Below are 57671 nucleotides of genomic sequence, written 5' to 3'. Positions count from 1 at the left end.
CGGCGCGCAAGAAGGTGCGCCGTCTCGCGGCCCGCATCTGACCGGTCGCCGTACCCTGCCCCGTAACCCCATCCGGAGGCCCGGGCTCCGGAAACCCGGCGTCCGGAACTCCGGCGCCAGGAAACCGTACAGAACAGCAAGGACGTGATCACATGCGGCAGCTCTCCGTCGAAGGCGCCTGGGTGCATGAACCGAAGGTCTTCCCGGACAGCCGTGGCAGCTTCCACGAGTGGTTCAAGGCCCCGGACTTCGCCGAGGCGGCCGGCCACCCGCTGAACCTCGCGCAGGCCAACTGCTCGGTCTCCAGCCGGGGCACGCTGCGGGGCGTCCACTTCGCCGATGTGCCGCCCGGCCAGGCCAAGTACGTGAAGTGCGTACGCGGCGCGGTCCTCGACGTGATCGTGGACATCCGGGTGGGCTCGCCGACGTTCCGCAGATGGGAGGCCGTACGCCTGGACGACGTGGACCACCACTCGGTCTATCTCGCCGAGGGCCTGGGGCACGCCTTCATGGCGCTGACCGACGACGCCACGGTGGTCTACCTGTGCTCGGAGGGGTACGCCCCGGGCCGTGAGCACGGGCTGAACCCGCTCGACCCCGGGCTGGGCATCGAGTGGCCGGAGTCGATCACGCCGCTGCTCTCCGAGAAGGACGCGGCGGCCCCGACCCTCGCGGAGGCCGAGGCCCAGGGCCTGCTGCCGTCGTACGAGGAGTGCCGGGCGTACTACGCGGAGCTGGGCGCGCGCGCCTGACGCGGACCCGTCCGCAGCCATGAGGAAGGGCCGGAGCATGTGCTCCGGCCCTTCCTCATGCCAGGTGACGTCAGCCGGTGACGGCCTCGATCTGCCGGCGCAGCGGCGTGAACGCCGAGCGCGGACGGCGCAGGTTACGGGCCCGGTTCAGCGCGGGCCAGAAACCGGCGCCGAGCAGCGCCTCGGGGCGCACCGCGTTCTTGCGGACCAGGATCTCGTCCGGCACGTCCTGCGGGTCCGGTACGACGTACTCCTCGATGATCTTGTCGTAGGCGTTCTTCAGCACCGTGGACTCGGGGTTGGCGCCGAAGATCGCCACCACCCCGGTCGGCTCGGTGTCGACGTCGACGACGAGCAGGTCGGGGCGGTAGCGCCGGAGCACCTGCGCCACCTTGTAGACATCGCCCGCCCAGAACTTCGTGTGACGGTCGCGCGCCGCCTCGTCGACGTCCCGGGGCAGCATGTCGTCGAGGACGATCACGCTGGACCAGCGGGAGTGCTTCTCGACGTTCATGAAGTCGCGCAGCGCGAACTCGAAGAGGTGCATGCCGTCGATGAACGACAGCTCCAGCTTCGGGTCCCCGCCGAGCAGGTTGACCGGGTCGCGGCGGGCCAGCGCGCGGAACGGGTTGCGCCCGTTGCGCAGGTGGATCAGCGGGTCCTTGCGCGCGAAGAAGTCGTCGCTGGTCGCGCGGACCAGGTGGACGTCGCAACTGATGTCCGTGACCACTCTGAAGGCCGGATCGACGGCGACGGACGGAACCCGGGAAAGCGCCAGGCTTCGCCCGTCATTGACCCCGATCTCCAGATAGGTGCGGGGTTTGTACACACGGTGCAGTTGGCGCAGGAAGCCGTGGCGATCCACGTAAGGGGCCCTTCACTGAGAATCAAGAATCCATAGGTTTGATTCTCAGTGAACTTAGTGGGCCCACAGGTTTCACGTAAACATCTACTGGTCGGTAACACCCGTCTGGCGCTCTGCCGCCAGTACGGCGGGGAACGCCTCGGCGAGCGCGGCCCGCCAGTCACGGATGGGGTCGATTCCGGCTGGTTTCCACCGGTCGTGACCGAGGATGCTGTATGCGGGCCGGGGGGCCGGCCGGACGAACGCCTCGCTGGTGGTCGGACGGACCCGCTCCGGGTCCGCGCCGAGCAGCCGGAAGATCTCCCGGGTGAAGCCGAACCAGGTCGTCCCGCCGCCGCTGGTGCCGTGGTAGACGCCCGCGGGCGCCGTGCCGTCGAGCGCCGCCGCGCCGAGCAGGACCAGCCGCTCGGCGAGATCGCCGGTCCAGGTGGGCTGCCCGCGCTGGTCGTCCACCACGTCCAGGGTGTCCTTGACGGCCTCCAGCTTGATCATCGTACGGACGAAGTTGGGGCCGCCCGCGCCGTACAGCCACGCCGTACGGACCACGTAGCCGTGGCCGGGAAGCGTGTCGAGGACCGCGCGCTCCCCCGCCAGCTTCGTCCGCCCGTAGGCGCTGCGCGGGGCCGTGGGCGCGTCCTCCGCGTACGGCGTCTCCCCGTCCCCGGCGAAGACGTAGTCCGTGGAGACCTGGAGCAGGATCGCGCCGGAGGCGCGGCAGGCCTCGGCGAGGACCCGGGGGCCCGTGCCGTTGACGGCGAGCGCGTCGTCCTCCTTGGACTCGGCGTCGTCCACGGCCGTCCAGGCCGCGCAGTTGACCACCACGGCCGGCGCGTGGGCCTCGAAGGCCGCGCGCACGGCCGCGGGGTCGGTGATGTCCAGCGCGGCGCGGTCCAGCCCGGCCGCGGGCCGCCCGGCGGCGGCGAGCCGGGCCAGGAGGTCCTGACCGAGCATGCCGCCGGCGCCGGTGACGAGCCAGGCGCCCGGGCCGCCGCCGTTCTCGGAGCCGGCGCTGTTCTCGGAGCCGGTGCTGTTCTCGGAGCCGGTGCTCACAGGGCCGCACGCTCCTTCAGCGGCTCCCACCAGGCACGGTTCTCGCGGTACCACGCGACGGTCTCCGCGAGGCCGGTCGCGAAGTCCTTGCGGGGCTCGTACCCCAGCTCCTCGCGGATCTTGGCGCAGTCGACCGAGTAGCGGCGGTCGTGGCCCTTGCGGTCGGTGACGTACTCGACGCTGGTCTCCCAGGCCGCCCCGCACGCCTCCAGGAGCAGGCCGGTCAGCTCCTTGTTGGAGAGTTCCGTGCCGCCGCCGATGTTGTAGACCTCGCCCGCGCGGCCCTTCGTACGGACCAGCTCGATGCCCTGGACGTGGTCGTCGATGTGCAGCCAGTCGCGGATGTTGCCGCCGTCGCCGTACAGGGGCACCTTCTTGCCGTCCAGCAGGTTCGTGATGAACAGCGGGATGACCTTCTCGGGGAAGTGGTGGTGCCCGTAGTTGTTGGAGCAGCGCGTCACCCGCACGTCGAGGCCGTGGGTGCGGTGGTACGAGAGCGCGATCAGGTCGCTGGACGCCTTCGCCGACGAGTAGGGCGAGTTGGGCTCCAGCGGGTGCGTCTCCGGCCAGGAGCCCTCGTCGATCGAGCCGTAGACCTCGTCCGTGGAGATGTGCACGAAGGTCTTCACGCCCGCCCGGTGGGCGGCGTCGATCAGCGTGTGGGTGCCCACCACGTTCGTACGGACGAACTCGGCGCCGCCGTCGATGGAGCGGTCCACATGCGACTCGGCGGCGAAGTGCACCACCTGGTCGTGCTCGGCCATCAGCTTGCCGACCAGTTCGGGGTCGCAGATGTCGCCCTGCACGAAGCGGAATCCGGGGTGCTCACGGACCGGGTCGAGATTGGCCGGATTTCCCGCGTAGGTGAGCTTGTCGAGAACCGTGATCTCGACGTCGCCGGGGCCCTGCGGGCCGAGCACCGTACGGACGTAGTGCGAGCCGATGAAACCGGCGCCGCCGGTCACGAGAATCCTGTGCGTCGTCATGAGGAGATCTGCACCTTGCTGTGGTCACCGAGGACGAGTCGGTGGGCGGACGGGTTACGGGGCGCGGGGGTGATCTCGACGTCGCGGCCGATCAGCGACGCCTCCACACGGCGGACGCCGGTGAGGGAGGAGCCGCGCAGCACGATGGAGTACTCGATCTCGCTGTCCTCGATCACGCATCCCTCGGAGACCGAGGTGAAGGGGCCGATGTACGCGTCGCTGATCACGGTGTCCGCGCCGATGATCACGGGGCCGAGGATACGGCTGCCGGTGACCTTGGCGCCCTTCTCGATCCTCACACGCCCTATGATCTCGCTGCCCTCGTCGACGGTGCCCTCGCAGTGCGGCTCCACCGTCTCCAGCACCGAGCGGTTGACCTCCAGCATGTCGGTGACGTTGCCGGTGTCCTTCCAGTACCCGGAGATGGTCGTGGAGCGGACGTCGCGCCGCTGGTCGATCAGCCACTGGATGGCGTGGGTGATCTCCAGCTCGCCGCGCCAGGACGGCTCGATGGAGCGTACGGCCTCGTGGACGGCCGGGGTGAAGAGGTAGACGCCGACGAGCGCGAGATCGCTCTTGGGCTTCTCCGGCTTCTCCTCCAGGGCCACGACCCGTCCCTCGCCGTCCAGTTCGGCGACGCCGAAGGAGGTCGGGTTGGGGACCTTCGTGAGCAGGATCTGCGCGGCGGGCCGGTCCTCGCGGAAGCCGTCCACCAGACCGCTGATGCCGCCGACGATGAAGTTGTCGCCGAGGTACATCACGAAGTCGTCGTCGCCGAGGAAGTCACGGGCGATGAGGACGGCGTGGGCCAGTCCGAGGGGCGCGTCCTGCTGGAGGTACGTCACCTTGATACCGAACTGCGAGCCGTCGCCCACGGCTGTGCGGATCTCCTCGGCGGTGTCGCCGACGATCACACCGACCTCGGTGATACCCGCCTCGGCGATGGCTTCGAGGCCGTAGAAGAGCACCGGCTTGTTCGCCACAGGGACGAGCTGCTTCGCCGATGTGTGCGTAATGGGCCGCAGTCGGGTACCTGCCCCACCGGACAGTACGAGAGCCTTCACTGTTCCTGTTTTCCCCTGCTGTGATTGCGATGCTGTCCGGGGGTCGCCCGACAGTCCGATTTTACCTACGCTTCCCCGCGCCGTCTGCTACCGGTCACCCCGGAAGGGTGAAGGGGCGCGGCATGGGGGCGTGAAAGGGCGCTTGGGGGAGCTTTTACGCGGATGGGCGCGGCCCGGTACCACCGGCCGCGCCCCCTTTTTCGCGCCAACTCCCGCAGTTTCTCGCGCCAACTCCTTCAAGCGGTACGGTTTCTCATCGGCGCGAGGTTCCGTACCTGGGTACGCAGCCGTCGCGCCACCCGGCGTGCCAGGGATCCGCGCCGGCGGGCGGCCCGCGGCGGCTCGATGGGGCGCAGGCCCGGCTTGCCGACCCAGTCCCTGATGGTCACCTCGTACGAGGCGTCCTTCAGCCCGGACCCGCGGTCCCCGAAGTGCGGGAGCGCGAGGTACGGCGTACGAGCGCGGCCCCGGTACACCACCTCGGGCACCGTCTCCGCCTTGATGAACGCCAGGACGTCGGCGAGCAGATCGAGCCGTCCGAGCGCCACGCACTCCAGCCGCAGCCGTTCCGCGACCTTGATGTGGCGCGCCACACCCGGATTCCAGTAGCGCTCCATCAGCGGGCCGACCAGCTCCAGTTTGTGGCGCCTGACCTCTTCGGAGTCCTTGACGATGCCGTGCGCGAACTGCTGGATCAGCCCGACCGTGAAGGGTCTGACCATCAGCCTGTCGCGCTTGGGACCGGCCGGTTCCAGTTCGGCGATGAGGGTCATCAGGGCGGTCACGGCGGCGAACCGGTGGGTGTGGTCACCGGACTTGGTCACGTGCTTGCCGTCGTCCCTGCCGACCAGGTAGTAGCAGGTGTAGTCGGAGATCACCGAGACGCCGTCGCCCCGGAGATATGCCTCCATGGTGAAGAGCGCGTCCTCGCCGGTTCTGAGCCGCTCGTCGAACCGCAGCCCCAGCCGCTCGACCAGCTCGCGGCGGAAGAGCTTCTGCGCGCTCAGCGTGTAGACGACCTGCGAGTTGTGGACGTCGACGCGGTCGGCCGTACGCCGCCACATCGAGCTGGGGGCGCCCCGGTTGACCCCCACCACCTTGCCGAGCACCACGTCCGTACGAGCGCGGTCGGCCACGGCGACCATGCGCTCCAGTGCCTCCTCCCCCAGATAGTCGTCGGCGTCCAGGAAGAACACGTAACGCCCCCGGGCCAGACCGAGGCCCACGTTGCGCGGGCCGCTGGGGCCGCCCGAGTTGGCCTGTCGTACCACCCTGGTCGGGATGGACGTGCGGGCCGCGAACTCTTCCAGGAATTCCCCCGTGCCGTCGGCCGAGCCGTCGTCGATGGCGACGAGCTCGATACGGTCGGCGCCCAGTGTCTGGGCTTCCACCGATTCCAGGCAGCGGATCAGGTAGGGCATCGCTTCGTATGCCCCGACGATCACACTCACATCAGGAACTGACATCTCGTTCATCGGAAAGCAAGACAAGTAGTACCGAATGTTGGTTGTCTTATCCGATCACCGGTCCCCTGTGATGCCCGTCACCTGTGGATCGGGCGGCACCCACGGAAAAGCCCGGCGGAGCGCTCTCCGAAAGCGCTCCGCCGGGCCTGTCGTTCCGTCGTCCCCGGTCAGCCCCGTACGGGCGAGTCCAGGTCGTTGTTCTCCGCGCTCGGCGCCGAGTCGTCCGGCGCCGCGGCCGCCTCCGGCTCCCCGAGACGCTGCTCGACGCCCACGTTCCGCGCCAGGGACTTCGCGGACAGCGCCTGGGTCGCCGCCTCGAACTGCTCCATCGACGTCGGCTCGTCGGGGCCCAGCAGATACCGCTTCAGCTCCCGGCGCTCGTCCGCCAGCCGGTCGGCCGCCGGGTCGGCGACCGCGGCGAGCAGGTCGTCCAGCTCCCGCGCGCTGTTGGAGAGGATCACAGCGGCCCGTACGGCGGTGTTCTGCCGCTTGAACTCCTCCGCGCCCAGCTCCGCCGAGTCCGTGACCGCGTACGGCTTACCGCTCGCGATGAAGTCGGAGACCACGCTGGAGATGTCGGAGACCATGGCGTCCGACTCGTTGAAGCAGTCGTAGAGCGCGGGCTCCGAACCGCTGATGGTCCGGTGCTCCCACCAGCCGAAGGAGCGCCAGTACGCGCCGTTCCACTCGCGCCGCAGCCGGGTCAGCTCCTCCTGCCTGGCCGGGTCGGCCTGGGAGTCACGCGACTGCTCCGCCTCGTCACGCCCCGTGTCCGCGGCGCCCATCAGCTCGCCGAGGCGCGCGGAGATCCGGGCCAGCTCCGCCTTGGCGGCGGTACGGTCCGCGCTCAGCTCGGCGCTCTCCTTCGCCCAGCGGGGGTCGGTGGCCCGCTCGGCGGCGGCCTTCTCCACCAGCGCGATGATCCGCTCGTGCACGGCCTTCGCCTTGGCGCTGCGGGTCCCGGTGAAGGGGTGCGGCTTGTAGAGCACCCGGACCGGGCTGTCGGCCTTCAGCAGCCGCTTGACGATGTTCTCGCCGGCCAGCAGCAGCGAAGTGTTGCCGGGGTTGTCGTCCCAGCCCTCCCACGTCGGCGCGTACAGCACGGTGGGGACGGGGTTGCGCTGCGCGCCGCTGTACGGCTCGATCGGGGCGAGCTGCGGGCGGCCCACCTCCACGATGTCCTCGTCGCGCACCCCGACATCGGCCAGCGCGTACCGGTCGCGCCCGGCCCGGCCCGCCGTCCACACCTCGTCGTACGCCTTGCTGTACGGGTTGACGCTGGCCAGCTTGTCGCTGTCGCCGTGGCCGATGAAGACGTGCTTCATGGTGGGCACGCGCAGCATGTGGATGTTCTTGCCGACGTTGGCCGCGTACAGCGCGACCCGGACGGTCGACAGGTCCAGGTTCATCAGGTGCACCCCGCCGGGGACACAGAGCACCGGCACGTCCGTCGTCCCGAGCTGCTGGGCGATGGCCCGCTCCCGCAGCACGATCAGCGGCCGGCCCTCCAGCCGGTCCATGGTGTCCAGCCACATGTTGACCTGGTACGCGGACTCCTTGGAGCCGGAGAAGTAGAGCATCACGGTCGGCTGGTACGCGGCGAGCCAGCCGTCCACCGCCGCGAGCACCTTCTCCGCGTTGGGTACGAGGCGGCTCGGCCGCAGGTACGGCAGCAGCGCGGCGATGTAGCCGACGGCGAGGAGCAGGCTGAGGCCGAGACCGGTGAAGCCGTAGATGTTGTCGCGGGTCTGGAGCGTGATGATCACACCCACCATGGCGAAGATGTCGAGGTGGAGCATCTTCTCCGCGGAGCGGTTGAGCAGCCCGCGCGGCGGCGCGTCCGGGATCCGGATGGCGGCGGCCAGATCGATGTTGCGGGTGACCACGGGCAGCCTGCGGCGCAGCCGGAGCAGGGTGACGATCGCGCCGTGCGGTGCCTGGAGCGCGTAGAAGAGCAGCACCATGACGACGGTCACGTAGAAGATCCGGTCCTCACCCAGGCCCGACCTGGCGACCAGCAGCACCAGCAGCATCTGCCGGATCAGGAACCTGATCGAGAGACCCGCGCGCACCTTGGCGAGCCGGTTGACCAGATAGCTGCCGCGCTGGTGCAGGTAGGTGTCCGCCAGGTAGGACACGGCTGCGGCCGCCGCGAAGAACCAGAGGTTGGGGATTATCGCGGCGAGCATGACGCACGGGAAACTGATACCCAGAAGAAGTGCGGCTGCCAGCTCTGATCCGCTGCCCACGCGGGCCAGGCGGATAGCTGTCGAAATCACGGAAAACCTGCTCCAGACCGTGCCGGCTGTTGACCTTGCAAGGGAAGCGTGAAGGCGGTGCTTCACGAACTGGGGCCTCCGTGGTTCGCGCGGAGGCGACCACGGAGGCCCTGTCAAAGATTGTCAAGAAGTATTACACATCTCCCTGACGGTCCAGTACGGCGGCGAGCGCCTGCTCGAAGTCGGACGACTCCGAGGCGCCACGCGTCGGGTCCTGCTGGCGTACGTCGATCACGTGGCCGGTCAGCTCGGAGAGCAGCACGTCCAGGGAGGTCTTCGCGACCGCCTCGGAGGAGAGCAGCGAGCCCTCCGGCTCCTGGCCGAACGCCTTGGTGCGCATGGGGGTGGCGGTGCGCTCCGGATTCACGCAGTTGACCCGGATCCCCTCGCCCGCCCACTCGTCGGAGAGCGCCTGGGTCAGATTGACCATGGCGGCCTTCGTGGACGAGTAGAGGCTGTACTCGGCGCGGCCCCGGGTGTAGCTGCTGGAGGTGTAGAGCATCAACTGGCCCTTGGTCTCCGCCAGGTACTTGTACGAGGCGCGCGCGATCTGCACCGGCGCCAGGTAGTTGACGTTCAGCGCCTCCTGGATCGTGGTGTTGTCCGTCTCGGCCAGCTTGCCGATGCGCAGCACACCCGCGGTGTTGATCACGTAGTCGATCCGGCCGGTCTCGCCGTAGGCGCGGGAGAGCGCGTCGTCCACGTGCTCCGGGTTCTCCACGTGCGTCCCGGTGGTGGAGCGGCCCAGGGCGTAGACCGTGGCGCCGTACCCCTCGGCGAGCTGGGCGATGTCGGCGCCGATGCCGTACGAGCCGCCGAAGACGACCAGCGTCTTGCCGGTGAGCAGCTCGCGGTAGGAGTCCTCGGAGGGCTGCTCGGGCGCGCTCGCCGAGGCGAGCTGGAAGAGCTTGTCCGCGATGAAGACATCGACCGGCTGGGTGACCTTCATGTTGTACTCGTCGCCCGCCACGACGTAGATCGGCACGTCCGGCAGGTACTTGAGCACGACGGAACAGTCGTCGGTGGCCTGGAAGTTGGGGTCGTCAGCCGCGACCTCGTACGCCTTGCGGACGGTGGAGAGCTTGAACGCCTGCGGGGTCTGGCCGCGGCGCAGCCGGGACCGGTCGGGGACGTCCGTGATGAACTCGCCGTCGCCGCCGTGCGTACGGGTCACGATGATCGTGTCGGCGGACGGGATGGCCACGTCCACCGCCTGGTAGCGCTCCAGCGCGTCCACGCAGTCCTTGATCACGCGCTGCGAGAGCAGCGGCCGCACCGCGTCGTGGAACAGCACGTTACGGTCCTCGCCCGGCGCCAGGCCCTCGCTCAGCGCGGCGATGGCGCGCTCGGTGGTCTCGTTGCGCGTCGTGCCGCCCTCGATGACCCGGGTGACCTTGGTCAGCCCGGCCTTCGTGACGATCTTCTCCACGTCGGGCACGTAGCCGGGGGCCATGAGCACGATCACGTCGTCGATCGAGTCGCTCTGCTCGAAGATCCACAGGGTGTGCTCGATGACCGCCTTACCGGCGATCTTCAGCAACTGCTTCGGGATCGACAGGCCCACACGCTGACCGGTACCGCCCGCCAGGACGACAGCGGTGGTGCGGGGCTTCGCGGGCGGCGCGGAAGTTGCAGACACAGACAGACCTACCTTGCGGGCTCAGAGGATGTAGCGATGGTCCCACCCGTGGCAATCCTCGTGCAAGGTGGACCACAGCCGGGCGCCACCGGCCCGCAACCCCTGATTCACCTGGGAAGACCGGTGCGTCCGTGGTGCGTGGCCGGGAGGTGTACGTGAAGGAGACCACAAAAGATTCACGTCGGAGCGCGAGGGGTCACAGATGAGAGGCGCAGGGGAGTCACAGAGGAGAGATGTACGGAGGAGCCACCGCGCGGCCCGGACGGAGCGCCGCGCGGCCCGGACGGACCGCGCGGCGGCAGGTCGGCTCAGAAGGGCTTGAAGTCCTCGTACTCCTGCTGCGCCTCGTCGCGCTCGGCCTCGCGGTCCCGGCGCCGCTGCGCCGCCGGACGCGGCTCCTCCAGCCGGTGGTCCTCGCCACGGCGGCCCAGCATCTCCGCGCCGGCCATCATCGTGGGCTCCCAGTCGAAGACGACCGCGTCGTCCTCCGCGCCGATGGCGACCCCGTCGCCGGCCCGCGCGCCGGCCTTCATGAGCCGCTCCTCGACCCCGAGCCTGCTCAGCCGGTCCGCGAGGTAGCCCACGGCCTCGTCGTTGCTGAAGTCGGTCTGGCGGACCCAGCGTTCGGGCTTGTCGCCGCGTACCCGGTAGATGCCGTCGTCCTCCAGGACCACGGTGAACCCGGCGTCGTCGACGGCCCTCGGGCGGATGACGATACGGGTCGCCTCCTCCTTCGGCTTCTCGGCGCGCGCCGTGGCGATGATCTCGGCGAGCGCGAAGGACAGCTCCTTGAGCCCCAGATGCGCCACCGCCGACGCCTCGAAGACGCGGTAGCCGCGCGCTTCGAGATCCGGCCTGATCATCTCGGCGAGGTCCTTGCCGTCCGGGATGTCGACCTTGTTGAGGACGACGACGCGCGGCCGGTCGCCGAGGCCGCCGTACTGCGCCAGTTCCTCCTCGATGACATCGAGGTCGGTGACGGGGTCGCGGTCCGACTCCAGCGTCGCCGTGTCCAGGACATGGACGAGTACGGAGCAGCGCTCGACATGGCGCAGGAACTCCAGGCCGAGGCCGCGGCCCTGGCTGGCGCCCGGAATCAGCCCGGGGACGTCCGCGATGGTGTAGACGGTGGAACCGGCCGTGACCACGCCCAGGTTGGGGACGAGCGTGGTGAACGGATAGTCCGCGATCTTCGGCTTGGCCGCGGAGAGCACCGAGATCAGCGAGGACTTGCCGGCGCTCGGGTAGCCGACGAGCGCGACGTCCGCGACCGTCTTCAGCTCCAGGACGATGTCACCGCTGCGGCCGGGCTCACCGAGCAGCGCGAAGCCGGGGGCCTTGCGGCGGGCCGAGGCCAGCGCGGCGTTGCCGAGGCCGCCGCGTCCGCCGTCTGCGGCGACGAAGGTGGTGCCCTCGCCGACCAGGTCGGCCAGGACGTTGCCCCGCTTGTCGAGGACGACGGTGCCGTCCGGCACCGGCAGGACCAGGTCCTGGCCGTCCTTGCCGGAGCGGTTGCCGCCCTCGCCGGGCTTGCCGTTGGTGGCCTTGCGGTGCGGCGCGTGGTGGTAGTCGAGCAGCGTCGTCACCGACTGGTCGACGACGAGGGTCACATCGCCGCCCCGGCCGCCGTTGCCGCCGTCGGGGCCGCCGAGGGGCTTGAACTTCTCACGGTGTACGGAGGCGCAGCCGTGGCCTCCGTTACCCGCGGCGACATTCAGCTCGACGCGGTCCACGAAGGTGGTCATGGGGATTGCCTCCAGTACATACGGAATTGTCTTACCTGTAACGCGCGAAAGGCGGACCCGCTTCCCGTCTCCGGGAAGTGAGGTCCGCCCTCGCGAAGAACCGTTCTACAGGCGCCCTGCCTGCCCCACCGGTACCGGAAGAGGTACCGGGAGGGGCACTAGGCGGCGGGAACGATGTTGACGACCTTGCGGCCACGGTGGGTGCCGAACTCCACCGCGCCGGGGTTCAGCGCGAACAGCGTGTCGTCGCCGCCACGGCCGACGCCGGTGCCCGGGTGGAAGTGCGTGCCGCGCTGGCGGACCAGGATCTCACCGGCGTTGACGAGCTGACCGCCGAAGCGCTTCACGCCGAGCCGCTGAGCATTGGAGTCGCGCCCGTTCCGAGTGGACGATGCGCCCTTCTTGTGTGCCATGTCTCCTCAGTCCCTTACTTCGCAGCCGCGGGGATACCGGTGACCTTGATCGCCGTGTACTGCTGGCGGTGACCCTGGCGGCGGCGGTAACCCGTCTTGTTCTTGTAGCGAAGGATGTCGATCTTCGCGCCCTTGTGGTGGTCCACGATCTCGGCCTGAACCTTGATGCCGTCCAGCACCCACGGGTCGCTGGTGACCGCGTCACCGTCGACCACGAGCAGCGTCTTGAGTTCGACGGTGTCGCCGACCTTGCCGGTGGAAATCTTGTCAACCTCAACGATGTCGCCGACAGCAACCTTGTGCTGGCGGCCACCGCTGCGCACGATGGCGTACACGCGGAACTCACTCTCGCTCGGAACGGAACCTCTGAAGCCAGCCGCCCGCACGGGCCGGGGCCCGTGGCGGTCCTGACAGGACGAGCGGCCTCCCCCGGAGATCCGGGAGGTGGGTGCTCAGAGGTGGGCGCGCATAGGAACACACCGAAGGTTTAGAGTACGGGGCCGCTGTACAGGGGGTCAAACCGGCCCCGCCGCCCCATCGCCGTGGAGGGCGGTGGGGCGGCGGTACGACACCGTGGGGATCAGTCCTCGGTGGTGGCCGTGACGCCGGAGGGCGCCGTCTGCTCGGCCGCGGCGGTCTTCTTCGACGCCTTGGCCGTGGACTTGGCCGCCTTGGTCGTCTTGGCCGTCTTCGCCGGTGCCTTCTTGGCCGCGGTCGTCTTCTTCGCCGCGGTCTTCTTGGCCGTCGTCTTCTTGGCGGCCGTCTTCTTCGCGGGGGCCTTCTTGGCGGCCGTCTTACGGACCGCCTTCTTGGCCGGTGCGGGCGCCTCGGAGTCGTCGGACGCGCCGGACTCCTCGGTGGCCGCGCCGGTGGTGGTGCCGGCCGGCTCGTCGGCCTTCGCCGGCGCCTCCACGACGACGATCGCCGCCTCCTCCGCGCCCGACGGCGAACCGGCCGGTGCGGTGGCCTTACGGGTCGCCCTGCGGCGCGCACGCGGCGGGGCCGCCACGGGCGCCTCCTCGGCGGCCACCGGCTCGGGACGCGCGGCCACGGGCTCGGTGACGGGCTCCGGGGTCACGGCCACGACCACCTCGGCCGCCGCCTCCGCGTCCGCCGCCCGGGGCGAACCGGCCGGGGCCGTCGCCTTACGGGTGGCGCGGCGCCGCGTACGGCCCTGGGGCGCCGCCTCGGCGGCGGGCGTCTCCACGGGCGCCTCGGCCACCGGGGCCGCCTCGGGCTCGGGGGTCTCGACGACCACCACGGCCTCGGTGGCCACGGGTGCCTCCGTCCTGGCCTCCGGCTCCGCCGCCCTCGGCGAACCGGCCGGGGCCGACGCCTTGCGCGACGCACGGCGGCGCGAGCGGCCCCGTACGGCCGCCTCGGCCTCCGCGACGCTGCTGTACAGCTCCTCGTCCGGCACGAACTCGGGCTCGGAGAGCGCGACCGGGGCCGCCACCTCCGCCGCCAGCTCGGCCTCCGACTCGGTCTCGTGGTCGGCGTCGGACTCCGCCGCCGTACCCGCCACCTCGTGGTCGTGGTCCGCGCCGGCGCCGCCGCGGCCGCGCTTCTTGGAACGCTTGCCGTTGCCACCGCCACCGGACGCCACCGGCTGCTCCATGTGGACGATGACACCGCGGCCGTTGCAGTGGACACAGGTCTCGGAGAAGGACTCCAGCAGACCCTGGCCGACCCGCTTACGGGTCATCTGCACCAGGCCCAGCGAGGTGACCTCGGCGACCTGGTGCTTCGTACGGTCCCGGCCCAGGCACTCCAGCAGGCGCCGCAGCACCAGGTCCCGGTTGGACTCCAGCACCATGTCGATGAAGTCGATGACGACGATGCCGCCCAGGTCGCGCAGCCGGAGCTGGCGCACGATCTCCTCGGCCGCCTCCAGGTTGTTCCTGGTGACGGTCTCCTCCAGGTTGCCGCCCTGGCCGGTGAACTTCCCGGTGTTGACGTCGACCACGATCATGGCCTCGGTCTTGTCGATGACCAGCGAACCGCCGCTGGGCAGCCAGACCTTGCGGTCCAGCGCCTTCATGAGCTGCTCGTCGATGCGGTACGTCGCGAAGACGTCCACCTCGCTGGTCCAGCGCGACAGCCGGTCGGAGAGGTCCGGCGCCACGTGCGCGACGTACCCGCTGATGGTCTGCCACGCGTCGGCGCCGCTGACGATGACCTTCGAGAAGTCCTCGTTGAAGATGTCGCGGACGACCCGGACGGTCATGTCGGGCTCGCCGTAGAGCAGGGTCGGTGCGTTGCCGCTCTTCGACTTCTTCTTGATGTCCTCCCACTGCGCCTGGAGCCGCTCGACGTCGCGGCGCAGCTCGTCCTCGCTGGCGCCTTCGGCCGCCGTACGGACGATGACGCCCGCGTCCTCGGGGACGATCTTCTTGAGGATGGTCTTCAGACGGGCGCGCTCGGTGTCCGGGAGCTTGCGGCTGATGCCGGTCATCGAGCCCTCGGGCACGTACACCAGGTAGCGGCCGGGCAGTGAGACCTGGCTGGTCAGACGGGCGCCCTTGTGGCCGATCGGGTCCTTCGTCACCTGGACGAGCACCGACTGGCCCGACTTGAGCGCGGTCTCGATACGGCGCGGCCCGTTGGCCATGCCCAGCGCCTCGAAGTTGACCTCACCGGCGTACAGGACGGCGTTGCGGCCCTTGCCGATGTCGACGAAGGCGGCCTCCATGGACGGCAGTACGTTCTGCACCTTGCCCAGGTAGACGTTGCCGACGTAGCTGGTCGCCTGCTCCTTGTTGACATAGTGCTCGACCAGGACGTTGTCCTCCAGGACACCGATCTGGGTGCGCTCGCCGTGCTGGCGCACGACCATCACGCGCTCGACGGCCTCACGGCGGGCGAGGAACTCCGCCTCCGTGATGATCGGCACCCTGCGGCGGCCCTGCTCGCGCCCCTCACGGCGGCGTTGCTTCTTGGCCTCCAGACGGGTCGAGCCCTTGATGGACTGGACCTCGTCGGCGCCGGTGCCGGGCTCGCGCTCGGTTTCCTTGGCGCGGCGCTCGCGCGGCTCGCGGACCTTGACGACCGTACGCTCCGGGTCGTCACCGCCCCCGGTGCCCTGCTCGGCGTCGGAGGGGCCGTCGGCGCTGCGACGGCGCCTGCGGCGACGGCGCCGGCTGCTGGAGGAGCCGCCCGAGGACGCCTCCTGGTCGTCATGGTCGTCGTCGAAGGCGGCGGAGGTGTCGGGGGCGTCCCGGTCCTCGTCGGCCTCGTCGGTGTGCCCGGCGGAGGAGGCCTCGTCCTGCCGCTCGTCCGTGGTGTCGTCGGTGTCGGCGGACTCACCGCGGCGACGGCGACGGCCGCCCCGGCGGCGGCGCCGGGAGGGGCGGTCGCCGTACTCGTCGGAGTCCTCGGCGGCGTCGTCGGCCGAGGACTCCGGCTCGTCGTCGCTCTCGGCCACGGGCTCCTCGACCGGCGCGTGCGTCGGCTGGGCCACGGCGGGCGCGGCCTCGGCGGCCGGTTCCGCGGCCTCGCCCCGGCGACGGCGCCGGCTGCGGCGGCCCGAGGGCTCGGGCGCGGCGGCGGGCTCGGGCGCCACGGCGGCGGTGGCCGTCGTGGTCTCCTCGTCCTCGTCCAGCTCGTCGGGGGCCTTGACGCGTCCCGCGGCGGCCGCGGCGGCGGTCTCCGGGGTCTGGAACATCGGCTCGGTGAAGACGGGCGCCTGGAAGACGGCCACGGCGGGCCGCGCGGCGGCGCGGCGGCGCGGGGCGCGCTCGGGCTCGCGCTGCACGGGCTTCTGCGTGGCGGCCTTCTGCTGTGCCGCGGGCTTGTCGGCGGCGGGCTTGTCGGTGACGGCCTTCTCGGCGACGGGCTCGGCGGTACGGCCCACGGGCGCGTCGGCGGACTCGGGCGCGGCGGCCGGGGCGCTGGCGGGCGCGGTGGCCCTGCGGCGCGTACGGCCCCGGGTGGCGGCCTTCTCGGCGGCCTGGACCTCCGGCTCGTCGGCGGCGATCCGGGCGACGGTGTCCTGCGGCAGGCTCTCGCCCTCCGCGCCGGCGTCGGCGACCGTGGCCGGGGCGGCGTCGGCCTCCGGCGGGCCGGCGGGCGCGGTGGCCCTGCGGGTGGCGCGGCGGCGGGGGCGCGCGGCGGGCGCGGGCTCCTCGGCCGGGGGCTCGGCGACGGCGGCCTCGGCGGGCGCGGGGGTCTCCTCGACGGTGGCCCCGACCGGCTCCGTGGCGGTCTCGGGCGCCGTGACCTTACGGGTGGCGCGACGGCGCGCACGCGGCGGCGCGGCGGGCTCCTCGGCGGGCGCCTCGTCCACGGCGGCCGGCTCCGTGACGGCCACCTCGGCGGCCGGCTCGGGCGCGGCGGTCTTCCGCGTGGCGCGACGGCGCGCACGCGGCGCGGCGGGCTCCTCGGCGAGTGTCTCGTCCGGCGTGGCCGCCTCGGCGACCGGCTCCGCGACGGGCTCGGGCGCGGCGGTCTTCCGGGTGGCCCGGCGGCGCGCACGCGGCGGGGCGGCGGGCTCCTCGGCGGGGGCTTCGTCGGCCACGGCGGCCGGTGTGGCCGACGCGACGGTCTCCGTGACGCTCGACGCGTCCTCGACCTCGGCGGCCTCGGCCGCCGCGCCGGGCGGTCCGGCCGGGCGGGACGCTGCCCGGCGCCTGCGGCGCGGCGGCAGCGTGTCGCTGGGTGAGCTGTTCTCTTCGCTGGGGGTGTCCCCGGGGGTGCCGGGTTCTGTGGACTCGAGCATGCGGGCGGTTCTCCCGTCACGCTCCCGGGCGCCACGCCTGATTCCGGTCCGGCCGCGGCCCGCGCTGTGCGCGATTGCCGCCGTCCGGGGCGCGGGCGCCGCACGGGAGCTGTTATGTCTGGGTCGCCGGTTCCGTACGCGATGTCACGTACGGCCTGGCGAAAGTCTTCTGGTCAGTACGCCGCCCGACCCAGGTGGCTCCCGAGTCCCAGGGCTGCGCTACAACGACCGCCTTACGCGGAACCTGCACCTTCCGGCGCCGTCGCGGCGGCGGGTCCGGCGGCCTTGGGTGGGGCGGGCCGGGCTGCCTCGCGGTCGGGCGCGAGCGGGTCGGTCACCGTGCCGGACTCCTCGTCGAAGAGCCCCTGCGCCAGCCTGGTCACCGCTGCGGGGACCGGCGGCGCCAGGTCGGCCACAGCTCGGAGACCGGACAGGACGTCGTCGGGCCGTACGGCAGGTGTCACGTGCCGAACAACCAGCCGCAGTATCGCACAGGGGCCGTCCCCCGGCCTATCAGGCTGTGGACGAGCCACCTCCAGGCCGGCCACGGCGGCCCGTGCGTCGAAGGTCCGCAGACCGTTCTTCGCACGGCGTTCCACCTCGACGGTCTCGGCGGCGAGGAACGCGGAGACGGCGTGTCCCGCCTCCTCCTCGGTGACGCCGTCCAGCCGCAGCTCCCATACGGAGGCGGTCAGCCGGTCGGCGAGTCCCGAGGTGCGGGCCTCGACGGCGTCGATGATGTCCAGGCCCGTCGGCAGCGACTCGTCGAGCAGCTCTCGCAGCTTGTCGGGGTCGCGCGCCTCCACCAGGGCGATCTCCAGGAACTCGGCCTCGCTGCCCGTGCCGGTGGGTGCGGCATTGGCGTACGACACCTTCGGGTGCGGGGTGAACCCCGCCGAGTACGCCATGGGCACCTCGGCGCGGCGCAGGGCCCGCTCGAAGGCGCGCTGGAAGTCTCGGTGGCTGGTGAACCGGAGGCGGCCGCGCTTGGTGTAGCGCAGTCGGATGCGCTGCACCGCCGGTGCGGGCGGCGGGCCTTCGGGCTGTCGCTTGCCCAGTGGTTCTTCTCCTCGGTGCGGGCGGTACGCGGTGACGCGCCGCCCTTGGACGTATCTTCGGCGTATTACCCCGGGTCCCGGACCGGTCCCGCGGTGTGCGGGGAAGTCTCGGGTGCGGGCGCCGCGCCGGGGACGATCGTTGTACTACCCAGAGTACGCGCCCGGTGCTCGGGCGGTTCCACAGGCCAGGGCCCACCGCGTACCCCGGTCAGGGCGCCCCACACATCCCGGCGGGCCCGGCGGACGGTTTCCGCCGTCCACCGGAGCGCGTCGCGCGCGCCGCGCGCCGTCCACCGGAGCGCGTCGCGCGCGCCGCGGCCCGCCGCGACAGCCGCCGTCCTGGCCGGCGCCCACACACGGTCGCGCACCCAGTGACCGAGCGGTGTGCACAGCCGCCGATACGTCCAGCGCACCGGCCGCCCCACGAGCTGCCACGCCAGCAGCCCGAGCGCCCGCCAGACGGCGCGCGACAGATACCCGGCGACCCGCCAGGCCACGGCGAGCGCGGCCCCTGCCTCCCGCCCGACCGGGACCAGCACCCTGCGGTACACCCAGCTCACGGGGGTCACAACCAGGAGAAGCAGCAGCCACACCAGAGCGGCGATCAGCGCCCGCCCGGTGGCGGCGGCGCCACGCCCGAGCGCGGTCAGCAGCCAGGCGCTCCCATGCCCCAGCGGGGTGAGCAGATGCCGGTAAGCCCATACGGCGGGCCGCGCCAGCCCGTACGTCACCACGGGCACCACCACATACCGCCACAGCGCCGCCCACGGCCACACCAGCAGCGCTCTGCCCAGCGGGGTGAGCAAGGTCTCGTACAGCAGGCGGATCCCGTGGCCCAACGGGGTGAGCAGATACGTGTGGATCCACACCGCCGACACCACCACCCCGTACCGCACCACCGGAACCACGACCCACTGCCACACCGCCGTCGCCAGCCGTCCCACCGCCACCGCCAGCCCCCGAGCCACCGGCGTGAGCACCGACGCGTACAGCCATGCGCAGGCCCGGCCCAGCGGGCGCAGGGCGATCCGGTCGAGGGCGCGCGCGGTGGCGGGGACGGCGTCCCACACCAGCCGTACGGGGAGTACGACCAGCAGGACGACGACGCGCACCGGAATCCTGACGGCGACGGTGAGACATCCCGCGCCGGGTCCGTCGGTCCGCCGGTGTGCGTATGCCGGCTGTTTCTCCAGGTCCATGCCGGAGAGGACGCCTCAGCCGTCCGTCCGGATCCAGAACCGGAGCTTTCCCCCGCGCTGGTCCTCCAGTTTCCCGCCCGCCGCCTCGATCACCTTGCGCGAGGCGGTGTTGTCGGTGTCGCACGTGACGAGGACGGAGTCGATGGCGAGCGCACGCGCCACCGGCAGCGCGGCGGTGAGCATGGCCGTCGCGTGGCCCCGGCGGCGGGCGGTGGGTCGGACGGCGTAGCCGATGTGGCCGCCCAGCTCCCGCAGGAACGGGTTGAGCCGGTGGCGGATGGCGAGACGGCCGAGGAACGTGTCGCCGTCGACGTACCAGAGGGTGGTGCAGGGCACCCAGCCCGCGATGCGCGGGGTCTCCTCCAGCGGTTCGGCGTTGAGCCGCGCGCAGTACGCGGCGAAGACCTCGGGGCGGTGCCAGGTCGCCGCGTACTCCTCCATCTCATGGATGAGCAGGGAGCGTTCGTCGGCGCCTTCCTCGACGAACTCCCCCATCGCGTCGAGGAAGGAGGCATGGACGCGGACGTCGGGAGCGATGAACTGCGGCATCGCCCCATTGTGCCGCCGGCACGCAGGAACCCGGCCAGGATGGTGGTCCGTGGCCGGGTCCGTGTCGTTCGGTGCGACGGCTGTGGTGGGCCGTGCCGGGGTCAGTTCACTTGACCTCGGTGAGCGGCAAAGCAGCTTCTTGCCGGCCGCGCCGATCTGGATCTGTGTCCATCTGCGGCCACAAGGATCCGAAGAGGGCAGCCCGCTCTTCGTTCACCTCGCCGACGTCCGGCACGGGTGGAAGACGGCAGACCTGACCATCATCGAAAGGCAGTCCATCGTTCTCCGGTACGGACTGGACTGGGGCTACGACGAGATCGGGGCCAGTCACGGCGTGCGCAAGCAGTCCGCGCAGCAGGCAACGGAGAGGGCAGTCGGCAAGCTGGCGGCCCACCTGAACGGCGAACCGTACATGGACGGTTACGATAATGAAGATCCCCTGGAGGAATCGGCATGATCATCTCCACATAACGTAGAGGGGGACCATGGGCTTCATCCGTAAGACCATGTCGGTCGGAACGCTCGGGGCTGTGGACTTCCGCTCCGACAAGGAGCGGTCCGCCACATCCGCGAAGGCAACCAAGAAGCGCCAAGCTACAGACCAAACTTCTGAAGCAGCAGACGAAGCTTCTGAAAAATGAACGGATAGCGCGCCCAAGAGCCCTCGGCCCATCGGCGGAGGGCTCCTGCGGTTCTCGAAACGGCGGCTTCAGTCGGTCAATCCGACCCGCTTGGCCATCTCCATCAAGTCGGGCCGAGTCCTCTGGTGCATGACGAAGAGAACCCTGAGTACCTCACGACTCATGGGGTGCAGCTCGGTCATCTCGGGCGCCACCTTGAAGGCCATCTTCAGGGATTCTTCTGCCCCCGCCACCTCACCCACGGCCAATCGGGCTCGCGCGACGTCGATGTGGAGTCGTGCAATCCTGCTCGGCTTCAACCCCGCGGGGGGCTTCTTCAGGAGGGGCGCCGCCATGGTGACCGCACGATCGGGTTGTTCCAATTCGATGTGTGCTGCCAGTTCGTACAGCGCGGTGTTTCCCGTTCCGAAGGTCAAGTTGTGCAGGAGCGCATCCCCTGTCTGAGGCAGTTTCGTCGCCAGTTCACGCGCCCGAGCAAGGTGAGCTTCGGTGGCAGCTGCATCCTTGTGCCGAGATGCGAGCACCACTCCGCGCAGGTGAAGCGAGCCGAGGATGACCGCACTGGACGCGGCATCGGTGCCCATGCGCTCGTACGTGACGATGGCCCTGTCCACGATGGCGAGCCCGTCGTCATAGTGGCCGGCGGACTGATAGGTACCCGCCTCATTCCATGATGCGGCGGCTTCCGCGTCAGGATTCCAAGTCTGGTGAGCCGCCCACTGCTGACGCGAGACGATCATGTCCGCAAGGTCGGGCTCCCCGAGCCGGTGAGCAACTGCGTAAGCGCAACCGTAAAGGTCGGCCACCTGCCCCCACGCGACAGCGTCACCGCGTGCCACGAAAGCGGTCGCAGTCGCTTGGCCAAGGAGCTTCGGCAGGATGTCGAGCAAGTCAAGGTACTGGGCCTCTGACCGCAGGTGGGCGGCCCTCTTCAGATCGACCGCCAGCGTCTTGGGATCCGGTGCGTCCTCTCTGGGAAGGGTGTGCCGACGCACAGCCGTCCGCAGCGAGTCGAGCCTTTCAGCCTCAGTGCGTGGCCGGTCGCGGAAGGGCTGGCCGTAGATGCGGGCGTTGGTGATTCTCATGGCTTTCGCGCAAGCCGATGCCACAGGCGGCGTGACGGGCCGAAGCCCCGTCTCGATCTTGCTGAGGTAGGAAACGCTCAGCCCCGCGGCCCGACCTAGCTGAGCCTGCGACATCTTCCGCGCCTTGCGCAGTACGGCAATGTTCTCACCAGCGCTCTTGCTCTCCATGTACCCCACCTTCCCACTGCCAGCAGGAGCGATCCCTCAACGGGAGCCGCGTGAACTCCCGTTGTGCAAGTTCTGTGCGAACTGATCTTGGTCGAGCGCAGTTCACTGTTACAGAAGGCGATCGAGCGAGTAACTGGAGTGACGAGGCGATCGTCCTGAACTGCTAAGTCCAGGCAAGGGGTTCAGAGTGAGTATCGAGTCACAGGCGCGAGCGGACACCGAGACTTCCAGATCCAGCAGGGCCGAGAACGCGGGCACCAGCACGCCGCCGGGCATACAGTCGTACGCAGTCGACTTCACGACGATCTCGCACACGGTGAAGCAGGCTCTCGCAATTCGTCTTGCGCTCCCCGCGCGATCGTGGGTGGACTCGACGACGCAGAAGCTTACCGAGCACCTGGCCCTCTTGATCGAAGGCGACGTCTGGAAGGTCGAGACCCCCCAGTCACGCCTGATCCTCAAGAGCGCTCAGGAGTTGCTGAGGGGTGCTCGGCCCGGCGAGGGCACGCCCCCCCGGGTTCGCCTACGACCACATGCGCAAACTGGCCCTGGCCACCCGCACGACCGCCGCTTTCTACCAGCTCCGCGAGCGGGACCGCGAAAGGGAGGCGCCGGCCCTGGGGGGGCGAGAGATGAGCCCCCGCGCGGAACAGATCATCTACGTGGCGACGCTGAGCCTGCTCGGCGGCACTCTTTTGCTGGCGGTGTTGCGCGGATGGTGACCCGTTTCCCAGGGGCCCGCCTGCCCCGCACGCCCGCCAATACCTACGCCATCGAAGTGCACCCCCGGGATGTGCGGGTCGGGGACAACGTCCGCCTGGGCGGCGTCTACCACCGGATCAGGGACATGAGGGCTGTCGGCCACGGCGGCGAGAAAGTTCTGCTTTTCGACTCCCGCGCTCCGTGGCGCATGGCTCGATCTCACCTCGTCTTCCGTCCGGTGGAGCCGCCCCTGGAAGGTGGGCGGCCATGACCGGCGCTCGGGTCTACTTTGCCACCGTGGTGGGTGAGGGGCCGGCCAACGGAACGGTGCACCGCGTCTTGCTCGGCGCGCGAGAAACGGCCTCACCGGAACGTGCGCTTCGTTGGCTGCGTGCGCAGGCTCGGCGGATTGCCGATGGTCTCGATCCTGATCCGGGCATGGCTTGGATGCCCCGAGCCTCGATCGTTCCCGTGGTGGGCCCCGGCCCGGACGCGCCTGCCGTGCTCCGTGTTTGGTGCAGCGACCTCACCATGCAAGAGAAGGCGCGAATCCACCTCGCCTCGGGGAAGCCGTTCACGCTCACCGTGCACGACAGCTCCGGCCGTTACACGCTGAGCGCGATCCCCCGCCTCGAGCACGTAACAGCCCCCACTCGCCCTCACCTTGGCCGCCAAAGGCATCGGAAGCCCCGGAAATGGTTCGACATCTTCCGGCGCCCCTCTCGGCTCCCGAACACTGCTACGGCTCTCAGCAGCCCCCGAACTCCGTACTGGTCGCACCTACTAACCATCGGCGGGGACGGTCGCCGGCACGGATGCCGCCCAGGTCGTCACATTCACGGTTCCCCCCGGTGACGACCCGGGCGGGCACACTCCACAGCAACGAAAGGCCACCATGAAATCGCCCCTCCTGACCGCCGCCGCTCTGACGGCCGCTGCGGCCGGAGTCGTACGGCTCTACCAGGAACGCGCGCAGCACCGAGACCGGATGCGTCTTTGTACGGTCAAGATGCATCATCGGATGATGAGGGATGAGTTCGCCCCCGACATCGCGGAGCTGTTCCCCTTCCTTAACAGCCTCGAAGAGGGCGCCCGGCGGCGCTTTCTCCACTGCAACTCGCGCGTCACCTTCTGGGCGCTGCAACTGCGCCTCGGGCTGGTGAGCGAGAGCGGACTCTCGCGGGTCGCGTGGGACTTCATGACCAGCCCGCACGCACCCTTCTACTGGGAGCGCTCGGCGTTCGCCCACCGATGGGAAGCAAGCGGCAAGGTGCTCGACCTCGTGAACATCCTTGACGACGCCTACAACGAAGCGATCCGCGATGCGCGGGACCTGTCCGAGTCCGGCGACTTGGTCGGCGCGGGCGCGTAGGGCACCCCAAAGCCCCTCGCCAGCGCGCGCGGACGCTCGCGAGGACGACAGAACCGCCCCGCCTTGGTCGGACCGGGGCGCGCCCCGTGGAGTACGGCCGGAGTTTCCCCCCGATCCGGTCACCGGACGGGGTGGGCTTGGCCCCGCCGAGCCCACCCCCGCCCAACAAATCTCCGCCGACAGCCTCGAAGGAATGAACGAATTGGTCAGCTTCAAACGCACGGTTGGCACCGCCGGCGCTTCGGATGGGATGTCCGTCCGCACAGACACATCGTCCAAGGCTGCGACACCCGACCCTAATGGGAACCGTGCCCAGCGGCGCGCGGCAGCCAAAGGGGTCAAGAAGGACAAGTAGGCGGCCCAGCACCCAGACTCCTGTTCCGGGAAGCCCGACACGGGCTTCGGGAACGGGCGAGCAAGGCCCCGGCCGCCATCGAAGCGCCCAAGGACAGCTTGGCCTTCGGTCCGGATTCCGGGCAGATCAGCAGGACTCACTAGAAGAGGAGTGCTACATGAATGCCAGTCAGGTCATCGACCGCCCGTTCGGGCTGGCCAGGGCCATCCCGGTACGCCCCGTATCGGACCCGTACCCGGCCCTTGCCCTCTGCCCGGAACGGCAGATCAGCGTGACCGTAGCGGACGGCCAGCCGTTCATCTACGCCCCCTCGATGGCTTCGCAGCTCACGACGACGGCCCAGACCACGGAGGACAGCCAGCTCGACGAGGAGACCGAGAACGACACCGACTGACCGGCGGATGACGGAGCAAAGGAATTGATCGATGACTGTCCTGGTTCTGACTCAAGCGCGCGATTCGACCGCTGACCTGGTGATCGCAGAACTCAATGATCGAGGTATCCCGGTTCACCGCCTCGACCCCGGGGAGTTTCCTGGCAACCTGGTCATGGCGGCACGCATCGGCCCCCAGCAAAACGTCTGGGGCGGCGGCTTGCGCGGCGAACACCGGTACTTGGACCTCAGTCGAGTCCGCTCCGTCTACTACCGACGTCCGTCAGAAGTACGCAGCCACCCCGACGTGTCGGGGCAGGATGCGCCGTGGGCGACCGCCGAGGCCCGTGCTGGCCTCGGCGGTGTGCTCGCAGCACTGGAATGCACCTGGCTGAACCATCCTCGGCGGAACGCAGCCGCAGGCGTCAAGCCCGTCGCCCTTGCGACAGCAGCCCGGTGTGGCCTGAGTATCCCCGCGACGCTCATCACCAACGATCCGGCCGAAGCCCGCGCCTTCATTGAGAGCCTGCCCGGCCGGGTTGCCGCGTACAAAGCCCTGGGAAATCAGGGCCCCAGCGGCATCGACGGCAAGCCTTATGCGCTGTGGACCACCGAGGTCCGTGCTTCGGAGATCACGGACAGCGTCAGCCTCACCGCCCACCAGTTCCAGGAGTGGATCCCGAAGACGTACGACATCCGTCTGACGGTGGTGGCTGATCAGATTTTCGCGGCGAAGATCCACAGCGCCTCGGAGGTCGCACGCATCGACATCCGTACGGACTACGACAGCCACACCTACGAGCCCTGCGACGTGCCGGGCCCAGTCGCCATGGGCGTTCGCGAGTTACTGGGCGTCTTCGGCCTCCATTACGCCGCCCTGGACTTCCTCGTTAGTGAGAGTGGGGAGTGGCACCTGATCGACGTGAACCCGAACGGGCAATGGGCGTTCGTCCCGGAGCTGCGCACCCCCATCACCCAAGCCCTAGCTGACCTACTGGAAGGCACCCATGACCATCACCGCACCGTCCGCTGAGGACCTGCGACGCATGATGACAGACCAGCTCATCGCCACAGGGGCCTTGCGTTCCGCATGCTGGATTGAAGCCTTCTCCGGCGTTCCCCGTCACGCGTTCGTACCCGAGTTCACCGTGCGAAGCCAGGGAGGCAAGCACAGGTACGACCAGGAAGACCCGATGTGGCTCACCGCCGCCTACCAGGACACCTCGCTGTTGACGCAGTTTGACGAAGTCGGCGTCGCCACCAGTTCTTCGACGCGCCCCTCCCTCATGGCCACGATGCTCGAAGCCCTGGACGTGGTCGACGGCAATCGCATCCTGGAGATCGGCGTAGGTACTGGATACAACGCTGCCCTGCTTTCTCACCGTCTCGGCAGCGACCGTGTGGTGTCTCTGGATGTCGACCCTGATCTTGTGACTGCGGCACAGATTCGTCTCGGGAAAGTTGGCTACGCCCCCAGGCTGATCGCCGGGGACGGCATGGCCGGCTGCCCCGAGCACGCCCCGTACGACAGACTGTTGGCCACGTGCGGTGTCGGCCGCATCCCGGACGCATGGCGAGAGCAGGTCTGTCCCGGTGGCGTCATCGTCGCCAACGTGGGTTATGGCATCGCACGCCTGAGGGTTGACCGCGACGGCCGGGCGAGCGGGCAGTTCCTGCCCGTAATGGCGGCCTTCATGGGGGCCCGATCGGACACCGACAGCGTGAGCGCCACAGCCCAGCAACTCACCAGGATGCTGATCAACCGGACCGGCAGCACTCGGGAGATTAGTCTCCCCATGAGCCTCGGGGCCGAGATGGCTCAATTCCTGCCGGACCTCGTCCACCCCACGGTCAAGACCATCACTCTGAAGAACGACGCAGGTCACGAGACGCACTGTCTGTGGGAGCCGTACACGTCGTCCTGGGCCCGCATCACCCTGAGCGACGTCCGCACGGCACAGCTCGAACACGGAGGTCCCCGCGACCTCTGGGCCGAGCGTGAGCCCCTACTCACCCACTGGGTGAGCGCCGGCCGCCCCAGCATCGACCGCTACGGCCTGACGGTCGACGCGGTCGGGGCTCATACCCTCTGGCTCGATGGGCCGACAAACAAGGTGGGGGCGCTCCAGGCGCTCTGATAACGCTCACCCGCCCCTTTCCCCTCCGTCACGCAGAGGAAAGGGGCGCGGCTGCGTCGACTCTCGACGTCAGGCGCCTCAGGTTGCCGCTGGAAGGCCGTCCGTCCACTCGATGGCGCTTAGTGCTTAGTGAGACCTCCGGATCCCTCCGTGGAGCGGGAAGGGGCGTTCCAGGCGTCTGGGCAGGCTTCACAGCTCGCCGCCTCGTGCCGAGGTCACGCAGGATCGCATCCCGTTCGACCTCCGTCGCCCCTTCCAACGCCTTCGTCAAGCGTTCAACGATTTCTCCGGCCATGGCTACGTCGCCTGGTCGGCGGGCTGCTTGACGCTCAGCGGCAGTAGCTTCTTGCCGCTCTCGCTCAGTTGTGGCCAAGTGTCGAACTGCGGGCAGACCCCGCAGTCGAAGCACGGCGTCCAGCGGCAGTCCTCGACCTCGGTCTCGTCCAGCGAGTCCTGCCAGTCCTCCCAGAGCCAGTCCTTGTCGAGACCGGAGTCCAGGTGGTCCCAGGGCAGGACCTCCTCGTACGTGCGCTCCCGTGTCGTGTACCAGTCGACGTCCACGCCGAACGCGGGCAGCGTCTTCTCGGCGCACCTGATCCAGCGGTCGTACGAGAAGTGCTCGCGCCAGCCGTCGAACCGGCCACCGTCCTCGTACACCGCGCGGATGACCGCGCCGACGCGCCGGTCGCCGCGGGAGAGCAGGCCCTCGACGATGCCGGGCTTGCCGTCGTGGTAACGGAAGCCGATGGAGCGGCCGTACTTCTTGTCGCCGCGGATCTTGTCGCGCAGCTTCAGCAGGCGGGCGTCGGTCTCCTCGGCGCTGAGCTGCGGCGCCCACTGGAAGGGGGTGTGCGGCTTGGGCACGAAGCCGCCGATGGAGACGGTGCAGCGGATGTCGTTCTGGCCGGAGACCCGGCGTCCCTCGGCGATGACGTTGACGGCCATGTCGCCGATCTGGAGGACGTCCTCGTCGGTCTCGGTGGGCAGGCCGCACATGAAGTACAGCTTCACCTGGCGCCAGCCGTTGCCGTACGCCGTGGAGACCGTACGGATCAGGTCCTCCTCCGAGACCATCTTGTTGATGACCTTGCGCAGCCGCTCGGAGCCGCCCTCGGGGGCGAAGGTCAGGCCCGACCTTCGGCCGTTCCTGGTCAGTTCGTTGGCCAGGTCGACGTTGAACGCGTCGACGCGGGTGGAGGGCAGCGAGAGCCCGATCTTGTCCGCCTCGTAGCGGTCCGCGAGCCCCTTGGCGACGTCCGCGATCTCGCTGTGGTCGGCGGAGGAGAGCGAGAGCAGGCCGACCTCCTCGAAGCCGGTGGCCTTCAGCCCCTTCTCGACCATGTCGCCGATGCCGGTGATGGACCGCTCGCGCACCGGGCGGGTGATCATGCCGGCCTGGCAGAAGCGGCAGCCGCGGGTGCAGCCGCGGAAGATCTCCACGGACATCCGCTCGTGCACGGTCTCCGCCAGCGGGACCAGCGGCTGCTTGGGGTACGGCCACTCGTCGAGGTCCATGACGGTGTGCTTGGAGACCCGCCACGGGACGCCGGAGCGCTTCGGTACGACACGGCCGATCCGGCCGTCCGGCAGGTACTCGACGTCGTAGAAGCCCGGTACGTACACGCCGCCGGTCCGCGCGAGCCGGAAGAGCAGTTCCTCGCGTCCGCCGGGGCGGCCCTCGGCCTTCCAGGCGCGGATGATCTCGGTGATCTCCAGGACCGCCTGCTCGCCGTCGCCGATGACCGCGCAGTCGATGAACTCCGCGATCGGCTCGGGGTTGAAGGCCGCGTGGCCGCCCGCGAGGACGATGGGGTGGTCGACGGTACGGTCCTCCGCCGCCAGCGGGATGCCCGCCAGGTCGAGGGCGGTGAGCATGTTCGTGTAACCCAGCTCCGTGGAGAAGCTGAGCCCGAAGACGTCGAACGCGGAGACCGGGCGGTGCGCGTCGACGGTGAACTGCGGCACGTTGTGCTCGCGCATCAGCTCTTCGAGGTCCGGCCAGACGCTGTAGGTGCGCTCGGCGAGGACGCCCTCGCGCTCGTTCAGTACCTCGTAAAGGATCATGACGCCCTGGTTGGGCAGCCCCACCTCGTACGCGTCGGGGTACATCAGCGCCCAGCGGACGTCGGTGTCGTCCCACTCCTTGACGGTGGAGTTGAGTTCACCCCCGACGTACTGGATCGGCTTCTGCACATGCGGGAGCAGAGCTTCGAGCTGTGGGAAGACCGATGTGACAGGCATCACGGAATCTTTCGTGGACCGACAGGATGAACAGACCGGCGGGATGAGTGGACAGTGGCCGACCACCCAGACTAACGCGGCCGGAAGAGCCCGCCGTCCGCTCGCCCGCTCATCCGTGGGGCCGCGCTCCGAGCCGGGCCCGCAGCGCCGGGTCCGAGGCCGCCTCCCACACCTGTGGCAGTTCGCGCTCCCGCTGCTCGGCCCGGCTCTCCTCCTGCCCGTACAGCAGCCCCCAGGTGAACGCCGACTCGCCGGCCGCGTGCGCACCGACCGCGAGGTCCCGCAGCACCTCGCGGGCCACGACGCTGTCCTGGTGGTCGCCGAGGACCGTCTGTACGGCCTTGATCCGCCGCGCGAACCGCTTGGCGGGCTTCCCCAGGGCGGGGACGGCCGCCTCCGCCGCGTAACGGGCCCGTTTGGCGGCCTTGCGCGCGTCGTGCAGCGCCAGATCGCGCCCCTCGCCGGGTTCCATGGCGAGCGCGCCGTCGACCCGCTCCGCGAGACGGTCGTACGCCCGGCCGATGCGCGCCGGGAGCACCTTCTCCGGTGCCTTCGCCGCGGCCGGCCGCAGGGGCGGGGCCGCGAGCAGCGCGTCGAGCGTGGCCAGCAGGGTCAGATAACGCTCGCTGTCGAGTACGGCGACGGTCCTGGCCCGGGAGCCGGTGCGGCCGCCCGCGGTCCAGATCCGCAGCCGCGCGCGGACCGGGCCCAGCAGCAGGGTGCCGGGCACGCCGTCGACGAGGCCGGCCAGCCGCTCGCTCAGCACCTCGTGGTCGCGGTCGACGCCCAGCTCGGCGGCGAGCCACTTCAGCTCCGCGCCGACGGGGTCGGTGACGGTCCGGTCCAGCACCTTGCGGTGGGTGCGGAACGTGGAGCGCAGCCGTCGGGTGGCGACCCGGAGCTGGTGGACGGAGTCCGGCAGGTCGCGGCGGACGGCGGGGTCCTGGGCGACGATCGCGGTGAACTGGGTGCGCAGATAGGCCAGGACATGGTCCCCGGCGGTGGCGGGCGCGTGCGGGGTCCCGTCGGCCCGCCCCGCGGCCGGGCGGCCTTCCGCCGTCCGGCCGCCCGCCGCGAGGGCGCGGGCGAACTTCGAGGGCGCGGCGGCCGGGCGCAGCCCCGCCTCGCGGAGCTTCTTCTCGACGGCGTCCAGGACCGCGGGGTCCGCGTCGTCCGCCAGCTCCACCTCGACCTCGGTCCACGCGGTGTCGGCGCGCCGGTGTCCGGTCCCGGGCAGGCGCCGCGCCCGTACGGTGTCGACGGCGACCTCGGCGAGGGGCGCCCCGCGCCCGTCGAGCAGGAGGCTCACCTCGCGGGAGGTCCGCAGCCGTACGACGGGGATCAGCTCGGCGTCGCGGACGCGGGAGCGGACGAGCCCGGCCAGCTCGGGCGGGAGGGTGTCGGAGAGCGGCGCCCTGATCTCGTCGCGGATGCCGGTGGCGACGGGGAACTTCAGGTGCCAGCCGGCGTCGTCGCCGCCGGTCCTGCGGCGCAGGGTGAGCGCGTCTGTGTACAGCCGCAGGGCGGGGGTGTCGTAGTAGACGGCGTCCAGCTCCTGGACGCCCCGGGCCCGGACCGCGGCGACGTTCCCGACCCCGGTGAGGTCCGGCAGTGCGGGTGGTTCGTCGGTGTCGGGGCGCTCGGGGAGTTCGTACTTCCGTTCGATCTCACGTTTACTGTCCGCCATGTACCGAATTTAGCCGTAAGGGGTGCCTCGCGGCACCCCCTGCGACATGGCCGGTCCACACGGGTCAGGCCGTTATCGGCCGCTGCACCCGGATCGACTGGAGCAGCCCTACCGCTATCCACACGGCGAACATGGACGTTCCTCCGTACGACACGAAGGGCAGCGGCAGCCCGGCCACCGGCATGATGCCGAGCGTCATGCCGATGTTCTCGAACGCCTGGAACGAGAACCAGGCGATGATCCCGGCGGCCACGATCGTCCCGTACAGCTCGGTCGTCTCGCGGGCGATCCGGCAGGCGCGCCAGAGGATCACGCCGAGCAGGAGGAGGATCAGCCCGGCGCCGAGGAAGCCCAGCTCCTCGCCCGCGACCGTGAAGACGAAGTCGGTCTGCTGCTCGGGCACGAACTGGCCGGTGGTCTGTGAGCCGTGGAAGAGCCCGGTGCCGGTCAGTCCGCCGGAGCCGATGGCGATGCGCGCCTGATTGGTGTTGTAGCCGACGCCCGCCGGGTCCAGCTCCGGGTTGGCGAAGGCGGCGAACCGGTTGATCTGGTACTCGTCCAGCACCCCGAGCGCGGCGACCGCGACGGCGCCTGCCACACCCGCGCCGACCAGGCCGAGGATCCAGCGGTTGGAGGCGCCGGAGGCGAGCAGCACGCCGAGCACGATGACCGCCATGACCATCACCGAGCCGAGGTCGGGCATCAGCATGACGACGGCCATCGGCAGCACGGCGAGGACGAGGGACTTGGCGACGGTGCGGTGGTCGGGGTGGAGCTGGTCCCCCGCGTCCACCCGCGCGGCGAGCATCATCGCCATGCCCAGGATGATCGTGATCTTCACGAACTCGGAGGGCTGGAGGGTGAAGCCGCCGCCGATCACGATCCAGGAGTGGGCGCCGTTGATGGTCGCGCCGAGCGGCGTGAGCACCAGCACGACCAGCAGGACGGAGAACCCGTACAGCACCGGTACCGCGCCGCGCAGAGTGCGGTGGCCGAGCCAGACCGTGCCGATCATCAGGGCGAGCCCGATGCCGGTGTTGAGGAGATGGCGGAAGAGGAAGTAGTACGGGTCGCCCTGGTTGAGGTGCGTACGGTTACGGGTCGCCGACCAGACCAGCAGGGAGCCGAGGACCGACAGGGCGAGCGCCGAGAAGAGCAGCGGCCAGTCGAGCCGGCGCATCATCGAGTCACGGGCCGAGAGTCTGGCCCAGGTCCCGCGCTCCGGACCGTAGCCGGAGACGGAGAAGCCGCTTGTACCGGCCATGGATCAGTCCCTCCGGCCCGGTGCGGCGGGCGGACCCGCCAGCACCTGCTCATCGGCCGGCAGTTCCTTCTCCGGCTCGTACGGCCTCACCTTGGGCGCGTCGATCGAGCCGTCCGGCTGGATCGTGGGCAGCGCGACCCGGGGAGTGGGCATGAGGGCCTTCGAGAGGTTCTGGTCGCCCTTGGCGTTCAGTCCGTACATCGCCTCGTATATCTTGCGGACGGCAGGGCCGGAGGCCCCGGAACCCGTACCACCCTGGGAGATCGTCATCACGATCGTGTAGTCCTTGGTGTACGAGGCGAACCATGAGGTCGTCTGCTTGCCGTAGACCTCGGCGGTACCCGTCTTGGCGTGCATCGGGATCTTGTCCTGCGGCCAGCCGCCGAACCGCCAGGCGGCGGAGCCGCGGGTCGCGACCCCGGCCAGGGCCTCGTCGATCTCGTCGCGGGTCTTCTTGTTCATCGGCAGCTTGCCGTGCGACTTGGGGGCGATCTCCTCGACCCGCTTGCCGTCGGGGCTGATGATCGCCTTGCCGACGGTGGGGTTGTAGAGGGTGCCGCCGTTGGAGATGGCCGAGTAGATCGTGGCCATCTGGATCGGGGTGACGAGGGTGTCGCCCTGGCCGATCGAGTAGTTGACGGAGTCACCGGCGCGCATCAGGTTGCCTTCGAGGCAGCCTTCGTAGGCGAGCTGCTGGACGTAGGTGCCGCCCTTCTTGCCCTGCTTGCACCAGCCGGCCTTGTTGGCCTCCCAGAACTTCTGCTTCCACTGGCGGTCGGGGACGCGTCCGGTGACCTCGTTGGGGAGGTCGACGCCGGTCTCCTTGCCGAGGCCGAACTGGTGGGCGGTCTTGTAGAACCAGTCGTTGGCGCTCTTCTTCGGCTTGGTGCCGCCGTCCTTCTGCCACTCCTTGTGGGCGAGGCCGTAGTAGACGGTGTCGCAGGAGACCTCCAGCGCCTTGCCGATGGTGATCGAGCCGTACCCCTTGGACTCGAAGTTCTTGAAGACCTGGCTGCCGACGTTGTACGAGCTGGGGCAGGGGTAGTTGCCGTCGAAGGGGTAGCCCGCGTTGACGGCGGCCGTCGACGAGATGACCTTGAAGATCGAGCCGGGGGCCGCCTGGCCCTGGATGGCGCGGTTCAGCAGCGGGAAGTTGGAGTTCTTGCCGGTGAGCCGCTTGTAGTCCTTGGCGGAGATGCCGCCGACCCAGGAGTTGGGGTCGTACGTCGGCTGGGAGGCCATCGCGACGACACGGCCGGTCTTCGCCTCCATGACGACGACGGCGCCGGAGTCGGCCTTGTAGTTCTCGTTGGTGTTGCGGTCCAGTTCCTTGCGGGCGGCCTTCATCGCCTCGTTCAGCTCGTACTCGGCGACGGCCTGGACGCGGGCGTCCATCGAGGTGACGACGTTGGCGCCGGGCTCGGCCTGGTCGGCCTGGGCCTGGCCGATGACCCGGCCGAGGTTGTCGACCTCGTACCGGGTGACACCGGCCTTGCCGCGGAGCTGCTTGTCGTACGTGCGCTCCAGCCCCGAGCGGCCCACCTGGTCGGAGCGGAGGTACGGCGACTCGGAGTCCTGCGCCTTGGTGATCTCCTCGTCCGTGACGGGCGAGAGGTAGCCGAGCACCTGGGCGGTGTTGGCGAGTCCCGGCGCGGGGTAGCGGCGTACGGCGGTGGGTTCGGCGGTGATGCCGGGGAAGTCCTCGGCGCGCTCGCGGATCTGGAGGGCCTGCTGGGTGGTGGCCTCGTCGGTGACGGGGATCGGCTGGTAGGGAGAACCGTTCCAGCAGGGCTGGGGGGTCTTCGCGTCGCAGAGCCGGACCTTGGAGATGACGTCCTGCGGTTTCATCTCCAGGACCTCGGCGAGATTGGTCAGGACGGCCTTGCCGTTGTCGTTCATCTTCATCAGCTCGGTACGGCTGGCGGAGACGACGAGGCGGGTCTCGTTGTCGGCGAGCGGGACCCCGCGCGTGTCGAGGATCGAGCCGCGGACGGCGGGCTGGATGACCTGCTGGACATGGTTGTTCTTGGCCTCGTCCGTGTACTCCTGGCCGTTGCGGACCTGGAGGTACCAGAGCCGGCCGCCGAGGGTGAGGAGGAGGGAGAAGACGAGGACCTGGATGACGACGAGCCGGATCTGGACCCGGGGCGTCCGTCCGGTCTCCGGGATGTTGCTCACTGCGATCCCCCACGGGCGCTGCGGACGGTACGAGCGGTACGGGCGGACGGTGCCGCCACCGGGGACGGTGCTGTCACAGGCGCTTGACCCCCTTGATCCGGCCGGCCCGCGCCGCGCGGTTACGGGCCGCCCTGACCCGCAGTCCGCCGCGCTGGCCGCCGATCCGCAGCCCCGTGCCGGAGCTGATCCAGCCGGAGGCCATGTCACCGGCGGAGCTCTCCCGGGACTCGGCGAGGGGATCGTTGTCGGCGCGTCTGGCCAGGGCCATGACGAGCGGGACGACGAAGGGGGCGAGCAGCAGGTCGTAGAGCACGGCGGTGAGGATCAGCCCGCCGAGGCCGACATGGCGGGCGGCGGTGTCACCGACGAGGGCGCCGACGCCCGCGTACAGCAGGGTGGAGCAGATCGCCGCGGCGACGACCGCGGTCATCGGGCCGAGCGCCGAGCGGAGCTGGCCCTTCTCGGGCCGGACCAGCCCGGCCGCGTAACCGATGACGCAGAGGACCAGGGCGTACCGTCCGGCCGCGTGGTCGGCGGGCGGGGCGAGGTCGGAGAGCAGACCGGCGCCGAACCCGATGAGAGCGCCGCCGACATGCCCGTACACGAAGGCCAGGGCGAGGACGACGAGGAGCATCAGGTCGGGTACGGCGCCGGGGAGCTGGAGCCGGGCGAGGACGGACACCTGGACGACGAGGGCGACCACGACCAGGGTGACGGAGAGCAGAATCCGGTTGAAGCGCATGGGGATCAGCCCTACTCCTGGTCGTCTGCCGCTTGGCCGTTGCCGTTGCCCGCGTCACCGGCATCGGCGTTCGCGGCGGCGTCGGGGTTGGCGTTCGGGTTCGCGTTGGGGTCGGCGCCGGTGACGGGTGCCGTGTTCCCGTTGACGTCGGGACTGCCCTCGGCGTCGGCGTTCATATTGCCGCCCGCGTCCGGTGACGGGGTGACCGTCACCGTAACGGTGGGCGTCGGCACGGGCTTGGCCTTGGGCGGCAGCACCGTGTCCCGCGGGTCCTCGCGGGGCGCCTCGACGACGACCCCGACGATGTCGAGCTTGGTGAAGCCGACGAACGGCCGCACCGAGAGCGTACGGGTGAGATCGCCGCCGGACGGATCCACCCGGACGACCTCGCCGACCGGCACACCGGGCACGAACGGCTTGTCCCGGCTCGATCCGAAGGTGACCAGCCGGTCGCCGTTGCGGATCTTCGCCTTGCCGTTGAGGAGCTGTACGGAGAGCGGCCGGTCGCCCTGGCCGGTGGCGAAGCCGAGTTCGTCGGAGCCCTCCATCCGGGTGCCGACGGTGAAGCCGGGGTCGTTGGCGAGGAGGACGGTCGCGGTGTTCGGGCCGACGGTGGTGACCCGGCCGACCAGGCCGTCCCCGTTGAGCACGGTCATGTCCCGCTCGATGCCGTCGTCCCGGCCCATGTCGATGGTGACGGTCCAGGAGAAGCCCTGGGCCGCTCCTATGGCGATGACCTGGGCACCCTTGATGCCGTACTGGCCGGCGCCGGCCCGCTGGAGCATCTTGTCCAGCTCGCGGACCTGGCTGCGGTTGCGGTCGTCGCTGCCGAGGCGCTGCTTGAGTTCGGCGTTCTCCCGCTCCAGGGCGGCGATCCGGGTGTGCCGCGAACCGGAGTCCCGTACGGCCCCTATGGCGTTGCCGACCGGGTTCACCGCTGCCGCGACACCGTTCTCCACCGGACCGAAGACCGTGGCGGCGGCCTGGCGGGCGCCGTCCACGGGGGAATCCTCACCGCCTCGGATGTCCACCGTGATCAGCGCGAACGCGATGGCGATCAGCAGCACCAAGAGCAGACGGCTCTCTCGTGTGTCCCTCACGTGCGGCGGCCGTGCCTTCCTCGTAGGAATGGGTGAAGCCTGTTGTGGGTGGTGCCTGTTTCGAGTGAAGCCTGTCGTGGGTGGTGCCGGTAATTCAACGATCCGCCGGACGGGAGGTCAGGCACCCGTTCGGCGGATCTTTGGTGGTTCCGTCACCGACGGGGCTGTGCGTCCAGCACCTGCTGGAGTGCTTCGAACTCCTCGACGCACTTGCCGGACCCCAGCGCGACGGAGTCGAGCGGGTCCTCCGCGATATGGATCGGCATGCCGGTCTCCCGGCGCAGCCGCTCGTCGAGACCGCGCAGCAGGGCGCCGCCGCCGGTGAGCACGATCCCGCGGTCCATCACATCGCCGGACAGCTCGGGCGGGCACTTGTCGAGCGTCGTCTTCACGGCGTCGACGATCGCGTTGACCGGCTCCTCGATGGCCTTGCGGACCTCCGCGGCGGAGATGACGACGGTCTTCGGCAGGCCGGAGACCAGGTCACGGCCGCGGATCTCGGTGTGCTCGTCCTTGTCGAGGTCGTACGCGGAACCGATGGTGATCTTGATGCTCTCCGCGGTCCGCTCACCGAGGAGGAGCGAGTACTCCTTCTTGATGTGCTGGATGATCGCGTTGTCCAGCTCGTCGCCGGCGACGCGGATGGACTGTGCCGTCACGATGCCGCCGAGCGAGATGACGGCGACCTCGGTGGTACCGCCACCGATGTCGACGACCATGTTGCCGGTGGCCTCGTGGACCGGGAGTCCCGAGCCGATGGCCGCGGCCATCGGCTCCTCGATGATGTGCACCTGGCGCGCGCCGGCCTGCGTGGACGCCTCGATCACGGCGCGTCGCTCGACCCCGGTGATGCCCGAGGGCACACAGACGACAACGCGCGGACGGGCGAGGTAGCGGCGCTTGTGGATCTTTAGGATGAAGTAGCGGAGCATGCGCTCGGTGATCTCGAAGTCGGCGATCACGCCGTCCTTCAGCGGCCGGACGGCAACGATGTTGCCCGGTGTCCGGCCGATCATCTTCTTGGCTTCCGAGCCGACCGCGAGAATGCCGCCTGTGTTGGTGTTGATGGCGACCACGGACGGCTCGTTGAGTACGATCCCGCGGCCCCTGACGTACACCAGCGTGTTGGCGGTCCCGAGGTCGACAGCCATGTCACGGCCGATGAACGACATGTGGTTCCCCATGAGGATGCGTCTGGCCTTCCCAAGCGTTGACGGCTTATCAGGATGGCGAGGTGGGTGCTGTGGCGTGGAGGCTTCCATCGTAGTGCCGTCGGAGCGACGGCGGCGCGATGGCCCACCTCGGTAACGGTGACGAAGTATCGGACCGATGCGTTCCCGGAAGTGGCCTGGATATACCCAAAGGCGACCGAATTCCTTCGGTCGCCCCAGGTGGTCAGCTCCGTTTGGCTGACACGAGGTCAGGAAAGTCCCGGGAAAAAGATCTTCAGTTCCCGAATGGCGGACTCCTCGGAGTCCGAGGCGTGGATCAGGTTCTCCCGGACGATGGTCCCGAAGTCCCCCCGGATGGACCCGGGCGCTGCGGCGATCGGGTCAGTCGGGCCGGAGAGCGCGCGGACGCCCTCGATGACCCGCTCGCCCTCGACGACGAGCGCGACGACGGGACCGGACGCCATGAACGCGACCAGCGGCTCGTAGAAGGGCTTGCCCTTGTGCTCGCCGTAGTGCTGCTCCAGCGTGTCCTGGTCGAGCGTGCGCAGCTCCAGCGCGATCAGGGACCAGTCCGCCTTGCGCTCGATCCGGCCGATGATCTCGCCGACGAGGTGACGGCGTACGGCGTCGGGCTTGAGCAGGACGAGCGTGCGCTGGCTCACTGTACGGGCTCCTTCTGTGGGGAATGCGGGATGCCGGGATCCGGGCCCCGGAGGCTGCCTAGAGGCTACAGGGCACCCCGCATCATCGGTTACGCAGCGTCAGCCTCTGCCGATGCCTGTGCGGCCCAGCGGGCCTTCGCCTCGTCGATCACCCGCCCGTAGTGCACCGAGGCCCACCACAGCGCCCCGAACAGCACCCCCAGCACGAACATCGCCGGGACCACGAAACCGCCCGCGAACAGACCGATCTGGAGCGCCCAGCCGAGCTGGACCCCGCCGGGGCGGGTGATCATCCCGCAGAGCAGCAGGGAGACCAGCATGGCGACGCCACAGACCGTCCAGACCGTCCCCACCGACAGGTCGTCCGACTTCATGGCGACCAGACCGGCGAACCCGATCACGAAGAATTCACCGATCAAGGTCGACGCGCAGAGCGTTCGCACGGAATTCAGCCCCTCTTCAGCAGCAGCCGGGCCTCGCCGACCGTGATCACGGATCCGGTCACCAGCACCCCGGCACCGGCGAACTCGGACTCCTCCTCCGCGAGCGTGATCGCCGCCTCCAGCGCGTCGTCGAGCCGCGGCTCGACCTGGACCCGGTCGTCGCCGAAGACCTCGACGGCGACGCCCGCCAGCTCGTCCACGTCCATCGCGCGCTCGCTGGAATTCCGGGTGACCACGATCTCCGTACAGATCGGCTCCAGCGCCTCCAGCACCCCCCGGACGTCCTTGCCGTCGCTCGACCCCACCACGCCGATCAGCCGGCTGAAGCCGAACGACTCGGTGACGCCCTCGGCCGCGGCGCGGGCGCCCGCCGGGTTGTGCGCCGCGTCCAGCACCACCGTCGGGGAGCGCCGTACGACTTCGAGCCGGCCCGGCGAGGAGACCGCGGCGAACGCCTTGCGGACCGTGTCCATGTCGAGCCGCCGCGCGTGCTGGGCGCCGATCCCGAAGAACGCCTCCACCGCCGCCAGCGCCACCGCCGCGTTGTGCGCCTGATGCGCCCCGTACAGCGGGAGGAAGACCTGCTCGTACTCCCCGCCGAGGCCGCGCAGTGTCAGCAACTGGCCGCCGACCGCGATCTCCCGGGCGACCACCCCGAACTCCATGCCGGAGCGGGCCACCGTCGCGTCCATGTCGACGGCCTTCTTCAGCATCACCTGGGCGGCGTCCACCGGCTGCTGCGCCAGGACGACCGTCGCGCCGTCCTTGATGATCCCGGCCTTCTCCGCGGCGATCTCGCCGGGCGTGGAGCCGAGCCGGTCCGTGTGGTCCAGGTCGATCGGGGTGACCACGGCGACCGACGCGTCGATGACGTTCGTCGCGTCCCACGTGCCGCCCATGCCGACCTCGACGACGCCGACGTCCACCGGGGCGTCGGCGAAGGCCGCGTACGCCATGGCCGTCAGCACCTCGAAGAACGAGAGCCGGTGCTCCTGCATGCCGTCGACCATCTCGACGTACGCCTTGATGTCCTCGTACGTCTCGATGAACCGCTCGGCGGAGATCGGGGCCCCGTCCAGACTGATCCGCTCGGTGATCGACTGGACGTGCGGGCTCGTATAGCGGCCGGTGCGCAGATCGAAGGCGCCGAGCAGGGCCTCGATCATCCGGGCCGTGGACGTCTTGCCGTTGGTACCGGTGATGTGGATGGTCGGGTAGGCGCGCTGGGGGTCGCCCAGCACGTTCAGCAGTGCCTCGATCCTGACGCGGGACGGGTCGAGCTTGGTCTCACCCCAGCGTCCCGCCAGCTCCTGCTCCACGGCGCGGAGGGCTTTGTCCACCTCGGGATCCTCGGGGCGGGCCGGCACGCCGTCGTCCTGCGCCGGCCCTGCCTGGGCGCGCAGCGTACGGCTGCCGGCCTCGATCACCGCGAGGTCGGGGTCTCGGTCGGTCGCGGCTGCGGTGATCTCGTCGAATTCATCGAACTCGTGGGACTCATCGAAATCGCCGCGGTCGCCGGGCTGGTCGGAAGGACGGTGCTCACTCACAGGGGCCAGTCTACGGAGGACCACCGACACCGACACCGGCGCGCCCCTCCCCCGGGCCCGCGTACGTCTTCCGTAGGCCTTCCCTACGCCTCCGGTACGACGGGAATCCCCCCGACCGGCACCGGTCGGGGGGATCCACGCACTGCTGTGGGGAACGTACGAGCGAGGGCGTCAGCCCTGCGGCAGTCCCGCCACCTGCGCGGTGAGACGCTCGATGTCCGCCTCGGCCTTGGCGAGCCGGCCGCGGATCTTGTCGACCACGTTGTCCGGCGCCTTGGCGAGGAACGCCTCGTTGCCGAGCTTCGCGATCGCCTGTGCCTTCTCCTTCTCCGCCGCGCCGAGGTCCTTCGTCAGGCGCTTGCGCTCCGCCTCGACGTCGATCGTGCCGGACAGGTCCAGCGCGACGGTGGCCCCGGCCACCGGCAGCGTCGCGGTCGCGTGGAAGCCGTCGCCCTCCGGCTGGAGCCGCAGAAGCTGGCGGATGGCCGCCTCGTGCGCGGCGAGCGAGGTGCCCGACAGGTCGAGCCGGGCCGGGACCTTCTGGCCGGGCTGGAGGCCCTGGTCGGCGCGGAACCTGCGGACCTCGGTGATCACCTGCTGGAGGTGCTCGATCTCCCGCTCGGCCGCCGCGTCGCGGAACCCGCTGTCGGCCGGCCACTCGGCGACGACCACGGACTCCTTGCCGGTGAGCGTGGTCCACAGCGTCTCGGTGACGAAGGGGATGACCGGGTGCAGAAGACGCAGGGTGGTGTCCAGGACCTCGCCGAGGACACGCCCGGAGACCTTCGCGGGCCCGCCGCCCTCGAAGAACGACGTCTTGGACAGCTCGACGTACCAGTCGAAGACCTCGTCCCACGCGAAGTGGAAGAGGGAGTCGGAGAGTTTCGCGAACTGGTAGTCCTCGTAGTACGCGTCGACCTCCGCGACCACGGCGCCGAGCCGGGAGAGGATCCACCGGTCGGTGGCGGACATGTCGGCCGGGTCGGGCAGCGGGCCCTCGACGGTCGCGCCGTTCATCATCGCGAAACGGGTCGCGTTCCAGACCTTGTTGGCGAAGTTGCGGGAACCCTGGACCCAGTCCTCGCCGATCGGGACGTCGACACCCGGGTTGGCGCCGCGCGCGAGCGTGAAACGGACCGCGTCCGTCCCGTACTTGTCCATCCAGTCCAGCGGATTGACGACGTTTCCGAAGGTCTTCGACATCTTCTTGCCGTGCTCGTCACGGACCATGCCGTGCAGCGCGATGGTGTGGAACGGCGGGGTGCCGTCCATCGCGTACAGGCCGAACATCATCATCCGGGCGACCCAGAAGAAGAGGATGTCGTAGCCGGTGATCAGGACCGAGTTCGGATAGAACTTCTCCAGGCTCCGGGTCTGCTCGGGCCAGCCCAGCGTGGAGAACGGCCACAGCCCGGACGAGAACCAGGTGTCCAGGACATCGGTGTCCTGCGTCCAGCCCTCGCCGGTCGGCGCCTCGTCGTCGGGTCCGACGCAGATCTGCTCGCCGTTCGGCCCGTACCAGACGGGGATGCGGTGGCCCCACCAGAGCTGGCGCGAGATGCACCAGTCACGGAGGTTGTCGACCCACGCGAAGTAGCGCGGCTCCATCTCCTTCGGGTGGATCGCGACCCTCCCGTCGCGGACGGCGTCACCGGCCGCGCGGGCCAGCGGATCGACCTTGACCCACCACTGCATGGAGAGCCGGGGCTCGACGGTCGTCTTGCAGCGGGAGCAGTGCCCGACGGAGTGCGTGTACGGGCGCTTCTCGGCGACGATCCGGCCCTCGGCCCGCAGCGCGGCGACGATGGCGCTGCGCGCCTCCATCCGGTCCAGGCCCTGGAAGGGGCCGGGGACGGTGATGACGGCGCGCTCGTCCATGACCGTGATGTTCGGCAGGTCGTGGCGGCGGCCGATCTCGAAGTCGTTCGGGTCGTGCGCCGGGGTCACCTTGACCGCGCCCGTGCCGAACTCCGGGTCGACGTGCTCGTCCGCGACGACCGGGATCGTACGGTCGGTGAGCGGCAGCTTGATCCGCCGGCCGACGAGGTGCGCGTACCGCGCGTCGTCCGGGTGGACGGCGACGGCCGTGTCCCCGAGCATCGTCTCGGCACGGGTCGTCGCGACGACGACGGAGTCGTCGCCGTCCCCGTACTTCAGCGAGACCAGTTCGCCGTCGTCGTCCTGGTACTCGACCTCGATGTCGGAGATCGCGGTGAGACAGCGCGGGCACCAGTTGATGATGCGCTCGGCGCGGTAGATCAGCTCGTCGTCGTAGAGCTTCTTGAAGATGGTCTGGACGGCCTGGGAGAGCCCTTCGTCCATGGTGAAGCGCTCACGGGACCAGTCGACGCCGTCGCCGAGGCGGCGCATCTGGCCGGAGATCTGCCCGCCGGACTCGGCCTTCCACTGCCAGACGCGCTCGACGAACGCCTCGCGCCCCAGGTCGTGCCGGGACTTGCCGTCCTTGGCCAGTTCGCGCTCGACGACGTTCTGCGTGGCGATGCCCGCGTGGTCCATACCGGGCTGCCACAGGGTCTCGTACCCCTGCATGCGCTTGCGGCGTGTGACGGCGTCGATGAGCGTGTGCTCGAAGGCGTGGCCCAGGTGCAGGCTGCCGGTGACGTTCGGCGGGGGGATGACGACGGTGAAGGGGGGCTTGTCGCTCTTCTCGTCCGCTTCGAAGTAACCGCGCTCCACCCAGCGCTCGTACAGCTTCCCCTCTACCTCGGCCGGCACGTACTGGGTCGGCAGTTCGGGGTTGCTGGCTGGCTGCTGCGCTGCGTTCTCGGTCACGGGGGTCAGTTTAGAGGTGTCACAGCGGTGCACTGAAATGAGTTGTCATGTAACGGTGCAGCCCCCGGTGGCCCGCGCAGTCGCCTCTTCCGTCAGGATGTCGGCAAAGAATAAAAATCGAGGGGACAGCGCACATGAGCTACAACCAGCCGGGCCCGTACGGCGGGCAGCCACAGCAGCCCGGACCGTACGGCCAGCCGGGCCCGTACGGCCAGCAGCCGCCGCAGGGACCTCCGCAGCCCGGCTACGGTTACCCGCCGCAGGCCCCCCAGGGCGTCCCGCCCCAGCAGCCCCCGTACGGCTACCCGCAGCAGGGCCAGCCGAACCCGTACGGCCAGCAGCCCCAGGGCCCCCAAGGGCCCTACGGCCAGCAGCCCCCGTACGGGGGTGGCGGCGCCTACCCGCCTCCGCCGGGCGCACCGAAGAAGAAGACGGGGCTGATCATCGGGGTCTCCGTGGTGGTGCTCGCGGTGATCGCGGGCGGGGCGTACTTCCTGACCTCGGGGGGCGGCGGCTCGGTCGCGGACGACGGCAAGAAGTACGAGCTGACAGCGCCGGCGACGGTACTGAACGGTGAGTTCGCGAAGGACGACGCCGCGTCGAGCGGAAACACCTTCACCGACAGCGACAAGAAGGAAGCCGAGGGGTGGGGCATCGCCGACCCCGAGCAGGCGGACGGCAGCTACAAGGCCGGCACGGGCACCACGACGAAGCAACTCCAGTTCAGCGGTGTCTACGGCACGATCGACGACCCGGCGGCGGTCGTCGACAAGATGTTCGCCAAGTCGACGGAGAAGTCGAAGAGCAGCGGCAGCAGCGACACCGGGAAGGTCGAACTCGTAGGCGAGCCGCAGGAGTTCACGCCCGCCGGGTTCGAGAACGGCATCATGAAGTGCCAGGAGATGAAGGTCGACCTGGGCACGGGCGCCACGACGGGCGCCCCCAGCAGCGTCTCCGCGCCGGTCTGTGTCTGGGGCGACCACAGCACCGTCGCATACGTGGTCTACACCGACGCGGCCGCCGTCCTCACCGGCAAGGGCATATCCCTGGAGGACGCGGCGGCGCAGGCCGCCAAGCTCCGTAACGACGTCCGCACCGAGATCAAGTAACCAGGCGGCAGCCCCGGGAAATACAGGCGCCCGGCCCGGTCCGACCGGCCGGGCGCCCCCGCCTCGCGTACATCGACCTCAAAGCCGCACCGAAACGTTCCCGACCGTGGCCAGTACGGTCAGTTCGCCGCCGATCGCCTGGAGATAGGCCGCCAGTGTCGAGGTGTCCAGGCGTACCCCTCCACGCTCGATCTGACTGATCCGGCCCTGTGTCACCCCCATCAGCCGAGCGACCTGGACCTGCGTCATGCCCTGAGCCTTGCGAAGGGCGGCAAGTTCATGGCCTCGTTCCGCATCGACCATCTCACGCTTGATCTCATCGATCCGGACGCGCTTCTCCGGAGGGATGTCACCGGTCAGGTCGGCCATATCGCCGAGTTTCATGTCGTGTCCTCCTTCAGAGCTTCGAGATACGCGGGGTACTTGGTGTCGGCCTCCTTGATCGCCTTTGGATACCAGGCCGCCCACCGGCGACCGCTGGCCTTGTTACTCGCGACCAGAAACACCGCACGCCGTACGGGATCGAAGACGAACAGCATCCGGATGCTGATCGAGGCGCCGCTCCGCGGACGGAGCTCGCGCATATTGCGGTACCGGCTACCCTCAACGGCTCCCACCGTCGGACGGCGCAGGGCCGGACCGCAATCCGGTAATCGTTCCAGGGCGGCGATCACTGATCGTGACTGCCGGGATCCTCCTTGGCCGGAACCTGGATCCACTCCAGTACGTCGGCAAAGAACCTCAACTCGTACGGGCCGTCCACCCAAGAAACATTAGCAGTGGCTAATGTGGCTCGCAAAAAAGAGCGCCCGGCCAGTCACCGACTGGCCGGGCGCTCCTTCGTTCCACCGCTGTACGGCCGCTACGCGGACTTCTCGTGGCGCCCGTCGTTCTTCACGATCCTCGGCTCGCGCGGGACCAGTGTCGGGTTGACGTGGGAGTGGACCACGTCCTCCGTGATCACCACGCGGGCCACGTCCTTGCGGGACGGGACCTCGTACATCACCGACTGGAGGACTTCCTCCAGGATGGCGCGCAGGCCGCGCGCGCCGGTGCCGCGGAGGATCGCCTGGTCCGCGATGGCCTCCAGGGCCGGGCGGTCGAAGTCCAGTTCCACGCCGTCGAGTTCGAAGAGCCGCTGGTACTGCTTGACCAGCGCGTTGCGCGGTTCGACCAGGATCTGAAGGAGGGCGGCACGGTCCAGGTTGTGGACCGAGGTGAGGACCGGGAGGCGGCCGATGAACTCCGGGATCATCCCGAACTTCACCAGGTCCTCCGGCATGACCTCCTGGAACTGGTCGCTCTCCTCGATCTCGCGCTTCGAACGGATCGTCGCGCCGAAGCCGATGCCCTTGGCGCCCGCGCGTGACTCGATGATCTTCTCCAGGCCGGCGAAGGCGCCGCCCACGATGAAGAGCACGTTCGTCGTGTCGATCTGGATGAATTCCTGGTGCGGGTGTTTCCGGCCGCCCTGCGGCGGGACGGAGGCCGTCGTGCCCTCCAGGATCTTCAGCAGGGCCTGCTGGACACCCTCGCCGGAGACATCGCGGGTGATCGACGGGTTCTCGCTCTTGCGGGCGACCTTGTCGATCTCGTCGATGTAGATGATCCCGGTCTCGGCCTTCTTGACGTCGTAGTCCGCCGCCTGGATCAGCTTCAGCAGGATGTTCTCGACGTCCTCGCCGACATAGCCGGCCTCCGTCAGCGCCGTCGCGTCCGCGATGGCGAACGGCACGTTCAGCATGCGCGCCAGCGTCTGCGCGAGGAGCGTCTTGCCGGAGCCGGTGGGGCCCAGCAGCAGAATGTTGGACTTCGCCAGTTCGATCGCGTCGTCGCGGCCCGACCCGCCGCCGTTCTCGCCGGCCTGGACCCGCTTGTAGTGGTTGTAGACCGCTACCGAGAGGGCCTTCTTCGCGGGCTCCTGCCCGACGACGTACCCCTCAAGGAACTCGTAGATCTCGCGTGGCTTGGGCAGTTCCTCCCAGCGGACCTCGGAGGTCTCCGCGAGCTCTTCCTCGATGATCTCGTTGCAGAGGTCGATGCACTCGTCGCAGATGTACACACCGGGACCCGCGATGAGCTTCTTCACCTGCTTCTGGCTCTTCCCGCAGAACGAGCACTTGAGCAGGTCGCCACCATCACCGATGCGTGCCACGAGGTTGCTTCCCCTTCGCCTGGGAGCAGCTTGGTTCAGCGGCTCCTGTGCCTCATATCCGACGGTACCTTGCCCGGGCCCCGGTTCGGGCCCCCTTAGGGCCTGTTCCGGGTTCTCCCACGGGAGAACCCGGAACAGGCCCAGGCGCGGTTCACCTGGTCGCGGGAGTTCACCCGCGGCCGGTATGAGCGCGCCGAGGTCGCCGGGTGTGTCAGGCGGCCGCTGCGGCCGTGGTCTTGCGCGTCGACACGATCTGGTCGACCAGACCGTACGCGAGCGCGTCGTCGGCGGTCAGGATCTTGTCACGCTCGATGTCGTCGCGGACCTTCTCGATCGGCGTCGTCGAGTGCTTGGCCAGCATCTCTTCGAGCTGGGCGCGCATCCGGAGGATCTCGTTGGCGGCGATCTCCAGGTCGGAGAGCTGCTCCCGGCCGGTCTGGCTGGACGGCTGGTGGATCAGCACACGCGCGTTCGGCAGGGCGAGACGCTTGCCCGGGGTGCCGGCGGCGAGCAGCACGGCGGCGGCCGAGGCGGCCTGGCCCATGCAGACCGTCTGGATGTCCGGCTTCACGAACTGCATCGTGTCGTAGATGGCCGTCAGGGCCGTCATCGAGCCGCCGGGGCTGTTGATGTAGATCGAGATGTCGCGGTCCGGGTCCATCGACTCCAGGCACAGGAGCTGCGCCATGACGTCGTTGGCGGAGGCGTCGTCGATCTGCACGCCGAGGAAGATGACGCGCTCCTCGAAGAGCTTCGCGTACGGGTCGTACTCGCGCACGCCCTGCGAGGTGCGCTCCACGAAGCGCGGGACGACATAGCGGTTGTCCACCTGCGGGCCGTTGTAGAGGCCGCTCGCGGGGAAGTTGTTCATGTGGGTGTTCACCATCCTGTGGCGTTCGGTGGGCTGGGCCGGGGTCGGGAGGGGCGTCAAGGCGCGTCGCCTCAGGCCCCGGTGCCGCCGCCGCCCGGAACGCCCGAGGCCGCGGTGATGATCTCGTCGATCAGGCCGTAGTCCTTGGCCTCCTGGACGGTGAACCAGCGGTCGCGGTCGCCGTCGCGGATGATCGTCTCTTCGGTCTGCCCGGAGTGGAAGGCGGTGATCTCGGCCATCCGCTTCTTCGTACGGAGCAGGTACTCGGCCTGGATCTTGATGTCCGAGGCGGTGCCGCCGATACCGGCGGAGCCCTGGTGCATCAGGATGTCGGTGTTGGGGAGCGCGAAGCGCTTGCCCGCGGTGCCGCCGGTGAGCAGGAACTGCCCCATGGAGGCGGCCATGCCCATACCGATGGTGACCACGTCGTTGGGGATGTACTGCATCGTGTCGTACACGGCCATGCCGGCCGTCACGGAGCCACCGGGGCTGTTGATGTAAAGGAAGATGTCCTTGTCCGGTTCGGCGGCAAGGAGCAGCATCTGGGCCGTGATCTTGTTCGCGATGTCGTCGTCGACCTGCTGGCCGAGGAAGATGATCCGCTCTCCGAGCAGCCGGCTGTAGACCTGGTCGCCGAGGCCACCACCGAGGGACGGCTCACCGGCGGCGTAAGGCATCAGATTCGTCACGTATACACCTGCTCGTCTCTGACGGCTGCGGCCGTCTCAGCGTCTTCGTACCGGGGACGGGAGACTCCCCTGCCCTCGTATTCATGGACCCTAACGCGCTGGTCGGCAAGGGCCATCCCGCTTCCGTGGCTGTTCGCTGGGAGCGCAAGGTAGTTGAGGTTCCGAGCGGCCACCGGCGGGCCCTGTACGGGCCTGGGCGCCCCTGTGGCCCGTGTGCGCCGCCCGGGGGTGTGCGGGGGCCCACGGGGGCGTGTACGGCCGGGGAGCGGCCTGTACGGAAGCGGGGTGCCCGGCGGCGGAGGCGGACAGGGCGGGCCCCGGGCGCGTGTCGCGTCCGGGGCCCGTTCCGTCGGTTCCGTCGGTCAGAGCGTGACCGCTCAGGCGCCGGCCTTGTCGGCCTTGTCGTCGGCCTTCTCGTCCGCGTCCGCGGCGGGGGCGGCGTCGGCGGGGGCCTCGTCGGAGCCGGTGGCCTCGGCGGCGACGGCCTCGGCCGTCTCCTCCTCCTCGTCCTCCAGGTCGACCGGGTTGCCGTTGGTGTCGGTGACCGTGGCGGCCTCGACGACCACGGCGAGCGCCTTGCCGCGGGCGACCTCGCCGACGAGCATCGGCACCTGGCCGCCTTCGACGACCGCCTGGGCGAACTGGTCGGGGGACATGCCGGAGGACTGCGCGCGCCGCATGAGGTGCTCGGTGAGCTCCTCCTGGTTGACGTTCAGCTTCTCCTTGTTGACCAGCTCGTCGAGGATGAACTGGGTCTTGATGCCCTTGACCGCCTGCTCCTCGGTCTCGGCGTCGAACTCCTCCTCGGTCTTGCCCTGGATCTCCAGGTACTTCGCGAGGTCGAGGCCCATCTGACCGAGCTGGTGGTGCTCCAGGTTGTGCTTGCGGGTGTTGATCTCCTCCGCGAGCAGCTTCTCCGGGATCGGCACCTCGGCGAGCTTCAGCAGCTCGTCGAGGACGCGCTCCTGGGCCTGGGTGGCCTGGTCGTACTGCTTGGTGCTCTCCAGGCGCTTGCGGCTGTCGGCCTTCAGCTCCTCAAGCGTGTCGAACTCGCTCGCCATCTGCGCGAACTCGTCGTCCAGCTCGGGAAGCTCACGGGCGGCGACCTGGGTCACCTTGACGGAGACCTCGGCGGCCTGGCCCTCGGCGGTGCCGCCCTTCAGCTCGGAGGTGAAGGTGGCCTCGCCACCGGCCTCCAGGCCGGTCACGGCCTCGTCGATGCCGTCGAGAAGCTCTCCGGAGCCGATGGTGTACTGCACACCGCTCGCCACTCCGTCGGGCAGGACCTCGCCGTCGACCTTGGCCTCCAGGTCGATCGTCACGACATCACCGTCGACGGCGGCGCGCTCGACCGGGTTGGTGGACGCGAAGCGGTCGCGGAGCTGCTCGACCGACTTCTCGATGTCCTCGTCGCTGACCTCGACGGCGTCGACCGTGACCGCGATGCCGGAGTAGTCCGGGATCTCGATGACCGGGCGGATGTCGACCTCGGCGGTGAAGGAGAGCAGTTCGCCGTCCTTCAGCTCCGTGATGTCGACATCGGGCTGACCGAGGACGTTGAGCTCACCCTCGTTGACCGCGTCGGTGTAGAACTTCGGGAGGGCGTCGTTGACGGCCTCCTCCAGCACAGCACCACGCCCGAACCGCTGGTCGATGATCCGGGCCGGGATCTTGCCCTTGCGGAAGCCCTTCACCGTGACCTGCTGGTTGATCTTCTTGTACGCCGCGTCGAGGCTGTCCTTGAGCTCCTCGAAGGGCACCTCGACAGTGAGCCGAACCCGAGTCGGGTTCAGGGTCTCCACGGCGCTCTTCACGGTTCGGTCTCCTTGGTGGCTGATTCTGGGGTTCTGCCGGGTCCACCGCACACGCGGCGCGGCCCGGCGGATTCGGCCCGGTTCTTCAGAGACTCTGCAGACACACGGGCACGCAGCTTGCATAGTAACCGCAAGCGGGAAGGGCCCCACAACGTGACCGCGCGCTGTGATCTTGAACGATGGTCGGGGTGGCCGGATTCGAACCGACGACCTTCCGCTCCCAAAGCGGACGCGCTACCAAGCTGCGCCACACCCCGTCGGTGCGACACGTAGGGTACATCCCCGCGGGGGCTCGGTTGTCATCCTTGACCGGCGCTTTACGGGTGTGCGGTGAACGCCCGCGACCCGCTACGATGTTGTCCGTGCCGGGGTCGTCCGACCCGCGGCGCGTGCTGTGCGGGCGTAGCTCAATGGTAGAGCCCTAGTCTTCCAAACTAGCTACGCGGGTTCGATTCCCGTCGCCCGCTCCACCGGCCCCGGCCCGATCAGGTGCGATACGTCACCGATCGGGCCGGCGGCGTTTCCGGGGCCGGGGCCGAGCCAGGGCCGGACCGGAGACCGATCCGGGTCAGAAACTGATCTGATTGATCGTGTCGGCTATCGAGTTGAGGAACCGGTTGACCGACGGCGCCATGTTGGTGGACGCGAGGAAGAAGCCGAAGAGGATCGCGACGATCGCCGGACCCGCCTTGATCGAGCCACCGCGGATGAACACCACAAGGATGATCGCCAACAGAAGCACCACAGACAGTGAGATGGCCACAACTGATCACACCCTCGGTCGGTCCGCCTAGCCCAGCCCCTGCGGGGTCGCGTACGACACCACGTACCCCGTACATCCTGCTCGGACCATCGTGCCATCAACCTTCCCCCGGGTGTGGATCGGCGCTCCCCTCACTTCCGGCCAATGGGGCGGTACATCCCGGTTGTTGACGTTTTCGGCGACCGGAGGAGTGCCGCGTGGGGAGGTTTCCCCCGTTGCCGCGCGGACGGACAGCCCTCCCCTTACCGGCGGGCGGCCCTCCCCTTACCGGCGGGCGGCCCTCCTCGCGCAGGCGGACAGCCCTCCCCGTACGGACGAACGACTCCCGTTACTCGGTAAATCGTTTGGTAAACTAATTACTGACGATTCCTTGACGCACCCTTGACCCGACGGAGGAGCGATCCCATCGGACACGCAGAGACCCTCATAGCCATGGGCGGCGCCTTCCTGGCCGCCGCCGTTCTCGCCCGACTGGGCGGCCGCATCGGTCTCCCCACGATTCCCCTGTTCATCCTGGCCGGGATCCTCCTCGGCCCGCACACGCCCGGCATCGTGCTGGTCAAGGACCCGCACGAGCTGGAGATGCTCTCCGCCCTCGGCCTGGTCCTGCTCCTCTTCTACCTCGGTCTGGAATTCCATCTCGACGACCTCAAGGCGGGTGGCCGGAAGATGGCCCTCGCCGGCGGCGCCTATCTCCTGCTGAACGTGGGCGCCGGGCTCGGCTTCGGCTTCGCACTGGGCTGGGGCACCTCCGAGGCGCTGGTCCTCGCCGGTGTGCTCGGGATCTCGTCGTCCGCGATCGTCACCAAGGTCCTGGTCGACATGGGCCGTATCGGCAATCCCGAGACCAAGCCCGTCCTCGGCATCATCGTGGTCGAGGACATCTTCCTGGCCCTCTATCTCGCCGCGCTCCAGCCGATCCTGTCCGGCGCCGACAGCGCCGCGGCCGCGATCATGGACGGCGGCAAGGCCTTCGGCTTCCTGCTGCTGCTCGCCCTCGCCGCCCGGTTCGGGACGAAGGTCGTCGGCCGGCTCGTGGGCACCAAGGACGACGAACTGCTCGTCATCTCCTTCCTCGGCGCGGCGGTTCTGGTGGCCGGTGTCTCCGAGTGGTTCGGGGTCGCCGACGCCATCGGCGCCTTCATGGTCGGTCTGATGCTGGGCGCCACCACATCGGGCGACCGGATCCGCGAACTGGTCCACCCGTTGAGGGACGCGTTCGGCGCGATCTTCTTCTTCGCCTTCGGCCTGTCGATCAACCCCGGCGATCTGCCGACCGTCCTGTGGCCCGTCCTCGCCGCCGTCGTCGTGACGCTGGTGATGAACGTCGCGGCGGGGGTCACCGCCGCGAAGATCTTCGGCTTCGGCGCGGGACCGGCCGCCAATATCTCCACGACCCTGCTCGCCCGCGGTGAGTTCGCGCTGATCCTCGCCACGATGGCGGCGGGAGCGGGCCTTGACAGCCGGCTCGCGCCCTTCATCGCGGGGTACGTCCTGCTCCTCGCCGTCCTCGGCCCGCTGGCCGCGGGGCGCTCGCACTGGCTCGCCCGGATCCTGCCGGGCGGCGGCCACGAGGGGGGCGGTGACGGGCCGGGGAGCACTCCAGAGGCCGATGGCCCATCCCCCGCGCGGGACGACCGGGACGGTCTCGGCAAGCGGGACGGCAGAGGCGCGGAGGCGACCGTGACGAGCTGACCGGCGATGGCCGTGCTGTTAGGGCCTCTCGTTTGGATCTTGCTGGGCTCGCGTGCCCTGGCACCGCGCCTCGCGGCGTTGTCGTCACTCATCCCCAAGGTCTCGGCTTCGCTCGACCAGGGGAGACCCCATCCGCTCCCGCGTCGCCTCCCTCCTCCGCCTCGCGATCCACGGCACCAGACCCCGCTCCCTGATCCAGCCAGACCCAAACGAAAGACCCTGGGACCCGGACCCGTACGTACACCGATGGAGTCGGCGAACGTCCACGCCGGCTCTCAGGACAGGCCCCGGAGGCCGGGCGGGCTCGGCGGAGCCTGTCCGGCCTCTCGGCAGATCAGGAGCAGGGCGCGGTCGTCGTTCACGTCCTTCGCCACCGCCTCGATGAGATGCCAGGCCGCGCCCTCGAACCCCGGGACGACGTAGCGGTCGGCCTCGCCGGTGAGCCGGTCCATGCCCTCGCCCAGGTCGCGTCCTGGCGCCTCCACCAGGCCGTCCGTGAAGAGCATCAGGACATCGCCGGGGCGCAGGGAGCCCTTGGCCGGGTCGAACTGGGCGCCGTCGTAGACCCCGAGCAGCGGGCCCTCGCCCGACTTCTCCTCCCAGCGCCCGCTGCCCGCGTGGAGCTGGAGCGCGGGGAGATGGCCGGCGGAGAGCAGTTCGTAGTCGCCGGATTCGAGATCGAGGACGAGATGGATCGAGGTCGCGAACCCCTCGTCCCAGTCCTGGCGGAGCAGATAGCCGTTGGCGGCGGGGAGGAAGTCCCCCGGCGGGAGCGAGCCGAGCAGGCCGCCGAAGGCGCCGGAGAGCAGCAGAGCGCGCGAGCCCGCGTCCATGCCCTTGCCGGAGACGTCCGTGAGGACGACCTCCAGGGTGCGTCCTCCGTTGGTACGGGCGGCCACCACGAAGTCGCCGGAGAAGGACTGGCCGCCCGCCGGGCGGAGCGCCATCTCGTGGTGCCACCCCGTCGGCAGCCAGGGCAGCGCGCTCTGCACGCGGATGCGTTCCCGCAGGTCGAAGAGCATGGTCCCGCCGCGCCGCCAGGGCACCCCGACCCTCGCCCTGAACTGGGCGATCAGCAGGCCGAAGAGCCCGCAGGCCGCCACCACCAGGACCGTGCCGGGGGTGACCGTGGCCGGTCCGTCCGGGTACGGGCCGAGGACCATCGACTCGACGATCAGCGCCGCCGCGGCGGCCGCGTACAGACTGAGCAGGCTCGCCGGGCGCAGCAGCAGGCCGCCCGCCACGATCGGCAGGACGAGCGCGGCGGGCGCGCACCAGACGGGTATCGCCATCGTGGTGAGGGCGATGGCCGGCACGGTCAGCAGGAGCCCGACGAGGGCGATCCAGTCGGAGCCGTCGCCCCGGAAGTAGTCGACGCCGGATTTGCGCACACTGATCCGGACCCGGTGCAGCCTCCTGCGCATCCGGGCCGAGTACGAATCCGCTCTTGCGACACCGGCCATTGTGGTGGACCCTACCGAGCCGCCCGGCCGCCGTGCAGAGGGACCCCCGTGACATTGCGTTCGAAATCGGGTCGCCTCGCCGCCGTACGGCTGGTACTGATGGCATATGACACTGGATCTGAGGGTGCTGCGAGCGTCCGAATACGACTCCTGGCACGAGGCGTTGGAGCTGGCCTTCGGCGGCGTCGGGGGAGGCGTGGGCGACAGCGAGCTGCTGCGCGACCTCGCCGAGATCGACCGCGCGATCGGTGTCTGGGACGGTGACGAGTGCGTGGGCACGACCGGGGCGTACAGCTTCCGGCTCACGGTGCCGGGCGGCGCCCAGGTGCCCACGGCGGGCGTGACGAGGGTGAGCGTGGCGGCGACGCACCGGCGGCGCGGGGTGCTCACGTCGATGATGCGGCGTCAGCTCGACGACGTCAGGTCCCTGGGCGAACCGCTCGCCGTGCTGACGGCCTCGGAGCCGGCGATCTACGGGCGGTACGGATACGGCGTCGCGAGCTACGCCCTCTCGGCGGAGATCGACACGTCCCGGGTCCATATCCGGATACCCGGCGGCGTGGACGGCGAGGGCGACGACATACGTCTGCGCCGGGTGCGGGCGGACGACCCGGACGTACGGGAGGCGTGCGAGGCGCTGTACGCGGCGGATGTCGCGAAGCGCCCCGGGATGCCGGCCCGCAGGCCCGGCTGGGAGCGGCTGCCGGTGGTGGGCACGGGGGCGGCGCGCGACGGGCTCTCCGCGCTCCAGTGCGTGCTGGCGGAGCGGGACGGCGAGGTGGTGGGGTTCACGCTCTTCCACAACCGCCCCGAGTGGGACGTGTCGGGTCCCAAGGGCACGATCGAGCTGCGGGATCTGCACGCGGCCGACCCGGTGGCGTACGCCGTGCTGTGGCGCTTCCTCTTCGGGATCGACCTGACGTCGGCGCTACGGGTGCGCAGCAGGCCGGTGGACGACGCGTTCCGGTATCTCGTCTCCGACTTCCGGCGGTGCGAGCCGCGGGTACGGGACGACCTGTATCTGCGGCCGGTGGAGGTGGCCCCGGCACTGGAGGCGCGTACGTACCGGACGCCGGTGGACGTGGTACTGGAGGTGACGGACACCTTCTGCCCCTGGAACGAGGGGCGCTGGCGACTGAGCGGCGACGCGAAGGGCGCGACCTGCGCGCGGACCGCGGACGCGCCCGATCTGGTGCTGTCGGTGAACGAGCTGAGCGCCGTCTATCTGGGCGGTACGCCGCTGGCCGCGCTGGGGCGCGCGGGGCGGGTGCGGGAGACGCGGGCGGGCGCGCTGGAGGCGGCGTCGGTCGCGTTCGGCTCGGATGTCGCGCCGTGGCTGCCGCACGGGTTCTGATCAGGGGCTACCGCTGCTGGCAGCCGGGGCACCAGAAGAGGTTGCGGGCGGCGAGGGGCGCGGTGCGGATCTCGGTGCCGCAGAGCAGGCAGGGCATCCGTGCGCGGCGGTAGACGTAGACCTCGCCGCCGTGGTCGTCGACGCGCGGCGGACGGCCCATGGCCTCGGGGGTGTGCTCGGGGCGGACGGTGTCGATCCGGTTGTGGCGTACGCCCTCGCGCATCAGGGCGACGAGGTCGGCCCAGATCGCGTCCCACTCGCGGCGGGTGAGGTCCTTGCCGGCCCGGTACGGGTCGATGCCGTGGCGGAAGAGGACCTCGGCGCGGTAGACGTTGCCGACGCCCGCGACGACCTTCTGGTCCATGAGCAGTGCGGCCACGGTCGTACGGGAGCGGGAGATCCGGGCCCAGGCCCGCTCGCCGTCGCCGTCGCCGCCGGCGTCGGCTGGGGCTGGGGCGCCGCCGGCACCGGCATCGGCGGCGCGCACGCGCAGGGGGTCCGGGCCCAGCCGGTCGTGCACGGCCTGCTTCTCGGGGGCGGTGATCAGGGCGCAGGTGGTGGGGCCGCGCAGATCCGCGTAGTGGCCGCCGCCCTCCAGCCGGAGTCGGACGGTGTCGGTGGGCGGCGGGACCGGTGCCGTACCGAAGCCGAGTTTGCCGAAGAGCCCGAGGTGGACATGGACCCAGCCGACCGTCCCCGTCGCGCCGGTCTCCCCGAATCCGAGGAAGAGGTGTTTGCCGTGCGCGTCGACGCCGGACAGCACCTGGCCGTCGAGGAGGGCTGCGCTGTCGGAGAACTTGCCCTGCGGGCTGGAGACCCGTACCGGCCGGCCGCCGAAGCGGGCGAGATGGTCCTCGGCGAGGCGGTGGATCGTATGCCCCTCGGGCACGGTGTCTCCTCATGACGGCGCGCGACCGCGGCGCGGACATGGCGCGGCGCGGACATGGCCGTGCCGCCGGGACCGGTCCCGGCGGCACGGGTAAAACTAGTTTTCCTGCTGCGGGTGGTGCGCCGGGACCGGCGGCAGTTCGTGGGTGGTCTCGTACTCCGTGAGCATCGCGATCCGGCGTGCGTGGCGCTCCGCGCCGGAGTACGGGGTGGCGAGGAAGACCTCGATGAACGTGGTCACCTCGTCCTGGGTGTGCATCCGGCCGCCGACGGAGACGACGTTGGCGTCGTTGTGCTCACGGCCGAGCGCGGCCGTCTGCTCGCTCCAGGCGAGGACGGCCCGGACGCCCTTGACCTTGTTCGCGGCGATCTGCTCGCCGTTGCCCGAGCCGCCGATGACGATGCCGAGGCTGTCGCCGTCCGCGGCCGTGCGCTCCGCGGCGCGCAGGCAGAACGGCGGGTAGTCGTCCTGGGCGTCGTAGATGTGGGGGCCGCAGTCCACCGGGTCGTGGCCCTGGGCGGTGAGCCACTCCACCAGGTGGTTCTTGAGTTCGAAGCCGGCATGGTCGGAACCGAGGTACACGCGCATGGTGCGAAGTGTGGCACGCACCGCACGGCCCGTGCATGGGCGGGTCGTGGATGGGTAGCGGTGTTCCAGATCAACGCTCCATTACGGAGCACGGCTTCCCGGTAAAGATACGGAATTGCCACTTCCATCGACGGCCGGGCGAACGCTTGAATGCGGGAACTCGTCATTCGAGTGACAAGCAGACGTAAGGATTCTCGCATGACCTCCCTGCCGTCCCCCACGAAGGAAGGCGGAAAGCCCAGCGAGCCTGGGAATCCGAACTCCTCCGACGGCCTGCAAGCCGGCCTCAAGAACCGCCACCTGTCCATGATCGCGATCGGCGGTGTCATCGGCGCCGGTCTGTTCGTCGGCTCCGCGTCAGGCATCGCCGCCGCCGGACCGGCCATTCTGCTCTCGTACGCCCTGGTCGGCGCGATGGTCGTGCTCGTCATGCGGATGCTCGGCGAGATGGCCGCCGCGCGGCCCAGCTCGGGCTCCTTCTCCGCCTACGCGGACCAGGCCCTGGGCCGCTGGGCGGGGTTCTCGATCGGCTGGCTGTACTGGTTCTTCTGGGTGGTGGTGCTGGCGGTCGAGGCGACGGCGGGCGCCCAGATCCTGGAGGGCTGGATCCCCGCCGTTCCGCAGTGGGCCTGGGCCCTGATCGTGATGCTCGTGCTGACCGGGACGAATCTGGTCTCCGTCTCGTCGTTCGGTGAATTCGAATTCTGGTTCGCCGGAATCAAGGTGGTGGCGATCACCGGGTTCGTCGTCGTCGGGCTGCTGGCCGTCTTCGGGCTGCTGCCGGGCTCGGACAACCCGGGCGCCGGCTTCGGGCACCTCACGGACGCGGGTGGCTTCTTCCCCAAGGGGCCCGGCGCGATCCTCACCGGGGTACTGATGGTCGTGTTCTCCTTCATGGGCAGCGAGATCGTCACGCTGGCCGCCGGTGAGTCCTCGAACCCGCAGCGCGCGGTCGCCAAGGCCACCAACAGCGTGATCTGGCGGATCGCCGTCTTCTACCTGGGCTCGGTCTTCGTCGTTCTGACGCTGCTGCCCTGGAACGACAAGTCGATCACCAAGGACGGTTCGTACGTCGCGGCGCTGAACTCGATCGGGATCCCGCACGCCGGTCAGGTCATGAACGTCATCGTGCTGACGGCCGTGCTCTCCTGTCTGAACTCCGGCCTGTACACGGCGTCCCGGATGGCCTTCTCGCTCGGCCGGCGCGGGGACGCCCCCGGGTCGTTCGCGCGGACGACCCGGCGCGGCGTGCCGCAGACGGCGATCCTGTCGTCCGTGGCCTTCGGCTTCATCGCGGTCTTCTTCAACTACCAGTGGCCCGACACGGTCTTCGCGTTCCTGCTGAACTCGTCGGGCGCGGTGGCCCTCTTCGTCTGGCTGGTGATCTGTTTCACGCAGTTGCGGATGCGCGGGATCATCCTGCGGGAGACCCCGGAGAAGCTCGTCGTACGGATGTGGCTCTTCCCGTATCTGACCTGGGCGACGATCGCGATGATCTCGTTCGTCCTGGTCTACATGCTCACCGACGACGCGGCGCGGGAGCAGGTGCTGCTGTCGCTGCTGGTGGCGGCGCTCGTGGTGGGTGTCGCGCTGGTGCGCGACGTACGGAGGCGCCGGCTCGGTGAGGAGAACGCCGCGGAGGGGACGGCTCCGGCCGAGAGCCCGGTCGTCAAGAGCTGAACTCCGGTCCAGGGCCGGGGAGATGAGTGAGGGGGGGGGGGGGCCCCCCCCCCGGGGGGGGGGGCCCCGCCCCGGGGGGGGGGGGGGGGGGCGCGGGGGGGGGGGCCCCCCGGCGGGCACCCCCGGGGGCGGGGGCCCCCCCCCCCCCCCGCGCCG

The 57671-nt window shown here is 69.7% G+C and carries 48 protein-coding genes and 2 tRNA genes (1 of these 50 running past the window's edge); 13 read left to right on the top strand and 37 right to left on the bottom strand.

The features are described from left to right. On the top strand, positions 1-41 hold the end of the coding sequence (locus ACIQ7D_RS11005) for a glycosyltransferase family 2 protein (protein WP_403936020.1). It extends 2002 nt beyond the left edge of the window; the window shows 41 of its 2043 coding nt (coding positions 2003-2043); its start codon lies beyond the left edge, outside the window; the stop codon is at positions 39-41. Positions 42-152: 111 nt separating this feature from the next. Next, on the top strand, positions 153-752 hold the full coding sequence (gene rfbC, locus ACIQ7D_RS11000; protein WP_403936018.1) for a dTDP-4-dehydrorhamnose 3,5-epimerase: 600 nt from the start codon (positions 153-155) through the stop codon (positions 750-752). 70 nt (positions 753-822) lie between these two features. Here rfbC and ACIQ7D_RS10995 read toward each other — a convergent pair whose 3' ends face one another. From ACIQ7D_RS10995 to ACIQ7D_RS10930, 14 genes are all read right to left on the bottom strand, one after another. Beyond that, positions 823-1617, bottom strand: coding sequence for a class I SAM-dependent methyltransferase (locus ACIQ7D_RS10995; protein ID WP_382898750.1), 795 nt, complete (start codon positions 1615-1617; stop codon positions 823-825). Positions 1618-1701: 84 nt separating this feature from the next. After that, positions 1702-2667, bottom strand: a complete 966-nt coding sequence (rfbD, locus tag ACIQ7D_RS10990) for a dTDP-4-dehydrorhamnose reductase (RefSeq protein WP_403936016.1) — start codon at positions 2665-2667, stop codon at positions 1702-1704. Further along, entirely contained in the window at positions 2664-3653 is a 990-nt protein-coding gene (rfbB, locus tag ACIQ7D_RS10985; protein WP_403936014.1) for a dTDP-glucose 4,6-dehydratase, read from the bottom strand. The genes rfbD and rfbB overlap by 4 nt, the downstream gene beginning before the upstream one ends. Next, the gene (locus ACIQ7D_RS10980; protein ID WP_403936012.1) at positions 3650-4717 is read right to left on the bottom strand and encodes a glucose-1-phosphate thymidylyltransferase; all 1068 of its coding nucleotides are present in this window, start codon (positions 4715-4717) and stop codon (positions 3650-3652) included. The genes rfbB and ACIQ7D_RS10980 overlap by 4 nt, the downstream gene beginning before the upstream one ends. 236 nt (positions 4718-4953) lie before the next feature. Continuing rightward, positions 4954-6192 (bottom strand): glycosyltransferase family 2 protein, encoded by a 1239-nt coding sequence (locus ACIQ7D_RS10975; RefSeq protein WP_403936010.1) that lies wholly within the window; start codon positions 6190-6192, stop codon positions 4954-4956. A gap of 158 nt (positions 6193-6350) precedes the next feature. Beyond that, positions 6351-8462, bottom strand: a complete 2112-nt coding sequence (locus tag ACIQ7D_RS10970; protein WP_403936008.1) for a hypothetical protein — start codon at positions 8460-8462, stop codon at positions 6351-6353. A gap of 133 nt (positions 8463-8595) precedes the next feature. After that, a complete protein-coding gene (locus tag ACIQ7D_RS10965; RefSeq protein ID WP_403936006.1) occupies positions 8596-10101 on the bottom strand; it encodes a D-ribitol-5-phosphate cytidylyltransferase in 1506 nt (501 codons plus the stop codon). A 308-nt stretch (positions 10102-10409) separates the two neighbouring features. Further along, a complete protein-coding gene (obgE, locus tag ACIQ7D_RS10960) occupies positions 10410-11846 on the bottom strand; it encodes a GTPase ObgE (RefSeq protein WP_403936004.1) in 1437 nt (478 codons plus the stop codon). Between the two features lie 158 nt (positions 11847-12004). Then, a complete protein-coding gene (gene rpmA, locus ACIQ7D_RS10955; RefSeq protein WP_385007938.1) occupies positions 12005-12259 on the bottom strand; it encodes a 50S ribosomal protein L27 in 255 nt (84 codons plus the stop codon). Positions 12260-12273: 14 nt separating this feature from the next. Beyond that, on the bottom strand, positions 12274-12594 hold the full coding sequence (gene rplU / locus ACIQ7D_RS10950; protein WP_329827115.1) for a 50S ribosomal protein L21: 321 nt from the start codon (positions 12592-12594) through the stop codon (positions 12274-12276). Between the two features lie 245 nt (positions 12595-12839). Continuing rightward, positions 12840-16976, bottom strand: coding sequence for an Rne/Rng family ribonuclease (locus tag ACIQ7D_RS10945; RefSeq protein ID WP_403936002.1), 4137 nt, complete (start codon positions 16974-16976; stop codon positions 12840-12842). Positions 16977-17209: 233 nt separating this feature from the next. Continuing rightward, complete coding sequence (locus tag ACIQ7D_RS10940; protein ID WP_403936000.1) at positions 17210-17992, bottom strand: TIGR03936 family radical SAM-associated protein; 783 nt, start codon at positions 17990-17992, stop codon at positions 17210-17212. Positions 17993-18099: 107 nt separating this feature from the next. Continuing rightward, a complete protein-coding gene (locus ACIQ7D_RS10935) occupies positions 18100-19233 on the bottom strand; it encodes a hypothetical protein (RefSeq protein WP_403935998.1) in 1134 nt (377 codons plus the stop codon). A 15-nt stretch (positions 19234-19248) separates the two neighbouring features. After that, positions 19249-19782 carry a GNAT family N-acetyltransferase gene (locus ACIQ7D_RS10930; protein WP_403935996.1) on the bottom strand — a complete coding sequence of 178 codons (534 nt, stop codon included), beginning with the start codon at positions 19780-19782 and terminating at the stop codon, positions 19249-19251. Positions 19783-19831: 49 nt separating this feature from the next. Between ACIQ7D_RS10930 and ACIQ7D_RS10925 the strand changes: the two genes are divergently transcribed. After that, on the top strand, positions 19832-20239 hold the full coding sequence (locus ACIQ7D_RS10925) for a hypothetical protein (protein WP_403935994.1): 408 nt from the start codon (positions 19832-19834) through the stop codon (positions 20237-20239). Positions 20240-20491: 252 nt separating this feature from the next. Here the strand turns inward: ACIQ7D_RS10925 and ACIQ7D_RS10920 are convergent, their stop codons facing one another. Next, positions 20492-21676, bottom strand: a complete 1185-nt coding sequence (locus ACIQ7D_RS10920) for a helix-turn-helix domain-containing protein (protein ID WP_403935992.1) — start codon at positions 21674-21676, stop codon at positions 20492-20494. A gap of 533 nt (positions 21677-22209) precedes the next feature. Here ACIQ7D_RS10920 and ACIQ7D_RS10915 point away from each other — a divergent pair. The 5 genes from ACIQ7D_RS10915 (at position 22210) to ACIQ7D_RS10895 (ending at position 26616) form a co-directional block, all read left to right on the top strand. Beyond that, complete coding sequence (locus ACIQ7D_RS10915) at positions 22210-22398, top strand: hypothetical protein (protein ID WP_403935990.1); 189 nt, start codon at positions 22210-22212, stop codon at positions 22396-22398. An 875-nt stretch (positions 22399-23273) separates the two neighbouring features. After that, positions 23274-23750: a DUF6082 family protein gene (locus ACIQ7D_RS10910; protein WP_403935989.1), complete on the top strand. Its 477-nt coding sequence runs from the start codon at positions 23274-23276 to the stop codon at positions 23748-23750. 512 nt (positions 23751-24262) lie between these two features. Continuing rightward, positions 24263-24499, top strand: a complete 237-nt coding sequence (tgmA, locus tag ACIQ7D_RS10905; protein ID WP_403935987.1) for a putative ATP-grasp-modified RiPP — start codon at positions 24263-24265, stop codon at positions 24497-24499. A 31-nt stretch (positions 24500-24530) separates the two neighbouring features. Beyond that, positions 24531-25511, top strand: coding sequence for an ATP-grasp ribosomal peptide maturase (gene tgmB / locus ACIQ7D_RS10900; protein ID WP_403935985.1), 981 nt, complete (start codon positions 24531-24533; stop codon positions 25509-25511). After that, complete coding sequence (locus ACIQ7D_RS10895) at positions 25486-26616, top strand: methyltransferase domain-containing protein (protein WP_403935983.1); 1131 nt, start codon at positions 25486-25488, stop codon at positions 26614-26616. Before tgmB ends, ACIQ7D_RS10895 begins: the two co-directional genes overlap by 26 nt. A gap of 297 nt (positions 26617-26913) precedes the next feature. Here the strand turns inward: ACIQ7D_RS10895 and ACIQ7D_RS10890 are convergent, their stop codons facing one another. From ACIQ7D_RS10890 to ACIQ7D_RS10840, 11 genes are all read right to left on the bottom strand, one after another. Next, complete coding sequence (locus ACIQ7D_RS10890; RefSeq protein WP_403935982.1) at positions 26914-28857, bottom strand: TIGR03960 family B12-binding radical SAM protein; 1944 nt, start codon at positions 28855-28857, stop codon at positions 26914-26916. 109 nt (positions 28858-28966) lie between these two features. Then, on the bottom strand, positions 28967-30544 hold the full coding sequence (locus ACIQ7D_RS10885) for a CHAD domain-containing protein (protein WP_403935980.1): 1578 nt from the start codon (positions 30542-30544) through the stop codon (positions 28967-28969). A 64-nt stretch (positions 30545-30608) separates the two neighbouring features. Then, the gene (gene rodA / locus ACIQ7D_RS10880; protein ID WP_403935978.1) at positions 30609-31808 is read right to left on the bottom strand and encodes a rod shape-determining protein RodA; all 1200 of its coding nucleotides are present in this window, start codon (positions 31806-31808) and stop codon (positions 30609-30611) included. Between the two features lie 3 nt (positions 31809-31811). Beyond that, a complete protein-coding gene (mrdA, locus tag ACIQ7D_RS10875) occupies positions 31812-33986 on the bottom strand; it encodes a penicillin-binding protein 2 (RefSeq protein WP_403935976.1) in 2175 nt (724 codons plus the stop codon). A gap of 73 nt (positions 33987-34059) precedes the next feature. Continuing rightward, positions 34060-34728, bottom strand: coding sequence for a rod shape-determining protein MreD (gene mreD, locus ACIQ7D_RS10870; protein ID WP_403935974.1), 669 nt, complete (start codon positions 34726-34728; stop codon positions 34060-34062). A gap of 11 nt (positions 34729-34739) precedes the next feature. Next, entirely contained in the window at positions 34740-35828 is a 1089-nt protein-coding gene (gene mreC / locus ACIQ7D_RS10865; protein WP_403935972.1) for a rod shape-determining protein MreC, read from the bottom strand. Between the two features lie 152 nt (positions 35829-35980). Beyond that, the gene (locus ACIQ7D_RS10860; protein ID WP_329827104.1) at positions 35981-37000 is read right to left on the bottom strand and encodes a rod shape-determining protein; all 1020 of its coding nucleotides are present in this window, start codon (positions 36998-37000) and stop codon (positions 35981-35983) included. Positions 37001-37248: 248 nt separating this feature from the next. Then, the gene (gene ndk / locus ACIQ7D_RS10855; protein WP_385006565.1) at positions 37249-37662 is read right to left on the bottom strand and encodes a nucleoside-diphosphate kinase; all 414 of its coding nucleotides are present in this window, start codon (positions 37660-37662) and stop codon (positions 37249-37251) included. An 89-nt stretch (positions 37663-37751) separates the two neighbouring features. Continuing rightward, entirely contained in the window at positions 37752-38105 is a 354-nt protein-coding gene (locus tag ACIQ7D_RS10850) for a DUF4233 domain-containing protein (RefSeq protein WP_403935970.1), read from the bottom strand. Between the two features lie 5 nt (positions 38106-38110). Beyond that, on the bottom strand, positions 38111-39652 hold the full coding sequence (locus ACIQ7D_RS10845; protein WP_403935968.1) for a bifunctional folylpolyglutamate synthase/dihydrofolate synthase: 1542 nt from the start codon (positions 39650-39652) through the stop codon (positions 38111-38113). A 171-nt stretch (positions 39653-39823) separates the two neighbouring features. Then, positions 39824-42445: a valine--tRNA ligase gene (locus ACIQ7D_RS10840; protein ID WP_403935966.1), complete on the bottom strand. Its 2622-nt coding sequence runs from the start codon at positions 42443-42445 to the stop codon at positions 39824-39826. Positions 42446-42579: 134 nt separating this feature from the next. Here ACIQ7D_RS10840 and ACIQ7D_RS10835 point away from each other — a divergent pair, with 134 nt between their 5' ends. Continuing rightward, a complete protein-coding gene (locus ACIQ7D_RS10835; RefSeq protein WP_403935964.1) occupies positions 42580-43554 on the top strand; it encodes a hypothetical protein in 975 nt (324 codons plus the stop codon). Positions 43555-43632: 78 nt separating this feature from the next. On the opposite strand, the gene ACIQ7D_RS10830 is transcribed toward ACIQ7D_RS10835, so the two are convergent. The 7 genes from ACIQ7D_RS10830 to ACIQ7D_RS10800 all read right to left on the bottom strand — a co-directional run bounded on the left by ACIQ7D_RS10830 (position 43633) and on the right by ACIQ7D_RS10800 (position 49340). After that, positions 43633-43938: a helix-turn-helix domain-containing protein gene (locus ACIQ7D_RS10830; protein ID WP_403935962.1), complete on the bottom strand. Its 306-nt coding sequence runs from the start codon at positions 43936-43938 to the stop codon at positions 43633-43635. Beyond that, positions 43935-44228: a type II toxin-antitoxin system RelE/ParE family toxin gene (locus tag ACIQ7D_RS10825; protein ID WP_403935960.1), complete on the bottom strand. Its 294-nt coding sequence runs from the start codon at positions 44226-44228 to the stop codon at positions 43935-43937. Before ACIQ7D_RS10825 ends, ACIQ7D_RS10830 begins: the two co-directional genes overlap by 4 nt. Before the next feature lie 188 nt (positions 44229-44416). Next, positions 44417-45709 (bottom strand): ATP-dependent Clp protease ATP-binding subunit ClpX, encoded by a 1293-nt coding sequence (clpX, locus tag ACIQ7D_RS10820; protein WP_384923750.1) that lies wholly within the window; start codon positions 45707-45709, stop codon positions 44417-44419. A gap of 211 nt (positions 45710-45920) precedes the next feature. Next, entirely contained in the window at positions 45921-46595 is a 675-nt protein-coding gene (locus tag ACIQ7D_RS10815) for an ATP-dependent Clp protease proteolytic subunit (RefSeq protein WP_329827091.1), read from the bottom strand. A gap of 56 nt (positions 46596-46651) precedes the next feature. Further along, positions 46652-47257: an ATP-dependent Clp protease proteolytic subunit gene (locus ACIQ7D_RS10810; protein WP_329827430.1), complete on the bottom strand. Its 606-nt coding sequence runs from the start codon at positions 47255-47257 to the stop codon at positions 46652-46654. A 389-nt stretch (positions 47258-47646) separates the two neighbouring features. Then, a complete protein-coding gene (gene tig / locus ACIQ7D_RS10805; RefSeq protein WP_403935957.1) occupies positions 47647-49083 on the bottom strand; it encodes a trigger factor in 1437 nt (478 codons plus the stop codon). Positions 49084-49263: 180 nt separating this feature from the next. Beyond that, positions 49264-49340 (bottom strand) — tRNA-Pro (locus ACIQ7D_RS10800). A 139-nt stretch (positions 49341-49479) separates the two neighbouring features. Here ACIQ7D_RS10800 and ACIQ7D_RS10795 point away from each other — a divergent pair. Further along, a tRNA-Gly gene (locus ACIQ7D_RS10795) sits at positions 49480-49553 on the top strand. Positions 49554-49651: 98 nt separating this feature from the next. On the opposite strand, the gene ACIQ7D_RS10790 is transcribed toward ACIQ7D_RS10795, so the two are convergent. Then, on the bottom strand, positions 49652-49846 hold the full coding sequence (locus tag ACIQ7D_RS10790) for a hypothetical protein (protein ID WP_329827089.1): 195 nt from the start codon (positions 49844-49846) through the stop codon (positions 49652-49654). A gap of 432 nt (positions 49847-50278) precedes the next feature. Here ACIQ7D_RS10790 and ACIQ7D_RS10785 point away from each other — a divergent pair, with 432 nt between their 5' ends. Next, complete coding sequence (locus tag ACIQ7D_RS10785) at positions 50279-51541, top strand: cation:proton antiporter (RefSeq protein ID WP_403935955.1); 1263 nt, start codon at positions 50279-50281, stop codon at positions 51539-51541. A gap of 275 nt (positions 51542-51816) precedes the next feature. On the opposite strand, the gene ACIQ7D_RS10780 is transcribed toward ACIQ7D_RS10785, so the two are convergent. Then, on the bottom strand, positions 51817-53004 hold the full coding sequence (locus tag ACIQ7D_RS10780; protein WP_403935953.1) for a PP2C family protein-serine/threonine phosphatase: 1188 nt from the start codon (positions 53002-53004) through the stop codon (positions 51817-51819). A 106-nt stretch (positions 53005-53110) separates the two neighbouring features. Between ACIQ7D_RS10780 and ACIQ7D_RS10775 the strand changes: the two genes are divergently transcribed. Beyond that, complete coding sequence (locus ACIQ7D_RS10775; protein WP_403935951.1) at positions 53111-54358, top strand: GNAT family N-acetyltransferase; 1248 nt, start codon at positions 53111-53113, stop codon at positions 54356-54358. Positions 54359-54365: 7 nt separating this feature from the next. Here the strand turns inward: ACIQ7D_RS10775 and ACIQ7D_RS10770 are convergent, their stop codons facing one another. Together ACIQ7D_RS10770 and ACIQ7D_RS10765 are read right to left on the bottom strand one after the other, a co-directional pair. Then, the gene (locus tag ACIQ7D_RS10770; RefSeq protein ID WP_403935949.1) at positions 54366-55247 is read right to left on the bottom strand and encodes an Fpg/Nei family DNA glycosylase; all 882 of its coding nucleotides are present in this window, start codon (positions 55245-55247) and stop codon (positions 54366-54368) included. Positions 55248-55343: 96 nt separating this feature from the next. Next, complete coding sequence (locus ACIQ7D_RS10765; RefSeq protein WP_403935947.1) at positions 55344-55835, bottom strand: ribose-5-phosphate isomerase; 492 nt, start codon at positions 55833-55835, stop codon at positions 55344-55346. A gap of 198 nt (positions 55836-56033) precedes the next feature. On the opposite strand from ACIQ7D_RS10765, the gene ACIQ7D_RS10760 reads away from it, so the two are divergent. Next, positions 56034-57515, top strand: a complete 1482-nt coding sequence (locus tag ACIQ7D_RS10760) for an amino acid permease (RefSeq protein ID WP_403935945.1) — start codon at positions 56034-56036, stop codon at positions 57513-57515. Positions 57516-57671 lie beyond the last annotated feature (156 nt).

The organism is Streptomyces sp. NPDC096310 (genome assembly GCF_044763125.1).
Taxonomy (GTDB): Bacteria; Actinomycetota; Actinomycetes; order Streptomycetales; family Streptomycetaceae; genus Streptomyces.
The sequence above is the reverse complement of the archived record's forward strand: the minus strand, read 5'-3'. Positions and strand labels throughout refer to the sequence as shown.

Coding starts and splice junctions, on each gene's coding strand:
- ACIQ7D_RS10920 (WP_403935992.1), bottom strand. CDS start 21,676: ATGGAGAGCAAGAGCGCTGGTGAGAACATTGCCGTACTGCGCAAGGCG.
- ACIQ7D_RS10930 (WP_403935996.1), bottom strand. CDS start 19,782: ATGCCGCAGTTCATCGCTCCCGACGTCCGCGTCCATGCCTCCTTCCTC.
- ACIQ7D_RS10765 (WP_403935947.1), bottom strand. CDS start 55,835: ATGCGCGTGTACCTCGGTTCCGACCATGCCGGCTTCGAACTCAAGAAC.
- ACIQ7D_RS10895 (WP_403935983.1), top strand. CDS start 25,486: ATGACCATCACCGCACCGTCCGCTGAGGACCTGCGACGCATGATGACA.
- ACIQ7D_RS10785 (WP_403935955.1), top strand. CDS start 50,279: ATGGGCGGCGCCTTCCTGGCCGCCGCCGTTCTCGCCCGACTGGGCGGC.
- ACIQ7D_RS10935 (WP_403935998.1), bottom strand. CDS start 19,233: ATGGACCTGGAGAAACAGCCGGCATACGCACACCGGCGGACCGACGGA.
- ACIQ7D_RS10945 (WP_403936002.1), bottom strand. CDS start 16,976: ATGCTCGAGTCCACAGAACCCGGCACCCCCGGGGACACCCCCAGCGAA.
- mreD (WP_403935974.1), bottom strand. CDS start 34,728: ATGCGCTTCAACCGGATTCTGCTCTCCGTCACCCTGGTCGTGGTCGCC.
- rfbB (WP_403936014.1), bottom strand. CDS start 3,653: ATGACGACGCACAGGATTCTCGTGACCGGCGGCGCCGGTTTCATCGGC.
- rfbC (WP_403936018.1), top strand. CDS start 153: ATGCGGCAGCTCTCCGTCGAAGGCGCCTGGGTGCATGAACCGAAGGTC.
- ACIQ7D_RS10760 (WP_403935945.1), top strand. CDS start 56,034: ATGACCTCCCTGCCGTCCCCCACGAAGGAAGGCGGAAAGCCCAGCGAG.
- ACIQ7D_RS10860 (WP_329827104.1), bottom strand. CDS start 37,000: ATGTCGTTCATCGGCCGTGACATGGCTGTCGACCTCGGGACCGCCAAC.
- tgmA (WP_403935987.1), top strand. CDS start 24,263: ATGAATGCCAGTCAGGTCATCGACCGCCCGTTCGGGCTGGCCAGGGCC.
- ACIQ7D_RS10780 (WP_403935953.1), bottom strand. CDS start 53,004: ATGGCCGGTGTCGCAAGAGCGGATTCGTACTCGGCCCGGATGCGCAGG.
- ACIQ7D_RS10910 (WP_403935989.1), top strand. CDS start 23,274: ATGAAATCGCCCCTCCTGACCGCCGCCGCTCTGACGGCCGCTGCGGCC.
- tgmB (WP_403935985.1), top strand. CDS start 24,531: ATGACTGTCCTGGTTCTGACTCAAGCGCGCGATTCGACCGCTGACCTG.
- rodA (WP_403935978.1), bottom strand. CDS start 31,808: ATGGCCGGTACAAGCGGCTTCTCCGTCTCCGGCTACGGTCCGGAGCGC.
- obgE (WP_403936004.1), bottom strand. CDS start 11,846: ATGACCACCTTCGTGGACCGCGTCGAGCTGAATGTCGCCGCGGGTAAC.
- ACIQ7D_RS10890 (WP_403935982.1), bottom strand. CDS start 28,857: ATGCCTGTCACATCGGTCTTCCCACAGCTCGAAGCTCTGCTCCCGCAT.
- ACIQ7D_RS10775 (WP_403935951.1), top strand. CDS start 53,111: ATGACACTGGATCTGAGGGTGCTGCGAGCGTCCGAATACGACTCCTGG.
- ACIQ7D_RS10885 (WP_403935980.1), bottom strand. CDS start 30,544: ATGGCGGACAGTAAACGTGAGATCGAACGGAAGTACGAACTCCCCGAG.
- ACIQ7D_RS10810 (WP_329827430.1), bottom strand. CDS start 47,257: ATGCCTTACGCCGCCGGTGAGCCGTCCCTCGGTGGTGGCCTCGGCGAC.
- ACIQ7D_RS10835 (WP_403935964.1), top strand. CDS start 42,580: ATGAGCTACAACCAGCCGGGCCCGTACGGCGGGCAGCCACAGCAGCCC.
- ACIQ7D_RS10815 (WP_329827091.1), bottom strand. CDS start 46,595: ATGGTGAACACCCACATGAACAACTTCCCCGCGAGCGGCCTCTACAAC.
- rpmA (WP_385007938.1), bottom strand. CDS start 12,259: ATGGCACACAAGAAGGGCGCATCGTCCACTCGGAACGGGCGCGACTCC.
- ACIQ7D_RS10915 (WP_403935990.1), top strand. CDS start 22,210: ATGCGCAAACTGGCCCTGGCCACCCGCACGACCGCCGCTTTCTACCAG.
- ACIQ7D_RS10830 (WP_403935962.1), bottom strand. CDS start 43,938: ATGAAACTCGGCGATATGGCCGACCTGACCGGTGACATCCCTCCGGAG.
- ACIQ7D_RS10975 (WP_403936010.1), bottom strand. CDS start 6,192: ATGAACGAGATGTCAGTTCCTGATGTGAGTGTGATCGTCGGGGCATAC.